Below are 57,671 nucleotides of genomic sequence, written 5' to 3'. Positions count from 1 at the left end.
TGCGTTTTATATTCGGCATAAATCACAATCGGAATACTTAATTCCTGTGACAATCGGCAGATTTTTTGAAGCAAAAGCTGAAATCCGACTCCTCTTTCTGAAAAAGGCGGGCAAATAAATACCAATCTTTTTTCTTCAATAAAAGGCTTTTCAAATCGGCAGATAAATAAACTTTTGTCTACGTTATTAATGATTGAATCTACGTTTTCTCCAAAAATTTTATCCAGGAAACCTGTTTTTCTAGGCCAGCCCACAATTACAATATCCGACATGATTTCTTTTGAAGTTCTCGCAATTCCACTCGCCGGATTATGATCTATTCTGGCAATGGTATTGATTTTTACTTCAGATGCTGAACCCTGAATTACAAATTTATCAACAGCTTTTCTATATCTTAAAATATTTTTTTCGGCCTGGTCATTATTTGGAACAATCGTTAGCAAAGTAACCGGATTGGCAGATTTTTTATCTTTTATTAAAAGTGCAAAATCCAACAAACTTGCTGTTGCAGAAGTTTTTGCCAGCGGAATCAAAATATGCTCTTCCAGAATCTTATCTCTGTTGGTATCTTCATGAGAAACCTCTTCTTCACAAATGGCAATTTTTTTAGCTGCTTTTTCTGTAGCAAAAGAAGCCACAATACACGTTATCAGAATTAAAATAATAGTTCCGTTTAATATATTTTCATCTAAAATTTTCGCTTTAAAACCTACCAAAATTACCGCCAGAGTTGCTGCAGCGTGCGCACTGCTCAATCCGAAAATAAGCTGTCTTTCTGTCTTTGTGTATTTAAAAACGATTTGCGTAAAAAAGGCTGCAAACCATTTTCCAAAAATAGCCACAACACTCAATGTTCCGGCAACAATTAAAGCAGTTGGTCCGCTCAAAATAACACTTATATCAACAAGCATTCCCACAGAAATCAGGAAAAACGGAATAAACAATGAATTCCCAATAAACTCAATTCTGTTCATCAATGCAGATGAATGCGGAATTAACGGATTTAATGCCAAACCGGCAACGAAAGCACCAATAATAGGCTCTACTCCTGCTACTTCGGCCAAAAACGCGGCGAAGAAAACGACTGAAAGTACAAATATATAGTGGGCATGTTTTTCACTTTCTAATTTCTTGAAAAACCATTTTGCAATTCTCGGAATAACCAAAAACATAATGGCTGAGAAAATAGCCAGCGAAACGCCTAATTTTATCCAGAAAGCCTGATTTAGATTTCCCTGAGCGCTTCCCATAATTACGGCAAGAATAATCAAAACAGCAGTATCAGTTAAAATTGTACCTCCAACGGTTATGGCAACTGCCTGATTTTTTGAGATTCCCATTTTACTCACAATTGGATAAGCTACCAAAGTATGCGTGGCAAACATACTTGCTGTTAAAAAACTGGCATTAAAATCATATTGCAGTAAATAATAACAAACAGGAAAACCAATGGATAAAGGAAAAATAAAAGTAAAAAATCCAAATAATAAACTCTTATTTTGATTGGCTTTAAACTCGTTCATATCGAGTTCAAGACCCGCGATAAACATGATATACAAAAGTCCGATGGTGGAGAACAAATCAACTGCCGAGCTTTTGGCAAGAATATTAAGCCCGTGAGGACCTATGACTACACCAGAAATTATAAGACCTATAATTCCGGGAATATTTATTTTTTTCAGTAAAATTGGAGACAGCAGAATAATGAAAAGTATCAACGAAAAAATTAATACTGGATTGTTAAGCGGTAATTCGAATTCTTGTAATAAATGCTTGAAAAATTCTATCATAATGTGATTTTATCTTCTTTGTGGTATTTCAATTTTTTCGTAAAAAAGGCTTCTAAAAATTGAAAAAACATATCAGAAGTTATTATTTATCCGATTGTTTAAAAGTTAAAAAAACCGGATTTTTTAGTGATTGTTTCATTACAAAAATACCTAAAAAAACCTCGAACTCTTTACGAAAACCGCATATTAAGCAATTAAATTTATTTCATTGCCAAATTATTAAAATTTAATATCTTTTTTAACAAAACCGCAACATTAACAATTAAATATTCACGTTCGTTGCATTATTCAATTATCTTTGTCTTAATAAAAATTGAACAATGGAAGAATGTATCTCTGTTTTTGATATGCTTAAAATTGGTGTTGGCCCGTCGAGTTCCCATACATTAGGTCCGTGGCGCGCCGCAGAACGTTTTTTAAAAGAGTTAAAAGACGAATCTATTTTAGAACAAACTACCAGAGTCAGGGTCGACTTATACGGCTCTCTTTCCTTAACCGGAAAAGGCCATGCTACAGATTTAGCAGTTATGCTCGGTTTAAGCGGTCAGGATCCCGAATATATTCCCATTGAAGATATTGCAGGAATCATCAAATCGATCGAAACCAAAAATGAAATCGTTTTGGGCAACCAGATTACGATTCCGTTTTACTTTCTTCAGGACATTGTTTTCAATAAAGATTTTCTCCCTTTTCATGCCAATGGCTTAAAATTTACAGCCTACAAAGCCGATGATTCTGAATATGAGTCTACTTTTTATTCTATCGGAGGTGGTTTTGTGGTGAAAGAAGAACGTACCAATGCCAAAATCAAAGAAGAAATAAAATGTGCCTTTCCGTTCCCGATTCAAAATGCGGTTGAACTTTTAAATTATACGGTTTCAGAAAACAAAATGATTTCTGAAATTGTTTATGAAAACGAAAAATCAATGCGTCCTGAAGCCGAAATTCATTCGGAATTAATGCGTATTTGGAACACTATGCTCGAATGTATGTACATTGGCTGTCATACAGGAGGAATTCTTCCGGGCGGATTAAATGTGCGTAGAAGAGCTTTTGATATGCATCAGGGTTTAATTGGACTATCAAATTATTCTGATCCACAAACGTGGCTGGAAGAAATCAGAAAAACCGAAGTGAAATTTCGCCAGATATTAAAATGGGTAAGCTGTTTTGCACTTGCCGTAAATGAAGTAAATGCTTCTTTAGGCCGTGTGGTTACAGCACCTACAAACGGAAGCGCTGGTGTGATTCCGGCTGTTTTAATGTATTATCTGGTAATTGAAAACCATAACGCAGGCGAAAAAGAAATCAAACAATTTTTGATGGTTGCCGGAGAAATTGGAAGTATCTTTAAAAAAGGAGCTACTATTTCTGCAGCAATGGGCGGTTGTCAGGCCGAAATTGGCGTTTCGTCAGCGATGGCTGCTGCGGCACTTTGCGAATTAATGGGCGGAACTCCTGCTCAGGTTTTAATGGCTGCCGAAATTGCAATGGAACATCATCTTGGTTTAACCTGCGACCCAATTGGTGGTTTGGTACAAATTCCGTGTATTGAAAGAAATACAATGGGTGCCATAAAAGCGATAAATGCTGCCGAATTGGCCTTAGAAACCGATTCTAAAAATGCAAAAGTTCCGTTAGACAAAGTTATCAATACAATGTGGCAAACGGCAAAAGATATGAATTCAAAATACAAAGAAACCTCTGAAGGCGGACTTGCAATTGCGGTTAATATGGCTGATTGCTAAATAAAAGTTTGCCACGAATTTCACGAATTATCACGAATTATTTTTTTAATTTTCGTTGAGTAAATAGATATTCGTGAAAATTCGTGAAATTCGTGGCGACAAAAAATACTACATGAAAAAATACCACTTTATAGCAGCATTATTATTTTGCTCTATTTTACTACAAGCCCAGGAACGTTATTTTCTAAATTCAGATACTAGATTGTATACTTCGGCAAGTGCTTCTGCTGAATTTTTAGGCTATTTTAAATATGGTGCAGAAGTTCAATTATTATCTAAAAATGAAAATGGCTGGTACAAAGTAAAAGCCGATAATTTATCTGAAGGATATGTTCCTGAAAAATTTGTGGGCACAAGATTAAACGCTGCCGACATTAAAACTGTTGATAACGAAAATCCGGTTTTGGCAGGCGGTGATCAATATTATGGCGGAAATCATCTTTTTGTTTTGGTGGCGGGTTTAAAAGCAAGGGCGCTTCCGGATAAAACTTCGAAAATTAAAGAAATTTTGTTTACAGGAGATCCGGTTCCGGTAAATTATCTTCCAAAAAATCAAGACGAATGGGTGAATATTGGTGGGAATTTTGACCCTGAAAATGCAAAATTTACACTGAGAAAATTCATTGGCAAAAGACCTGATTTTAATACCTTAATCAAAGAATTCGACAAACTGAATCCTGATGCAATTGCTGAACGAAAAACTGTTGCCGAACGAATTGTAGAACTTGCCTGGAACAGCGATTACTCTAAGCTAGCTCCGGCGTACCAAAGATATTCTGAGGTTGTTAAACAATTAAACGATCCTAAATTAATTGCTGATACAGAACTGAATGTGGCTATTGCCAAAGGATTAGACAAGCATAAATTACCGGAACAAATTGTTGCTTTTACACAAAAAGCCGAATTTATTTTGAAAGGTATTAAAACAAAATCTTTGTTTCTTACTCAAAAAGAATTGGTTAAAACCTTTGGAAAACCTGCAAAAACAGCCAGTATAGGCGATGAATGTGGTATTTATCTAAGTGATTTGTTTTACTATTATCCGGATTTGGAAGTTTCTGTCGATGAAAAACAAAACAAAGCTGAAATCGTAAAGGTTTTTATCAATGAAAACAATAAAATGATTTTGAATGCCAATTCGGTTTTAGATAATACATTGACTGAAAAAGCATTTATCGAAAAATACGGCACTTATATAACAGCTTCTATCAAAGTACCACATTCCTACTCCCTGCAATTTGAAGACAGCGAATTTAGAATAGAATTCAAAGACGGAAAGCTCTTTTTTATTGAAATATTCTTCTATTGCTGATTTCAATCTATAATTATTCAATACTTTTACATCTTCAAAAAAAACAAAAAACAAAATGTCAGTAGCAAAAAAAGATTATAAAAGAATCACTACAAAGTCGTTGATCGAAATGAAAAGCAACGGAGAGAAAATCTCTATGCTAACGGCTTACGATTATACAATGGCAAAAATTGTTGATACTGCCGGAGTCGATGTGATTTTGGTTGGAGATTCAGCTTCAAATGTTATGGCGGGTCACGAAACGACTTTGCCCATTACTTTAGACCAAATGATTTACCATGCTTCGTCTGTAGTTCGTGCTATCGAAAGAGCTTTGGTTGTAGTTGATTTACCTTTTGGAAGTTACCAGTCTGACCCTAAAGAAGCTTTACGTTCTGCCATCAGAATCATGAAAGAAAGCGGTGGTCACGCAGTAAAATTAGAAGGAGGAAAAGAAATTAAAGAATCTATCAAAAAAATATTAAACGCCGGAATTCCGGTTATGGGACACTTGGGTTTAACACCACAATCTATTTATAAATTCGGAACTTACAGCGTTCGTGCAAAAGAAGATGAAGAAGCAGAAAAACTAATCGAAGATGCTAAATTGCTTGAAAAAATTGGCTGTTTTGGTATTGTTTTGGAAAAAATCCCTGCTGATTTAGCTGAAAAAGTAGCTAAAAGTATTTCGATTCCGGTTATCGGAATTGGTGCCGGAGGTGGCGTTGACGGACAGGTTTTGGTTATTCACGATATGTTGGGAATGAACAATGAATTTAGTCCAAGATTTTTACGTCGTTACCTAAATCTTTACGAAGAAATGACAAAAGCAATTGGTCAATATGCTGCTGATGTGAAATCTAGTGATTTCCCTAATTCTAATGAACAATATTAGTTTTTAAGTTGCTAAGGTTCTGAGATTCTAAGTTGCTAAGATTTTTTAAGGTTACTTTTTTAGGTACAAAGACTCAAAGCAACAATTCCGAAGCTTCGGAACAAAGGTATTGGAAATTGAATAGCCTCCTGCTTTAGCTGGAGGTAAATTTTAATTTCATCAAAATGGCTTTAGCCGAATTCTTTCAATCTAAAATCAGAAATCTAAAATTCCCCGAAAGTCTAAATAATGAAAATAATCTCAGATAAAAATAACCTTCAGGTATTACACGAAGACAATCATATTATTGTGGTTAACAAACGCGTAGGCGATATTGTGCAAGGTGATAAAACGGGGGATAAACCTCTATCTGATGTTGTAAAAGAATACATTAAAGACAAATACAATAAACCTGGCGACGTTTTTCTGGGTGTAATTCACCGTTTGGACCGACCTACAACAGGAATCGTGGTTTTTGCCAGAACCAGTAAAGCTTTAACGCGAATGAATGAATTGTTCAGTAATCGCGAAACGCAAAAAACCTATTGGGCAGTTGTTAAGAACAAACCTTTGGAAACAACTGCCAAATTGGTTCATTATCTAAAAAGAAACGAAAAAAATAATACTTCAAAAGCACATTTAAAAGAAGTTCCGGATAGCAAAATTGCCAGTCTGGATTATACTGTTTTTAAAGAACTTCAAAATTATGTAGCTCTGGAAATAAATCTTCACACAGGTCGCCACCATCAAATTCGTGCACAATTGTCTGCAATTGGTTCTCCTATAAAAGGCGATTTAAAATACGGTTTTGACCGAAGTAATCCTGACGGCGGAATTCATCTTCATGCCAGAAAATTAGTTTTTGTACATCCTGTCTCAAAAGAGAATATTACGATTATTGCACCAACTCCTGATGAAACCATTTGGAATGCATTATGATTTTATGATTATTTTCTTATTTTTTTAATTTTTATCGATTAACTTGCATAGACAAAAAAACAAGCTGATCGTAAAATGGACTATAAAAATGATATCGGATACCGAAAAGAAACGCTCAAAAAATTATTATATAACATTCAGAAAAGCGAAGATTTAATTGTAAAAGCTTTATATGATGATTTTAAAAAGCCCGAATTTGAAGCTGTTTTAACAGAGACTAATTATGTCATTTCGGAACTAAAAGACACGATCAAAAACATTCATAAATGGGCAAAACCAAAACGTGTTTTTCCTTCCCTCCTCAATTTTCCTTCAACAGATTATATTTACAAAGAACCTTACGGAAAAGTGTTGGTAATTGCACCATGGAATTATCCTTTTCAACTGGCATTATGCCCTTTAATTTCCGCTGTTGCAGCGGGAAACAGAGTGATTTTAAAGCCTTCGGAACTTACTCCAAATACTTCTTCCATAATTGCAAAAATCATCCAAAAAACGTTTCATGTAAAACATGTTGATGTCGTTCAGGGAGGAGTTGAAGAAGCAAACAGTTTATTGGCAAAACGCTGGGATTATATTTTCTTTACAGGAAGCGTGGCTGTTGGAAAAATCGTTGCCAAAGCTGCCGCAGAAAACCTGACACCGGTTACGCTTGAATTAGGCGGAAAAAACCCTTGTATAATTGATGAAACTGCCGATTTAAAATTAGCTGCAAAAAGAATTGTCTGGGGAAAATTTATTAATGCAGGTCAAACTTGCATTGCACCAGATTATATTTTGATTCAAAAAAACATGAAAATCAATTTCATCACTTTTATGATGGAAGAAATTACAAAAGCATATGGCAAAAAAATGGAAAAATCGCCGGATTTTGCCCGAATTATAAATACTAAAAATTGGCTTCGACTGGCTAATATGCTGAAATCTGAAAAAATAATTTTTGGAGGAGAAACAGATGCGAATAAGCTTTATATCGCACCAACACTTATTGAGGAACCAGGCTTGGAAAGTCCGGTTATGAAAGAAGAAATTTTTGGCCCGATTTTACCTATTCTCACTTACGAAACAGAAACCGAAATTAAAAATGTTGTGAGCCGTTATGAGAAACCTCTTGCATTTTATATTTTTAGCGAAAATAAATCTTTTACCAAAAAATTAATTGCAACTTATTCTTTTGGAGGCGGTTGTATCAATGATACGGTTATTCACTTTTCTAATAAAAGACTGCCTTTTGGCGGCGTTGGCCATAGCGGAATTGGCGCTTACCACGGTCAATTGAGTTTTGACATTTTTACACATCACAAAGGAGTAGTCAAAAAAGGAAATTGGATCGATTTACCAATGCGTTATGCACCCTACAAAGATAAACTGGCTTCCATTAAACGCTTATTAGACTGGATATAACCGCTAAAACAATCTTCGTACTATTTTGTAGATTTTCGTACGGATTTGATTAAAAATATTATATTTACGTTTCAATAATTAAATACGATAGAATATAAAACAATTCTACTTAAAAAAATGAAATCTACACTTGATCAAATTGAAGACATTAAAAATAATGGCTATTTCTTAGACTTTTCTACTGTTTTTAACCATGCTTTCGAAAACTATAAAAAAATAGCGCTTTATGCGGGATTAATACTTTTGGTATTTTCGATTTTAGCGTTTTTTCTTGGCGGAGGACTTTTAGTTTCATTGTACGGAGTTCAGCATTTTAATGAAGAATTTTTAAAAAACCTTCAAAACGAGCAAACATCAACATCTGTACTGGCTATTTACAGCGTAGTAATTGCTTTTTTTGCAGCACTTTTTAGTCCGTTTACTGCTGGTTTTTTAAAAATGGCATATTGTGCAGACAGAGATGAAGAATTTAAATTTTCTACAGTTTTTAGTTATTATACATCTCGTCATTTCGCACAGCTTTTCATTGCAACATTATTAATTTCACTACTGAGCGGTTTAATTTCTGTTCTCTTTAATATGGCTGGAATCATTCTTGTTGATACTTTAATTGCATTGGCAATCACCATATTTACAGCATTAACAATACCGCTTATTATTTTTGGAGATTTAAATGCAATGGATGCCATAAAATCCAGCATTATTGTAGTAAGTAAACAACCATTTACAATAATCCTTTTGCTTTTTGTTGCCGGCGTTGGCTCAGCCATTGGTTTAATTGGCTGTTGTATTGGCGTAGTCTTTACAATTCCTATCACTTATTCGGTAAATTACGCTTTATATAGTGCTATATTAAATATAGAAGAAGAGAATTCAATTGATTCAATTGGATCTGATTCAGAATAAAACTGAAGATTCTGAGAACAAAAAGAGCCTGACCTCCTCTTTTTCAGAAAATTCTAAATTGCTATTACTAAACCAAACATACCCCAAATACTATGGTAGAAAACTATAGTTTTTTTAACTCATCGATTTTAGGAATCGCCAATTTTGGTGATGCCTTAAAATCGATTGCCACAAATTGGTTTGTTTTTAAATCCGATATTATTTTCTACAATAATCCCAAACTCATCATTTTGGGGCTGTCATTATTCGGTTTTATAGGTTTATTGATTTATCAGTTTTTTAGAATTAAAGCCAAAATTGGCTACTTCATCGAGAAAAAACTGGAAAGCGAAACCGCACATAGAGAATATCAATTGTATGCTTTATTCTTTGGTATTGCAACTATTGTAATCGAAATTATTAATGAAATATTCAAGATTCGGCCACGAAGTTTATTAGTTTTTAATGTAATTATAGGATTTTCAGTTTTATTGCTTTATTTAGTTACAGATAAAATCAAATTTCTACGGGACCGAACCCAGAGAATTTTCATTATTTCCTTCTTCATTTACATTGCCTATGTTGCCCGTAACATTATATATCTGCAAAATGATGTTATCCCGATTATTACTTTTCTACTTTCGTTTTTCTTTTCCTACAGTATTTTAAAACCCATAAAAATTTATTGGACTTTCGTCTCAATCGTATTTTTATACCTGATTACAACCTTAGTTTTCCATGCAATTCCATTAAAATCATCTATTTTACTGATCAATTTTTGCATTATTGTTTTCATTATTAATCACGTAAATTATGCCGTTTTACTAAACAACAGAGATAATTTCAGGTTTACAAACGAAATCGTTCATAAAGGAAATTCATTAACGATTGCTACAAATAAAAAAGGCGAAGTATTATTTAGCAGTGAAACTATAACAACAATTTTAGGATATTCGCCAGACGAAGTAATGGCAATGGAATTTTGGAAGTTAACTGAAGATCCAGAATTTATCAGAGAAAATTATCACAAAACTTATATTGATAATAAACTCTACATTCGAAAACTAAAAAGTAAAAACGGCGAATTCAAATACATTCAATGGAAAGATAAAAAATTCTCTAATGATTTAATTATCAGTATTGGACAAGACGTTACAGAACAAATTATAGTTCAGGATCAATACAAAAACCTGATTCAGACCGCGACCGATATTATTTTTGAGATTAATGTAGACGGTTATTTTACTTTTATCAATGAATTTGGATATTCTATTTTGGGTTATGCCGAAGAAGAAGTGATTTCGCATCATTATTCAAATTTTATTCATGAAGATTATATCAAAAATGCTGTTGATTTCTATGAGAATTTAGAACAAAATGAACTTAATTATCCGACCATTGAAATTCCGGTTATAAAGAAAAACGGCGAAGAATTATGGATTTCACAAAAGGTTATTATTCGCAAAAATGATTTGGGCGAAACAAATGGCTACGCCGGTATCGCAAGGGATATTACGGAGATAAAAAACATCGAAAACGAGAAAAAAAGACGTCTTGAGAAAATCGAAGCCTACAATAATTCGACCAAAAAATTATCGACAACAGATTTTCGCGGTTACAGCGATTTGCAAACCGTAATTGATTTTATTATTCAGGAAGCGGCAACAGTTTCTAAAACAAACAGGGTCAGTTTTTGGAAATATTCAAACGATACTATAACCTGTCGAAATTTATTCAGCCGGGACAATCAAAGTTTAAACGATAAAAATATTCTCGATAAAGAATCTTATCCAATTTATTTTGAAACTTTAAAAAGCAAAGCCATCATCAATGCTTCTGACGTATTTAACAAGCTGGAAACATCTGAATTTCAGCAAATTTACTTCATCAAAAATAAAATAAAATCGATGCTTGATGTTCCGATTTTTTAAACGGACAACTAGCCGGAGTGGCCTGTTTTGAAAGTACCGAGAAAAAAAGAGAATGGGACAATGAAGATATTAATTATGCGAGAACAATTTCGGATGTAATCTCATTGGCAATTTCTTCTCAAATGAGACTTAAGGCCGAGAAAAAACTGGAATTAAAAAGTGAATTATTATCGGCTTTGGCGCTTTGTACAGAGAAGTTTTTATTGAGCAAAAGTCCGCAAAAAATGTTTCAGGAGACTTATGAAATTATTGGGAAGGCATCAAAAGTAGATCACATTTTTTATTACGAAAAAGATTTCGAAACCAATACCATTAGTCAAAAATACAAATGGACCCGCGAAGGAATTGAACGTCAAATAACGAAACTGCAAAATTTTACCGAAGACAATTTAAAGGAAATCATCTGGCACTCTCAAAATAAAAAAGTTTTAAGCACCTTAACCCGAAATCTGGAAGACACCTACTTTAAAAATTTACTCGTTACGAATGATATTAAATCGATATTGATTTTGCCTTTGTTTGCCAATAATAACTTTTCGGGTTTTATTGGTTTTGATGATTGTACGAGGGAAAGAAAATGGTCTGATGATGAAATTTATATCTTCCAGACACTCGCCAATAATATTTCATCGGCGTTAGACCGAAATAGAAATCAGGCAAAAATCAAGGAAAGTGAAGATGCAATAAAAGCAAAAGAACTAGCAGAAGCGGCAAATAAATCTAAATCGGATTTCCTGGCCAATATGTCGCACGAAATACGAACTCCGTTAAACGGAATTATCGGTTTTACGCATTTGCTTATGAAAACGAATCTTGAAGAAATTCAGGAAAAGTACATGACAACCATTAATCAATCGGCACATTCATTACTTGAAATCATCAATGATATTCTTGATTTTTCTAAAATTGAAGCCGGAAAACTCGAACTTTTTATTGATTTGTATGATATTCAAAAAATACTGGGACAAATATTTGATTTAATTATTTTTGAATCAAACCAAAAAAATCTTGATCTGGAATTAAATGTTGACCCCAATGTTCCTAAATATATCTGGACAGATATTGTGCGATTGAAACAAATTTTGATCAATCTTTTATCAAACGCCATAAAATTCACCAACGAAGGATCTATAAAACTAAATGTTTCGGTAATCGAAAAAAAATCAGAAGAAAATTATATTCTTCGATTCTCCGTTGTTGATACCGGAATTGGAATATTAGAGCAAAATCAGAAGAAAATTTTCAAGGCTTTTTCACAAGAAGATAGTTCTACAACGAGAAAATTTGGAGGAACAGGTCTGGGACTTACAATCTCGAATCAATTACTGGCTTTAATGGAAAGCCGTTTGCAGCTTGAAAGCAGAATCAACAAAGGAAGTAATTTTTATTTTGATTTGAATTTGAATATTAGTCATAAAAGTATCAACGAAAAATACAAGGAAATTCTAAAAAACAGAAATCCTGATTATGCATTAAACTATTATTCTAATCAAAAAAAACTGAATATTTTGATTGTTGAAGATAATAAAGTAAACATGCTTCTTTTAAAAACAATTGTAAAAAACCTCAATTTAAATACTATTATTTTTGAATGCGAAAATGGCTATGAAGCTGTTAATCAAATTGAAAACATTAATCCTGATTTGGTTTTTATGGATATTCAGATGCCAATTATGAATGGTTATGAAGCAACAAAAGCCATTAGAAATACTTTAAGCGGAAAAAATATTCCGATAATTGCTGTTACGGCAGGCGCCGAGAAAGATGAGCGAAACAAATGTATTTCGGCCGGAATGAACGATTATATTTCTAAACCAATCATTCGCGGCACTGTGGAAGAAGCTTTATCTAAATGGATAAAATAATAAAGTAAATCATTTTAATAGAACATATTTTACAAAAAAATATATAAATTCGTACAACAAAATTTATAATAACTTTTAATATAACAAATATGAAATGGCTAGGCAGAAGACAAAGTGATAACGTAGAGGACAGAAGAGGACTTTCTGGAGGAAAAGTAGCCGTTGGTGGTGGAGTTATTGGTATAATCATTTTGTTATTAAATGTTTTTGGCGGCGAAACAGGCCAAACTATTGGAAATGTCTTAGAGCAAGTTCAAGGCGGCCAACAACAAACTGAAGCTGCTGCACCATTAAGTAAGGAAGATGAGGAAATGGGTAACTTTGTTAGGGTAATTCTGGCTGATAACGAAGATATCTGGAGTAAAATATTTGAAGAAAACGGAATGACATATAAAAACCCAAAATTGGTGCTTTTTAGAGGTTCTGTTCAAACAGCTTGCGGTGGAGCTTCTTCGGCATCGGGTCCATTTTATTGTCCAGGAGATCAAAAAGTATATATGGATTTAGGTTTCTTTGAAGAGCTTAAAACAAAATTTGGTGCCAAAGGTGGTGATTTTGCTATTGCGTATGTTATAGCGCACGAAATTGGGCATCATGTGCAAACCTTATTAGGAACCTCGGCCAAAATGCATCAGGAACAAGAAGGAAAAAGCGAAGCAGAAGCCAATAAACTTTCGGTTGCATTAGAACTGCAAGCAGATTTCTACGCCGGAGTATGGACACATTATAATCAGAAAAATTTAGATACAGATGATATCGACGAAGCTTTAAGTGCTGCAAATGCTGTTGGTGATGATGCCATTCAAAGCAAAATGAGCGGTCAGGTTGTTCCGGATTCATTTACACATGGGACTTCAGAACAAAGAATGTACTGGTTTAAAAAAGGTTTTAAAACAGGCGATATTAAACAGGGAAATACTTTTGAGGAGATTCGATAATACAAACCAAATATAACAAACCGACTAAAAGCATGATTTAAACGTCATGCTTTTTTTGTTGCACAAAAAAGAAATTCCAATGTTGTGTGTTTTTGAACCATATAAGTTCATTTAATTATGTGGAGTAATCTTTGTCAAAGTTTAAAACTTTGACAAAGATTGGCGATTTTGTTTGTACATCGTAGCGTCCCCGTGGTTGAAACCACGGGCTATAATCGTAATCGATTGGAATTTGGAATTTATTTTTTGGAATTTATTTCTTTATTCTTTTAAACATAGCCAATGGTTTCAACCATTGGAACACAATACATTTCCGTAATACATTTTCACGATTCAATTTCAAGATCCATAACCTGTGTCCCCGTGGTTGAAACCACGGGCTATATTCACAATTGGAGTTTGGAATTTGAAATTTGGAATTTAAAATTTGAATCTGGTTTTGGAATTTGGTCCCGAAGTCTCGGGATAAAATTTAGAATTTAAATTAGGCGCACAAAAAAAGCCTTGAATTTCTTCAAGGCTTTAAATTTCTGGGTGGCTGACCGGGTTCGAACCGGCGACCCGCGGCACCACAAACCGCTACTCTAACCAGCTGAGCTACAACCACCATTTTGCTTAGCGGTTGCAAATATACAACTAATGTTTACTTCCGCAAATAAAAAATTGAAAAAATATTGAACTTTTTACATCAAATCTTCTAAGCTATTGACTGCCAAACATCTTTCGACAGTAAAACCTTCAGCAAAATCTTTGTTAACAAGCCTTCCTAAGTCTTGTGCACGGTAATTTAGGCTTTCCAGAAAGTTTTTGCTTGTTATTGGCGTTGCAGGTTCTTTTGAATTCGGATCGTAAAACTGAGTTTTATAAGCCAAAACTGCCTCTACCTTTTTTTGTTCAAAACCTGTAATATCTACAACAAAATCAGGTTCAAGGTTTTTCCACTGAATATAATGGTAAACCACTTTTGGTCTCCAGGCTTCTTGTTTCTCTCCGTCGATCGAGGTTTCGATTTTCATTAACCCGGATAAAAAGCAAGCGTCAGAAACTAATTTGCTTCCTTTACCATGATCAATATGGCGATCGTCAACCGCATTACACAAAACAATTTCAGGTTTGTATTTACGAATCATTTTAATAACTTCAAGCTGGTGCTTTTCATCATTTACAAAAAAACCGTCACGCATTTCTAAATTTTCACGCACTAAAACGCCTAAAATTTTTGCCGCCGCTTTTGCTTCTTCATCTCTTGTTTCGGCTGTTCCGCGCGTTCCTAATTCGCCTCGTGTTAAATCAACGATTCCAACTTTTTTACCAAGGGAAACTTCTTTTAATATAGTTCCTGCACAGCCTAATTCTACATCGTCCGGATGTGCACCAAAGGCTAATATGTCTAATTTCATCTGCTTTTTGTTTTCTTTGTTTCAGGTTTTAAGTTTCAAGTTCTAAACTTTGGCTGAAAACTAAATAATCTTTTTTATTTTCTTTGTTTTACGTTTCAGGTTCACGTTCCAACAACTTGAAACCTGAAACCTGAAACTTTTATTTTTAACAACTACTGTTCTTTTTTATATTCAAAACTCTTTTCATCGTCATCGATTTATTGACGCTTTCCTCCCACTCTTTCTCCGGAATGCTTTCTTTGGTAATACCGCATCCCATGTACAAAATGGCGCTTTTTTCCTGAATTTGCATACTGCGTAAATTTACGAATAAATCAGAACTTACTGTTTTACGCGCAAAACTGCTGTTTAATTCTCCCAGAAAACCGGTGTAAAAAGTTCTGTCATAGTTTTCATTTTCAATAATAAATGCTTTTGCTTTTTTCTTTGGCAAGCCACAAACCGCTGGCGTTGGATGCAATGTATCGATAACTTCTTCAAGTGTCGAATTATCATTTAAAACTCCCGAAATATCGGTTTTAATATGCCAGATCGATCCGGCTTTTATGCTGTAAGGTTCTGTAACAATAACTGATGAAGCTACCTCACGCAATCTTTTTACGATAAAATCAGTAACATATTGCTGTTCGTCTTTTTCTTTTTGCTGCCAAAGAATTTCTTCTTCCAGATTTGCTTTTTGAGTTCCGGCAAGAGCTGTGGTTTCAAAAACATTTCCATTTGCTTTTAATAATTGTTCTGGTGTTGCTCCCATCCAAAAACCAATTTGGGGATGAAAAAAGCAATAAGAAAAAGTCGTTGGATACAAATGAATCAAACGCTGAAAAGTGATGACAAAATCAAGATCTGTCAATTCCAATTTTTCATTTCGGGATAAAACTACTTTTTTGAATTCTTCGTTTTTAATGGCGTCGATTCCTTTTGTAACTAAATCTTCGTATTGAGTTTTGGCTTCAGGGTCAAAACCTAAATCATCAATTTCATTAAAATCAAATTTAATTTCCTTTTGTTCGGTACTTATAATTTTGGATTGTTTTTCGGGAATTAAAATCAATTGTTTTTCATCAAAAGAAGCAAAAACAAATCCCTGTTCGCTGTAATCTGTAACTGTATATAAAGTATCATCTTGTTGTAAAAAAGCAAAAAGAAGCGACGAATTGGGTTTAGAATAAATTACAAAAGGTAATTTTTGTTCCTGGTGTTTTCGGATTGTAGAAAAAAGTCGTTCATGTTAGTTAGCTTTTTTATCTAAAACCATATTAGTCAATTTACAAAGTGAAATCAAATTCCCTTCTTCATCGGTAATTTTAATTTCCCATAAATGAATACTTCTTCCTTTGTGAATGATTCGTGCTGTGCCAAAAACCCAGCCTTCGCGAATACTTTTTAAGTGATTTGCCGAAATTTCGATGCCGCGTACTTCCTGTAATTTTGCATCAATAAAGAAGAAAGACGCTGCACTGCCAACACTCTCTGCCAAAGCAACCGAAGCGCCTCCGTGTAAAAGTCCCATTGGTTGATGAACGCTTGGATTTACAGGCATTTTGGCTACTAAAAAATCTTCGCCTGCATCAATATATTCGATTTTTAGCGTCTCCATCAAGGTATTTTTGGTAAACTGATTGCAGCGCTCTAATATTTGTTCTTTGGTATAATTCATTAAAATGGACTTTAAAATCGTAAAATTAAAGAAAAGATGAGTTACAAATTCGAAAATCCAATTCTATTATTTAAAATCAGCTTCAAACATGTAAGTTTTTTGTTATTTTTACAGAACAATAAAAATATTTGATACAAATTACACAGATTAAATTTTATTAGCAAAGAATAGAAAATCATTTAAATCTGTGCAATCTGTGGCAAAAAAACAACTTCATTAAAATGCGTCAATACTTTACATTCTTCATTCTTGGTTTGCTTATAACTTTTAGTTCCTGCCGAACTGATTTTGATACCGTTGCCAGTTCCGGAGATTTAAAGTTTTCAAAAGATACCGTTTATTTAGATACTGTTTTTAAAAACATCGGTTCGAGTACATACCAGTTAAAAGTGTACAATAAAAGTAAAGACGATATTTCGATTCCAACAATTCAGCTTAAAAAAGGATTGAATTCTAAATACCGAATGACGGTTGACGGAATGAACGGAAACAATGGCAAAATCTTCAATGATGTAACACTTTTAGCCAAAGACAGTTTATATATTTTTATAGAAACAACGGCGGATATTACAGATGCAAATCCAACCGATTTTTTATATACCGATGAAATTCAGTTTGATGGCGGTTCGAATCTTCAGGAAGTAGCTTTGGTCACTTTAATTCAGGATGCCGTTTTTCTTTATCCGAAACAAAATCCTGACGGAACAAAAGAAAAAATCGAGATTGACGGAAAATCAGTTGATGGTTTTTATTTGGATGAAAATGATGCGGTAAACGGAAATGAGCTGATCTTCAACAATCAGAAACCTTATGTAATTTATGGTTTTGCAGGAGTTCCGGAAAGTAAAACTGTCATTTTTGAGGCCGGAGCGCGAGTTCATTTTCATGCCAATTCAGGACTTTTTGTAGATAATGATGCTTCTCTTCAAATTAATGGAGATGTCTCTACAACTGAAAAACTCGAAAACGAAGTTGTTTTTGAAGGCGATCGTTTAGAACCTGAATATTCTGATGTTCCAGGGCAATGGAGTTCGGTTATTTTTTCTAAAGAAAGCACCAATCATTCGATCAATCATTTAACGTTGAAAAATGCAACAATTGGTTTATCAATCCAAAATCAGGATGAAACAGCTTTTCAAATCAAAAACACTCAAATTTACAATTGCGCCGAATATGGAATTTTAGCTCAAAATGCTCATCTTAATGGTGAAAACATTGTTATCAATTATTCCGGTTTAGCGAGTTTGTCTTGTGTTTATGGTGGAAATTATAGTTTTACGCATTGTACTTTTTACAATAATTGGCAAAGCAGTTCACACTTTGCGGTGGATTTAAGCAATAGTTTGGCCGGCGCAACTCCCGAAACGAATCCGTTAACGCAGGCTACTTTTAATAACTGCATTATTTATGGTTCAAATACCAGCGAATTTAATTTGAACAAAAATACTGCGGCACCTTTTGTATATCAATTAAACAATTGTCTATTAAAATTTAGCAGTTCTTCATCAAATCCAGATTATCAGTTTAAAACAGATACGGAACATTATAACCAAATCATTCTAAACGAAAATCCGAAGTTTTATAATGTTAATCTCAATAAATTTAATATAGACAATACTTCTCCCGCTTTCGCGAAAGGAAATCAGGCGTATATAATTCCGTTGGATATTATTGGAGCGACAAGAACTTCTCCTCCGGATTTGGGTGCTTATCAGAGTGCAGTTTTTCCAAAGTAAAGGATTGCCACGAAGGCGCGAAGTTTTTTTTAAACCATATAAGTTCATATAAGTAATTTAAGTTTTATGTGAATTTTGCTCGCAAAGAAGCAAAGACACACAGTTTTTTTAAGCTTTGTAAATAAAACTTTGCGACTCTGCGCCTTTGCGAGATTAAAAAAACTTTGTGCCTTAGCGCCTTCGTGGCAAAAAAACACAACCGTAAGAAAATATATCTAAAAATAATCATTCCTTAACTCAGCGTATTTATAAAAGTAGTAGATTTGTTTCAATTACAAAATTAAACTTCTCATAATCAATTTATTGAAAAGTTTATTTTGAAGTATTTTCAACCAAACCTAAAAACTATTTTATGAAAAAATTTTACTCTTTTTTATTCCTACTACTTTTTACAGTCAGTTTTGCGCAGATTCCAAGTGGTTATTACAACACCGCAACAGGAACAGGTTACACTTTAAAAACACAATTATACAACATTATTAAAGGTCATACTGACAACGGTTATGCAGGTTTGTACACGACGTATCAAACTTCTGACGTTGATAATTTTTACGAAAATGACGGAACTGTTCTGGACATGTATTCTGAAAATCCATCGGGAACAGATCCTTATAATTATAGTACAGGAAGTACGCAACGCTGCGGAAATTATTCTGTGGAGGGCGATTGCTACAACAGAGAACATATTATTCCGCAATCAGTGTTTAATGAGCAGTCACCAATGGTTGCCGACGCGCATTTTATTACGCCAACCGACGGAAAAGTAAACGGAATGCGTTCCAACTATCCGCATGGAACAGTAAGTTCTGCAACATACACTTCTCAAAACGGAAGCAAATTGGGATCAAGTTCTGTATCCGGATATTCGGGAACTGTTTTTGAACCTGTAAATGCTTTTAAAGGCGATATTGCCCGAATGTATTTTTATTTTGCAACACGTTATGAAAATACGGTTTCAGGTTATTCTTTTCCAATGTTTGACGGTTCTGCCAATAAAGTATTTACAACAGCTTTCTTAAATATTCTTTTGGCGTGGCATGCTCAAGATCCTGTAAGTGCGAGAGAAATTGCGAGAAACAATGCCATTTATGGGCGTCAAAATAACAGAAATCCATACATCGATCATCCAGAATATGTGAATCAAATTTGGGGAGGAACTTCTTCTACAGATTCTCAGGCCCCAACTGCTCCAACGAGTCTGGCTTCGACATCAAAAACTTCAACATCAATTACACTTGCGTGGAATGCATCTACAGATAATGTAGCCGTTACAGGTTATGATGTTTATGCCAACAGTGTTTTAAAAACAACTGTTTCCGGATTATCAGCAACAATAACAGGATTAACGGCTTCAACAAGTTATTCTATCTATGTAAAAGCAAAAGATGCGGCCGGAAATGCTTCTGCATCAAGCGGTACAATTGCCGTAACAACGAACAGCAGCGGAACAGGCGGAACTGCAACAGATTTGCTTTTCTCTGAATACATTGAAGGTTCAGGAAATAACAAAGCGCTGGAAATCGCCAATAATACAGGAAGTTCTGTGAGCTTATCGGCTTACACGATTAAAAAACAAACCAATGGAGCGGGTTCGTGGAGTACTGGTTTGGCTTTAAGCGGAACTTTAACTACAGGAAGTAAATTCGTAATTGTAAACAGTTCTATTTCTTCAACCTGTTATTCTACAAGTGCAGCGAATATTTCAACTTCTGGAACGGAATTAATGTTTAACGGAAATGATGCTGTAGGTTTATTCAAAAATGGTGTTTTAATCGACATCATTGGAACTTTTAGCGGCGGAACGGCCAACTTTGCTATAGATGTTACTTTAAGAAGAAAATCGACTGTAACTTCTCCATCGACAACTTTCAATTTAAGTTCGCAATGGGATTCGTATGCAACTGACACTTGCAATAATCTGGCAAGCAAAATCGCGAAACCAATCGACGAAGAAATTACTGATTCTGATGAAATTATCATTTACCCAAATCCTTCTGATGGAAACTTCTATGTTGGTTTTGATAATCTGGATACAACTTATTCTATTGAAATTATTTCGTTTGCAGGACAAAAAGTTTTCGAAAAACAAAATACTACTGATACTGCAATTTCGGTAAGTCATCTTGCAAAAGGAATTTATGTTGTGCAAATCATTACAGATTCAAAAACAATAATTAAAAAGATTGTAATCAATTAATTTTTTCACCATATAAGTGATAAAAGAAATTAAAGTTTTTTGAATTGCCTCCAGCTTTAGCTGGAGGTTTAGAAATATGATTATAAAAGGCTTTAGCCAAACCGGTACAGTTTGGCTAAAGCCTTTTTATTTGATTTATTTTTTCATCCAGCTAAAGCTGGACGCTATTCACCAAATATTAATCTTTGCACCACTGCGACTTTGCGAGATTAAAAAAAACAAACTGAATAAATTTACCCAGATTTACAATAAAATTACAATCCATTTAAATCTGCTCAATCTGCCAAATCTGCGTGAAACAAAAAAAACTTTGCGCCTTCACGCTTTCGTGGCAAAAACTTTAAAAGAGTTTGTTTTCAAATTTGCGCTTGCTATTTATTTAAACTAAATTTGCACCTTCAATACAACAAACTACACATCACAATGATCCATTTCTTTGAAAACCAAAGCAAAACTGTTTTTGCCGTACAAACGCAAAACGAAATTTCGGCTCAAGACATTTCAAAATTAAACTGGCTTTTTGCCAACTCCAATAAGATCGAGAAATCCGCACTGTCGGATTTTTTTGTTGGTCCACGTGCCACAATGATCACACCCTGGAGCACAAATGCTGTAGAAATTACTCAGAATATGGGTATTCCTGGCATCATCAGAATTGAAGAATTTTTTCCGGCAACGGAAGATTTTACAGATTTTGATCCGATGCTTTTTCAAAAATTCAATCAATTAGATCAGGAGATTTTTACGATCAATGTTCAGCCGGAACCAATATTGGAGATCGATGATATTGCAACTTACAACAAAGTTGAAGGTTTAGCTTTAAGCCAGGAAGAAGTTGATTACTTAGATAATCTTGCTGTAAAATTGGGAAGAAAACTTACTGATTCTGAAATCTTTGCTTTCTCTCAGGCAAATTCAGAGCACTGTCGTCACAAAATTTTCAACGGAACTTTTGTAATTGATGGTGAAGAAAAAGAAACTTCTCTTTTCAAATTAATTAAAAAAACATCACAGGAAAATCCTAATGATATAGTGTCTGCTTACAAAGACAACGTTGCTTTTGTAAAAGGACCAAAAGTGCAGCAGTTTGCACCAAAAACAGCTGACAAACCAGATTATTACGAGATCAAAGAATTTGATTCGGTTTTATCTTTAAAAGCAGAAACACACAATTTTCCAACAACAGTTGAACCTTTTAACGGAGCTGCAACAGGTTCCGGAGGAGAAATTCGTGACCGTTTAGCAGGTGGACAAGGTTCTTTGCCATTGGCCGGAACAGCGGTTTACATGACATCTTATTCTCGTTTAAACGATGACAGAAAATGGGAAAATGCTGTTGAAGAAAGAAAATGGTTGTACCAGACTCCAATGGATATTTTAATCAAAGCTTCAAACGGAGCTTCTGATTTTGGAAATAAATTCGGTCAACCGTTAATTACAGGTTCAGTTTTAACTTTCGAACATGGAGAAAACGACCGTAAAATTGGTTACGATAAAGTAATCATGCAAGCAGGTGGAATTGGTTACGGAAAACTAGATCAGGCAATAAAAAAGAAACCACAAGAAGGCGATAAAATCGTAATTCTGGGTGGAGAAAATTATAGAATTGGAATGGGTGGAGCTGCGGTTTCATCTGCAGATACGGGTGCTTTTGGTTCAGGAATCGAATTAAATGCCATTCAGCGTTCGAATCCTGAAATGCAAAAACGTGCTGCAAACGCGATTCGTGGTTTGGTAGAAAGTGATCATAATCCAATTGTTTCGATTCACGATCACGGAGCTGGAGGACACTTAAACTGTCTTTCGGAATTGGTAGAAGAAACGGGTGGTTTAATCGATTTAGACAAATTACCTGTTGGAGACCCAACACTTTCTGCAAAAGAAATTATTGGTAACGAATCTCAGGAAAGAATGGGATTGGTTATTGGTCAAAAAGATATAGATGCATTGCAAAGAATTGCCGACAGAGAGCGTTCGCCAATGTATCAGGTTGGAGATGTAACGGGAGATCACCGTTTTACTTTCGAATCAAAATCAAATGGCTCAAAACCGATGGATTATGCTTTGGAAGATTTCTTCGGAAGTTCTCCAAAAACGGTTATGACCGATAAAACTATCGATAGAAAATATGCTGATGTTACTTACGACGGCGCCAATTTCGAAAGTTATTTAAAAGATGTTTTACGTCTGGAAGCTGTTGCTTCAAAAGACTGGTTAACGAATAAAGTAGACCGTTGTGTGGGTGGAAAAGTTGCAAAACAGCAAAATGCAGGTCCGTTACAATTGCCTTTGAATAATGTCGGAGTTATGGCTTTGGATTATTTAGGTAAAGAAGGAATCGCGACTTCTATTGGCCACGCTCCTATTGCTGCTTTGATTGATCCGGTTGCGGGAAGCAGAAATGCTATTGCGGAATCGTTATCAAACATTGTTTGGGCGCCAATTAAAGATGGGTTAAAAGGAATTTCATTATCAGCAAACTGGATGTGGGCTTGTAAAAATGAAGGTGAAGACGCTCGTTTATACGCTGCTGTTGAAGGCTGTTCTGAATTTGCAATTGAATTAGGAATCAATATTCCGACAGGAAAAGATTCACTTTCGATGAAACAAAAATATCCAAACGACGAAGTAATCGCACCGGGAACAGTAATTATTTCTGCAGGAGGAAACTGTACAGATATTAGAAAAGTGGTTGAACCGGTTTTACAGAAAAACGGAGATTCAATTTATTATATCAATTTGTCTCAGGATGATTTCAAATTAGGAGGTTCTTCTTTTGCACAAATCAGAAACACAATCGGAAAAGAAACTTCTACTATAAAAGATGCTTCTTTCTTCAAAAATGCGTTTAATACAATTCAGGAATTAATCGGCGAAAGCCAAATTTTAGCCGGACACGATATCGGAAGCGGTGGTTTAATTACTACTTTATTAGAATTATGTTTTGCTGATGTAAATCTTGGAGCTAAAATTGATTTCAGCGCTTTCGCGGAAAAAGATTTATTGAAAATTCTTTTCGCTGAAAACATCGGAATCGTTTTCCAGGCAAAATCTGACGCAACGATTGAAGCTAAATTGAAACAAAATAATATCGAATTCTTCAAAATTGGTTCAGTTCAAAGTACGCCAAGTTTGGAATTTGGTCCCGAAGCCTCGGGATATAAATTGGATATTGCGGAGTATAGAGATGTTTGGTTTGAAACTTCTTATTTATTAGATCAAAAACAATCTAAAAACGGAACTGCAAAAGCACGTTTTGAAAACTATAAAAATCAAGCTTTAAATTATACTTTCCCAGCACACTTTACTGGTCAGGCTCCTGTAATTGATGCTTCTAAACCAAGACCAAAAGCGGCTATTATTCGTGAGAAAGGAAGTAATTCTGAACGTGAAATGGCAAATGCAATGTATTTGGCTGGATTTGATGTAAAAGACGTTCACATGACCGATTTAATTTCTGGTCGTGAAACTCTTGAAGACATTCAGTTTATTGGTGCTGTTGGAGGATTCTCTAATTCTGACGTTTTAGGTTCTGCAAAAGGTTGGGCCGGAGCTTTCTTGTACAACGAAAAAGCAAAAACGGCTTTGGATAAATTCTTTAAAAGAGAAGATACTTTATCTGTTGGAATCTGTAACGGATGTCAATTGTTTATGGAATTAGAAGTTATTAATCCGGAGCATGAAGTGCACGGAAAAATGCTTCATAACGATAGTAACAAACACGAAAGTATCTTTACTTCTGTGAAAATTCAGGAAAACAATTCGGTTATGTTGTCGACATTGGCCGGAACTACTTTGGGAGTTTGGGTTTCTCACGGAGAAGGAAAATTCAATTTACCAATGGGTGAAGAAAACTACAACATTGTTTCGAAATATGCTTACGAAGGATATCCTGCAAACCCAAATGGTTCTCATTACGATGTAGCCATGATGTGTGATAAAACAGGAAGACATTTGGTTACAATGCCTCATATTGAGCGTTCAACTTTTCAATGGAACTGGGCGCATTATCCAAAAGACAGAAATGACGAGTTTACACCTTGGCATGAAGCTTTTATCAACGCCAGAAAATGGATTGAGAAAAACTAAATAAATAAGCGCCCGAATTTCGGGCGTTTTTTTTGCCACGAATTCACGAATTTTACTAATTAATTTTGACTAAAATAAATTCGTGAATTCGTGGCGAAAAAACAAAAAAATGCCCCAGCACTATCCCTATTAGCTGAGGCACTTTTATTTAAAACCTTTTGGTGCCGAAGCAACTCCTGTTACAACATTTGATGCACTTAAAGCAAACAACCCTGAAGTGATCGAATCTTGTCCCCCAAAAAAAGATTCTCCACGATTGTATTGCTAAACAATACATCTCTTGCCCTCTAGACCAATAAGCCTGAGTCAATTGTTGCAACGGTCCACCAAGGTTCTGCATCTGGTGGCGACGTCTTTTTTTAATAAAACGCCTCCACAAATTTGAGTATTAGTTCCACACTTACTCATTTTATATAAAAAGCAGTTTCAGTATTGAAGAATAATGGCTGCCCATTTTTGCTTTTCTGTTTACTAATTTTAGCGAGGTAAAACTACTCTTTACCTCAAAGAATTAATAAGGGAATTTCCCGTTTCTTATAGGGGAAAAATCCCCTTTTTTCATTTCTTGGTAAGAAACAACTCTGAGAAATCATAAACTGCATAATTCAGAAAAATCAGAAGAATATCAGTTACTTATTCAATAAAAACCTTCTGAAAATAAAAAGTTTAAAAAAACACATTCATATTTATTTCCGATTTCTTTTTCTATTGAAATTTGAACTATATTCGCCAAAAAGTTCCTGCCACGAAAACTTTTTTAACCCAAAAACATTAAAACCTACATACAATGAAAATCCTAAGAATACTTCTTATTGCATTATTTTTTATTGCTACAAAATCTCATTCACAAGTTCAGGTAGATGCAATTAATTACAAAAATCATGAGCGTTATATAACAACTACACTTAATTATCCGGTTCCGGGAACTTATTTACCAATAGGTCAAAAAGCACCTAGTACGGTATTAAACCCTGATGGAACGGGCATTATCCAGAATGCAGATTTAAGTAAAAGTAAAATTAACTGGGGAATTGAATGTACCGACGAAGGCACACCTATTTTTAAAGAAGGTTTTAACAGTGCATCCTATACTTTTTGGTACAGAATTACAGACAGTGAAGAGTGGAATTACACACAGCTTTCTATACATTTCCTTAAGAAAAAAATGTTCCTGATGGGAGAAAGAGTAAAAGAATATGAAGATTATAATGTACAATAATTGTGTATTAATTTAAATATTTCTTTGTTTTTTCTAAATTTTGCTACAAAAAAGAAAACGTTTTCGTTGATTTTCAATAGTACCTATAATTTTTCCCATAAAATTTCATAAAAATAAAAATTATACCTTATTTTTATTTAATTTGCAGTAAAATTCAATATATTAAACATGGTTTCAATCACACGCCTTTTTGATTTTCCTTATTATCAACAAGAGACTTATAACCTTCCGGTTGCTTTGGCAACGAAAAAAACGGGGTTTGGGAAAAAACATCCACACAGGAATATATTGCAAAAGCTAATGCTGTTTCGAGAGCATTATTGCGCATGGGTGTTCAAAAAGATGACAAAATTGCTTTAATTACTTCTAATAATCGTACGGAGTGGAATATCATGGATATTGGTATTTTACAAACCGGAGCACAAAATGTTCCTATTTACCCAACAATTGCCGAAGAAGATTACGAATATATATTAAACCACAGCGGCAGTATTTACTGTTTTGTTTCGGATACCGAAGTATTGCAGAAAGTAAATGCCATAAAAGCGAATGTACCTACTTTAAAAGAAGTGTATACATTTGATGAAATTGCGGGTGCCAAACATTGGTCTGAATTATTGACTTTAGGCGCAGACGAAAGCAATCAGGCTGAAGTTGAAGCTATAAAAGACAGTATTAAAACAGATGATTTAGCCACCATAATCTATACATCAGGAACTACAGGAAAACCTAAAGGTGTTATGTTATCGCACAAAAATATTGTGTCGAATGTTTTAGACAGCGCGCCAAGAATTCCGTTTGATGCAGGAAAAAGTACTGCTTTGAGCTTCCTGCCTATTTGCCATATTTTTGAAAGAATGATTTTGTACATCTATCAATATTATGGTGTTTCGGTTTATTTTGGAGAATCAATTGATAAAATTAGTGATAACTTAAAAGAAGTTCAGCCAACTGTAATTACAGCGGTGCCAAGACTTCTGGAGAAAGTTTACGATAAAATTTATGCCAAAGGCGGCGAATTAACCGGAATTAAGAAAAAACTATTTTTCTGGGCTATCGATTTAGGTTTAAAATACGAGCCTTACGGAGCCAATGGTTTTTGGTATGAATTTCAGTTAAAAATTGCACGTAAACTTATTTTCAGTAAATGGAAAGAAGGTTTGGGTGGAAAATTAGATTTAATGGTTTCTGGAAGTGCTGCTTTACAGCCACGTTTAACAAGAGTTTTTGCTGCGGCAGAAATTCCGGTTATGGAAGGTTACGGATTGTCTGAAACATCACCGGTAATTGCCGTAAACGATCAAAGAAATAAAGGTTTCAAGATTGGAACTGTTGGAAAAGTAATTCGCAACGTTGAAGTAAAAATTGCCGAAGACGGTGAAATTCTTTGCAAAGGACCAAACGTAATGTTAGGTTACTATAAAGATCAGGAAAAAACAGATGAAGCATTAAAAGACGGATATTTCCACACGGGAGATATCGGAGAAATTGACAAAGAAGGTTTCCTTAAAATTACCGATCGTAAGAAAGAAATGTTCAAGACTTCGGGCGGAAAATATATTGCACCTCAGCTTATTGAAAACGCCATGAAACAATCTCGTTTTATTGAGCAGATTATGGTAATTGGTGAAGGCGAAAAAATGCCTGCAGCTTTTATTCAGCCAAACTTTGAATTCGTAAAAGAATGGGCAAAATTGCATAAAGTAACTTTAGGAAATTCTAACGAAGAAATCGTGAAAAACGAACAAGTTGTAAAACGTATTGACAACGAAATCGAAGAAATTAACAAAAAATTTGGACACTGGGAACAAATCAAACGTTTTGAACTTACTCCGGATGTTTGGTCTATCGACGGCGGGCAACTGACTCCTACTTTAAAATTAAAGCGTAAAATTATCAAAGAAATCTACAAAGATCTTTACGCTAAAATATACGGTCAAAATTAAATAAATCAAGATAATACAAACCAACGGAAAACGGCTGTCTCACAAGGACAGCCGTTTTTTATTTCACGAAGATTTCCTTCAATTGCCCAATAACGTTACCGCTTCCTGAAATCGTAATTTCGCCAATTTTATCGGCAATTTTTTCTACGTATTCCATCTCTTTCAATTTCCACAACATTTCGTTTTCTTCCATCAGCTTTGCTGTGTTTAGTAAACTTCTTGTTGATGCGGTTTCTTCTCTTCGCATAATGCTGTTGGCCTGCGCTTTTTTCTCGGCAACCAAAACCTGATTCATGATTTCTTTCATATCCCCAGGCAAGATTACGTCACGAATTCCGGCATCAGAAATAACCAAACCTAAATCAGATATTTTAGTAGTTACTTCAGCTAAAATTGCCTCGGCAATTGTATCTTTTTTAGCCAGTAATTCATCCAACGTTAATCCGCCGACAAAAGCTCTTAAAGCCAATTGCATGGCTACATACAATTGTTTATCAAAATCTTTGTTATCGACCAACGCTTTCATGACATCAACAACCTGGTATCTCACAAAGAAATTGATTCTCAATCCTGCCTTATCTTTGGTCAACAATTCCTGACCAGAAATTTCTACTTGCTGCTGTCTGGCATCAACAGTTTTAACTTCGATCGTAATGGTGTTATTCCAAAAATAATGCGTTCCGGCTTTTAGCTCTTTTATAAAAGTTCCGTTTACGAACAACAATGCTTTATCATTGCTGGAAACAATGAATTTTCTAATTAACAACCTCAGCTTCGCATTTTCTAATAGATTTACAGGAATTTTTTCCGTAATGTCAATTTTAGAAATGTCTGCTCTTATGAATTCATTTTTTACAATTCCTCTCCAAAAAGCATATCTTCCGGCAGTTAAAACCTCTTTAAAGTTTCCGTTTACGAATTGCAATACAATTTCATTATCTGCAACTTCTACAACTTCTAAAATTGCTGTAAGCATTTCATTTTGCAATAAGATATTCAACTCAAATGGCGCTTGAAATGATGCATTCATATCGTAAATCATTACATTTTTGTTACCAAAAATCCAATGCAAGCCTTCTTCTAATACATTAATTAATTTTCTATTTTCGAATACCAATCCTACTTGGTAAGCTTCGATTTTAATTCTTTTTATCATGGTTATTTTGTTTTTAGTTTTTTTTTGTTTCAAGTTTCAGGTTTCAGGTTTCAAGTTTCAAAACCGCATAAAACTAAATTCTATTCTCTTACTTCTATTCTCTTTCTTTAATAAAAAAGCTCTTTGCCTTTCTCCTCCGAGAAAAACGGACGAATAGTTTGTGCTTTGTTTACTCCAATTGTTTGCGATTCTATTTTGTAAAAGCGATTCTAAATTCTAAAAAAATCGCTAAGACAATCAAACCGAAAAGAAAAAGAGTATCTCAAAATACATTTCTGTTCGCACTGGTTTTATCGTGAGTGTGAAATTTGGATCCCCAAATCCTAGCTTCACTGACAAAGACAAATCAGTTTTTTTTCTGGTCATCTTTTAAAGAGTGATGGTCTCTGTTCAACAGGTTTTTTAAGACCCGCATGACTACCAATTGTCAACTGAGCGTATCAGTACAGGATTCGAACCTGCAAATTTCTATTGCTCTACCGAACTGAGCTATCGCATTACTGCGAATGGGATTCGAACCCACGACACATAGAGTGTGGGATAGTTTTTTGGCGAACTATCGGAAACCTCCAAATCAAGTTGCATAGAAAAACATAATACGCTTTCGCGGAAAGTTCCCTACAATGGTGCTATACAGAAACACGCAACAGGACTTATTTGATATTGTAAATCAAAGTTGCCTTTGATGTATTTCGATTTTTAAAAGAACGTATTTTATTTCCTGAGCAAATATTCAAATTATACTGCGCAGTTATTTTGCGTAGTTTTTTTGCCACGAAGGCACGAAGACACTAAAGTTTGTTTTTCTTTGCGTCTTTGCTCCCGATAGCTATCGTGATTGCCAGAAAATTGCTCGCTACGTTTTTTTCAATACTATTTTAATCTCGTAAAGTTGCCAAGTTTAACATCCTTACTTAAAAAACTTTGCTACTTAGTGCCTTCGTGGCAAAACTTGCGGCTCATACGGGAGTCGAACCCGTTTCTCCCGAGAGACAGTCGGGAAGGTTAGCCAGTAACCCCAATGAGCCAGTTCTTTCTAGAGAACGAGCGATTTCGAAGGGAGTCGAACCCTCAACCTATTGATTAACAGTCAAGCGCTCTGCCAATTGAGCTACGAAATCATTTATTTTTGGGCATAAAAAAAGCACCCGGTTAAAGGTGCTTCATGAGATTTAATACGATATAACTATCCTATTGCCTGTATTCATGCACCTGTATTGTTAAACATCCAAGATATGAGCTCGGGTTTAGCAGTTTTGCGTTATATATGTTTTTATTAAAAGCCATTTTATATGTTGTATTATATTTTGAAATCATTGTTACTATTGAAATTCTCTTTTGAAATTTTCTTCGGCAAAGATAAAGTCGAAAAAACCAATTATCCAAATCATTTTTAAAATTATTTCATTGACAATCAGATAGTTAATAATTAATTAAAACCATAAAAATCCCTGTCCGCATACTTGTGCAGATCCTTAATTGTATCAAATGACTGTCTCTCATCAGATTACTTTTCAAGATTATATTTCGCTATTTGATTTAATCATTAAACATTTGGTCAATTCTTTTTTTAATTATTTTTAGTTAAGGGTTATTTTCATGTCACACTGAGCGAAGTCGAAGTGTTTTTTTGTCATTCTGAGCGATCCCGAAGCTTCGGAAGAAGTGCATCTAAACAAAAAAAGCGCCCCGATAAGGACGCTTTTATATATTTATGTTGAGTTTGTAACTACAATTTACACTTCAATTCATTAAAATACATACTACATCCTGAGCATTTAGCTGGAGGAAATCCCGCTAAACGATCGCTGTATTGTCTTACTGACAGATTGATATGTATGTTTTTCATTTTCATTTCGGGGGCAAATGTAAGCGTTTTATTAATATAATTTAACAATTCTATATTATTAGTCCTGAAATATTTATCGGATTGTTTAAAAATTTTAACCTAAATTTTCCCTGAAAAGCCCGACAAAACCTTAATAATTTTATATTTTTGAGAATATACGCACTCTCATTCAGCCCATAAACAAATATGAAAAAATACCTCAAATACATCGATGGAAATTCCGATAAGTTTTGGCAAATTGAAGTTACAGGATTAGAATATACGGTGACTTACGGCAAAAACGGAACTTCGGGAACTTCTCAAACCAAATCATTTTCTACAGACGAAGAATGTCTGAAATCAGCAGAAAAAATACTCGCCGAAAAAGTAAAAAAAGGATATTCAGAAACCGGTGATGTTGCTGTGGATTCCAAACCAAAAACAGCTAAAAGCGCTAAATCTGATGAAGTTCTTGAAGAATATGACACTATCATAAAATCTAAAAATATTGATTTGCTTTTGCCTTTTCTAAAAGAAAAATCAAAAGGAAATATTGAGGCTTTAAAAAAGCAGATTAAGAAAAGTAAGCGTTACTTTATGACGTATACTGATCTTACGAAAGATCCGGGTTATGTAAAAAAAGACAAACACGATTATGGCTGGGGAACCCGCGGCGATAAAAAACAAAGTGATATTATTACCCTTAGTGCCATTGCATTATTCGATAAAACCGAAATCAATTCCTGGGATGAAGCTTTGAGCTTATTAAATGAAATAGATGAAAGACCTACAGTTCTGGATGTTTTATTGTGGGCAAAACCCAATTGGCTAGATACTTTTATTCTAGATAAAGTAAAAAGACAAGACTGGGTTGGATTTAATTATCATATTCTACGCAAATTAGAAGAGCAGGATTTATTGCAATATAATGCCGAATTATACGCTCTGACTCTTGCGGCAACAAATGAATGGCGCGCCAAGATGAAGACCAGAAGATTCATTAATAATTCATTAAACGACAAACTAACTTATCAAAGGGATATTCCGGAATTGTTTAACTACGAAACGATTCTGCACAATAGTTTCTTTAGAGATAATGATGCTCAAAAACATGATGAATTTCAGACCTGGACCGTTATTTATCAATCTTTATTAGAAGAAAAAAGATGGATCGCGCGTTTTTTATCGAAAATGCCATCCTGATTCAAACCAAAGAATGGAACAATAACCTGAAATCATTTTTTAGAAAAAGAATCGAAGAATTTAATGTTACAGCCGATGAACTTATCATTCATCAGGAAAATATATTCTCTTATTTACACAATCCGTATCCGCCAATAACAAGTTACGGAATTGAATTGATCAAGAAAATGTACGATCATCCAAAATTCAAAACTAAATCATTCCTGGAATGGCTGGAACCTTTAATGATGCGCAGCGATTGCAAAGCAGCCATTAAAAACGTTTTGCCAATATTAGAAAAAATAACCAAATCAAACCCGAAACTAAGCCCGGCAATCGCATCTATTATTGCTGATGTTTATGTCATTGCCGATTTGGCTTTGCAGGAACGCGTTACCAAAATTATCACCAAAATTGCCAACGTAAAAGATAAGGTTCTTAAAGAGAAATTGTCTTCGTACGTAACAATGATGCAGGGAAATATAAAATCAGGATTAACGCAATTTTTAGATGAAGATAGTCTGGTTGTCGATGATTCTGCTTTAGAAGAATATGTATTTGACCCTCAAAAAGAGTTATTGCTTACAGACGAAGTTCAGTTGCCAAAGGATTGGAATGATGTTGTTTTTCAGTTTGGAAATTTCATAAATTCTGATGAAACTGTAGATGCAGAAATTCTGTTGAATATTTATATCTCGCAACGGGATTTGTTTCCGGCAGATTATACAGCGCAATTGCAGCCTTATGAAAAACAATTGCAAAAACATTATTTTGAAAGTGTTCACAAAAATTTTGTGAAGGCTTTTTTACAATCTAAAATCGCCAACATCGATAACAAATTCAATAGTAAAGTCAATCATTATTCAAAGATTAACACTACTTTATTAATGCAGCCTTTACTCGAAAAAGTACAGCAAAAAATAGATTCAAATTCTACTTTACCCCTGCTTTCTTTACCGAGTCATAAACCGTATTGGGTGGCTCCAAAAGTTTTGTTAGAAAGGGTTATTGCGTATCAAAACACCAATGAAGAAATTGATTCTGTCGATCTTGCTATTGCAATCGCGCGTATGCCGAGAGAAAATGTCGAAGATGCCATTCCGTTATTGGATAAAATCGAAGGCGAATTAAAACAATTATTATCGTTTTGTCTGGGCGTAAACGCTAAAATCGAATTAGACGAGACTTCTATGTTCTCGAAACTATTGGCAACAATGGGAAAAACGACCAAAGAAACCGGAAAATTATCGCTTTGGGCAGTTGCGGCAAGAACTTTTTATCCTAATGATACTTTTGCTGAATTTGAAAATACGTATCTGAAAGACATTCCGTTTGTGGTGTCTCCTTTTCAGCCAAATGTTCAGTTTAAAGAAAAATGGAACGAATGGACAAATTATCAAACCAAAGAAAAAGAGCGAACGCCATCGTGGTACGAGCTAAAATTTGATTTGCCGAATTATTCTAAAATTCCAAATTATTTGCTGTACAGCCTTGATGCTTATCAGCGGTCAAACGATTGGGATTATTTACTAAGTTATGCAGGAAACACCTATTTCTGGCATAGTCTTACACCCCAAAATTCAGATGCACTGGCATTGACTTTATTGCAAAATTGCGTAACCGGCGATGGAGCAAAACCAGAGTTAAAAGGGTTTCTGGAGATTATAAACCGCCCGGAATTTCGATTCTCTGATATTAGTCTGCTATTGTTTGCATGTACTTTCTTTCAGGAGAAAAAAGATTTACGCTTACTGGCATCCGAAGTTTTGATTCAGTTAATCGAAAAACAAGCTATTGATGTTGAACTTTTTGCTCATAAAATAGCATATCTTACAACAGAAAAATATGGTGTGTTTTTAAGATTAGTCGACGGATTAATTGCCTTGAAAGATGTTTCGCCTTTGCATAACAATGCTTTATTGAAATTGTTTAATTCGTTCTTTTCAACTCTTGATTTAAAAGAAAAATTACCAACCAACTTCAAGAAAATTATAGAAAATTATCTGGATATTTTAACGAAAACCAATCAAAAACCATCTGCAGAAACAATTGTTTTCTTCGAAAAATGGAAAGATAATGCATCGCTTAAATCATTGATTAAGCAAATTTTAAAATAAAGAAAATGACAGATCTAGAATATAATTATAAAGGAATTTCGACTTACAGTAAAACCAAAGGCATTAATAATCTGGTTTTGGCACATCAAACCGAAATCGAAGAAGTCAATAACATTCCGTGTTTTTTTGGGGAAGTTTGACTGATCCTTATGTTACCGCAAAATGCTGGACTACGATTGCCAAAGTGGTTCGTTCCAGTTTTGGACCCATTCCGCCAAGTCTTCGTGATCCTATTGTTTCGGCAGGATCTGAGCGATTGCGTTTTGAAGGTTTTTCGTCCTGCAACGGCGTTTATGTACGACTAGATATGAAACCCGAAGCGATAGACGGAGAATTTATAGCTAACGGAACAACGAATGTCGATTTTAATGATCCGATGCTGAATGCTTTGAATGCAATTCAGAAAAACGAAAAAGTAACACTTGCCGTTGGTCAGCAGGATGTTCAGGTTATTACGAGCAAAGCAAAAGTGACCGAGAAAAAAGTAACCTTGCCCATGCGCTGGATAAAAGGTTTAACGAGCGTTCAGTTGTATCTGGCAGATATGGATATTAAGTTTGAATTGAATAAAATTCAGACGATTCAGTTGTTTCAAAGTTTACCAAAAGGAACTGTAAAAGGCGATTTTTTCATAACCAAAAGAGCGGGAAAATTTATGTTTTCGACTTTGGCTACAGCCGATAGTGTTAGAATTGGAGGAGTTCAGCGTTTACGTTTGTTAGAAGGAATTCTCGCCATTGTAGACAAAATTTTCATCTACGAATCGTCAGACAAACAAACGTGTGCCATAGTCGCCGAATTTGGAAAAATGCAGCTTTTAATGGCTTTTTCTCCAGATTCTTACCGCGGCTTTTCGGGCGAAGGAAATGTATTGGAAACCATGACCGAAAACTTACCCATAGAATGGGTTTACGGTTTAAATAGTTTATTAAAATCGAACGAGACTTTTGACCCAACAATGCTTTCTATCGAAAATGATATTGATTTTGGCACAATGGATAATCTGACTTCGAATTTATCTTCAATGGGATTATTGGGTTATGATTTAAGCGAAAAAGCGCATTTCTACCGTCGTCTCCCTTTTAAAACCGAACGCATTTTATCACTAAACCCAAGACTTAAAAATGCCAAAAAACTATTAGCCAACGAAGATATCGAAATCGTCGAGCGAAGAGCCGATTATATCGAAGCCAAAGTAAAAGGTTCCGGCGTTGTACACAAAGTAATTATCGATAATAATTCGCAAAGATGTACTTGCGACTGGTTTACGGCTTATCAGGGTAAACGAGGAATTTGTAAACATATTTTGGGGGTTAAGATGATGGTTTCCTGATATTAGTTTTTATATAAAAAGAAATCGCCCTGATGTTGGGGCGATTTTAGACGCAGATTATACGGATTCGCTTTCGCGAAAACGCTGATTTATACGGATTTTTTTTAGATTTATATTAATGCTTGTTATGATAATAGTGCCAATAATGGTCAGGGAAATGGAAACACTAATCATAATGTTTGCACTTTCACTCCTCTTGATAAAGTTGTTGAGCTTTATGAACGTTTGGTTCTCGCTGAAAAAGAAAAGGTTGAATATTTGGAGAAATTGTTGAAAGGGAAATAATATTCTTCGATAATAGAATTATATAAAAAATGCTCAAAATGATTTGCGTATTTTTTTTGGTTTTATTGAAATTTAGTTTAACTCTAAGAAACCTTTTACGATTTAAAATCTTTTTATTTATTAAAGCTACTAGACATTGTTTTCACTACGAAATTGGAAAATTTGCAGAACGAGTTGTGTATATATAATCAACTTCCAAGGAAGATATCTTTCTTTAGTTTACTAAATGGTCTTTTATGGAGTTTTTCATCTTCAAAATTAGTTTCAAAAACTATTCTAAAGGAATCTTCAAATGACATTTTATAAGTATTTTCCAAATGTTTCATATAACTTTCTCCAAAAGCAATTTTCTTGTAAAGTATATCTCTTATTAAGGAAGTATGACATTTTTCATAAATATCTTTTATACCAAAAAATTCAATAGAATTCTTTAATTTCTCATTTATATCATCTGTCCCAAAATATTCAAAATCAATCGAAATATTATCAGCTGAACCATATAATGATGCAACATCGCTTGGAAAACCAACAAACCTAAACTTATTTAAACTATTAATCGTGTATGGATGAAATAAATGACTAGCTTCTCTATCATTCTTGTAGTGAGTATTGCAAATATTACAACTTGGTATTAAATTGTAAAACGAAAGAGCTATCACCGGATGCTTCGTTTTAGGATAAAAATGGTCAAATTCAGGAAAAACATGTTTTTCTGTTTTTACACTCTTGACATTAACAAAATAGGTTTGATGTGAAGTGGTATAATTTCTATTACAATAAGGACAACATTCAATTCCTAACCGTTGAGAAAGTAAAAATCCATTATAAATCGTTTTTTTATAACCTCTAAATTCTGGATAATTAAAAATTAAATTTAAAACTTTTACTGGATCTTTCCTTTTTTTATTGTCATTGCCTTTATAAAATAAATCTAGTTTTGTAAATTTTTCATATTCATTACTCTTTATTTCTAAATTATTATAATCGCATTTAATTATTTTTTCAATTTCTTCTTTTGTGAGCAATCTTTTTAGCTCTAGTAATATTTTTTTATTATTCTTATTTTCAAGGAGGTCTAAATTTTCTTGGGACAAATAGTCTTTTATTCTTCTCTCAATCCACAAAACAATACCTTTAATTTTAGAATTTTCATTTTTAAAACCGTTACAATAATTTTCACACTCTGTTATGGTATTTTTGAAATTTATACTAAGCATATTATTGTTTTTTTAATTTATTGAGTCTTTCTTCTAATACTAATATTTCTTCATTTTTAAATTCTAAATCCTCTGAAATAAATTCTATAAAAAGACTTTTAAGCTTATGCTTAACTAAAGGTTCATCTATTAATTCAATTACCTGTTTATGATAAGAAACTTCAGCTTCTCTAGAATTAAATTTTGGCAAAATTATTTTATTATCCAAAACAAAAACTACTTTCTGTTTATTGGCCTCATTTTTTAACCATTCTAATGTAATTTGAATTTTATCTTTTGCAAAATCTCCAATTAAGCCATCATTTATAAAAAAGCTATCAGCCAGTAAATCTGTTATATTTGCTCCAAAGGAATTTTTATCATCTAAGTTTTGTGGAATTGCTATTTGCTCCTTTATTATATCCCCGTCATTATTTTTTTCAATTTCTTCTGTCTTAAGATATAAAATATTTTGTTTCGGTATATCAGATAAAATAAATGGGGAATGAGTAATTAAAAGTATATTGATACCTTTAATATTTTCAATATTTTGTTTTTTTATCTCGCTTAACAAATAATTTAAAAATTTCTTTTGCAGCTCTGGATGATAATATAATTCAATTTCGTCATAAATCATATTTACATATTTGTATCTTTTAAGTTTTTTGTCATTATTTCTATGAACTGAAATAATATTTAATAAATGATATAATATTGTATTTGTACCATATATTAATTGCTTTTCACCTGAACTCAATTGGGAAAAGCTACTACCATCCTCAAATATTAAATCATATTCAAAAAAAGATGGGATTAAAAATTGAGAAAAATTATCGTAATTGGGTGCAATAATTTCAATTGTAGATGTCGCGTACTTTTTAATATTAACTTCAAATTCCTCTTTTAAGAAAGTTGAACCTTTTATCTCAGGTATTGTCTTTTTATAATGCTTTAAAAAGTTTACCGCTTGTTTTAATTTTAGTGTAATATGACTATCATCTTCATCACGAATTTTTAATAATAGTTTCTCGAATTTTTCTTTTTCATTGCCTTTGAAAACGCTTAAATATTCTCTTCTGTTGTAAGATTTATAGTAATTAATAATACTATATGCTTTATTTAAAATATATTCATAACAAGCTTTTTGTACTTCATTTGCAACGTAAACTTCTCTAATTTCAAAAATTTTATTTATTACAGGTAAATATTCAGAACATCTATCTAATAAAGCAAAAGCTACAACATCAGCTTTACCTTTTAATATCGATGGAACAAGCTTTTTATGATTTACTTTTAGCGTTATCTTTAAAGGTTTTTTTCCATTAATTTCATTTGGTTCTGTTTTTTTATCTACAATCAATGGGTAAAATAAGTTATACAAAAACCTTGATTTTGTAAGATCTGTTTCAGTATTAATACTGATTACACCTTCTGTTCTCATAGGATTTAAAACAATTGGCATTTGATATGAATCATTTTTATGAAATATATTTTTTAACCAGCGTCCTAAATCAAGTGAATTAAGTGCGTAAAAAGAATAATTTATTGCTAGAGAATAGAAAAAGCCATCTCCTAATAATTTTTCTTTTTTATCTTGTGACAACGGTATTGTATTGACAATTTTTAAATTCTCGTCAAATTCATAGAATTCCACTGATTGTCCTTTTACCCTTAACAAATATAATCTTAATAGTCCTTCGTCAATTAACTCAAAATATATTTCTGCATTAACATCTTTTGCTATTAAATTTATGCTATTTATAAAATCTGTAATTTCATTTCGAAAACTATTTGAAATAGAATTTTCAGGAAGCATACTCCCCATCAATTTGTCCAATTTTTTCAAATCATCATCAGTAAAAATATATTTCTTCCCTTCATGATTTTTTAGCAACTTCAAAAGCTTCTCATATTCTTTCTCAATAGGTGTTATTGATCTTTTACCGCTGTTTTTTATGTTATTATTAAAACTTAATATATTTTCAAATAAATTATTTAAGTCATAATGATTTAGTTTTTGATTATTCTCAATCAAGCCAGTAATTGTGTATTTAATATCACTTTTTATATTTTTTACATTTTCTGTAAAATCAACCTCATCGAGTTGTTTATCTAAAATTCCTTCTATTACGGATAAATTATATAATGAAGCATAAAACAATTCCACTAAACTACTCTTACCACTTCCATTTTTCCCAACTAATGCAGATATATTAATTTTAAGATTATCATCACCAAAAAAATTATCTGGCACGGATTGTTTCAATTTTTCAAGCTTAACAACATCGTTATTTTCATCATCATTTTTAAAATGAAACTTATAATCATTATAAAACTGATAAACTTGATTTGGTTTCAAATTTTTTAAAAATTTTTCATTACAGTTTTCAAGTGGTCTAATCCCTAATAGTTTAAAACTCATATTTTTTTTAATTTAATTGTACCTATAAAAAAACAAATCTACTGTTTATTCATCTTCATTCTTCTTCCCGATTTATCATCATTCTATTAAAAATCAATCGAAGATGCATAAAATTTCACAAAATATTTTACGGTTTTCCATAATAGCCATAATTGTTTAAGAAATTCTTCTCCTTCAAATATATATAAACAAAAAGCCTCTAAACCCAGTACAAATACCTGAATTTAAAAGCCAACAAATAAAATCTCTATAAAAATATCTAACAGGTTTTAAAAACCTTAAATCCCAAAAAAGTCTTTCGCATTCCTCGTAGTTTCCTCCGCAACCACAATCCCCGAAACTCCTTTAAACTGCGCCACAGTTCCTGCCACAAAAGGCAGAAAAGCAGGTTCGCAGCGTCGTTCGTGATATTTCTTTAAAAGGCTGTTTGGAGTATTTTTTGGAAGCATGAATGGCGCATCGGTTTCGATCATCATTCGGTCAAGCGGTACGTACTGAATCACTTCTTTTAAATGATCGAAACGTTTACTGTCTGAAATTGCTCCGGTAAAACCAAGATAGAATCCGTTATCGAGGTAGGTTTGGGCTTCGGGCAAAGTTCCGGTAAAACAATGCACAACAGCTTTTGGCAATTGTGGTAAATAGTCTTTTGTAATGCTCATAAACTTGGTAAAAGCAGCTCTTTCGTGCAAAAACAAAGGTTTCTGAACTTCAATCGCCAATTCTAATTGGGCTTTGTAACACGTTTCCTGAATATTTCTGGGCGAAAAATCACGATCAAAATCGAGTCCGCACTCGCCTACCGAAACTACGTGTTTTTGTTTTAGTAAATTTCGCAGTTTCGAAATACTCTGCGCATCAAAACTCTTCGCATCATGCGGGTGAATTCCAGCTGTGGAATATAATATTCCGGGATATTCTTTTGCTATTCGCGATGATTCTTCGCTGTTTCTTACACTTGTGCCGGTTAGTATCATTTGCGATACGTCGGCATCTAAAGCGTTTTGTACGACATCGTCTATGTCGTTTTGGAATTGTTTATTCGTTAAATTAATTCCTATGTCTATGTATGTCATTTTTTTAAGGTTCTAAGATTCTGAGAGGCTAAGGTTCTAAGATTTTAGCTCTTTGAGTCTTTATGTTTTTTGTTTTAAGAGAGAGAAAAGAGCAAAGATGAAAGAAAAAAGACTCTACAAAACTTAGTTCTAAAGTCTATTTTCTTTACTCTATTCTCTTGTTTCTTTCTTCTTGTTTCTTGCATCTATTCTCTTTACTCTATTCTCTTGCATCTTTCTTCTTGCATCTCTTTTTAGTCTTCTCTACTTCCGTCATCCGCCATTCTCACTAATTTTGGGGTGAACTTTGCTACAACGTCAACCAAATCCTGTTGGGCTTCCATCACCTGATTGATATCTTTGTAGGCCATTGGTGCTTCGTCAAGACCTGCTCCGATAAGTGTAACGCCGTGATGTTGCAGAATCGATTTCATCTCGTTTTTTGTGATATTTTTTATAGCTTGTGTTCGGCTCATTTGTCTTCCTGCTCCGTGCGAAGCCGAATTTATGGCGTTCTCCTCACCTTTTCCTCTCACCAAAAATCCCGGCGCTGTCATACTTCCCGGAATGATTCCCATCACGCCTTTTCCGGCCGGAGTTGCACCTTTTCTATGTACGATCACTTCTTCGCCGTTCCAGATTTCTTTCCAGGCAAAATTATGGTGGTTTTCGACTTTGGCTAAAATTGTGGCACCCAAAGCGCGTTCCATTTTGTTATGGATAATTTCATGACAAGCCGATGCGTAATCTCCCGCCAAATTCATCGCCATCCAATATTCCTGTCCCAATTGTGAGTTCATATCCAAATAGGCTAAATTTTTAGCCACTTCCGGAAGTTTACAAACGTCTTTGGCCATTTTAGTGTAATGTCCGGCAATTGTAGCGCCCATTCCTCGTGAACCGGAATGCGTTAACAAAGCGACATATTTTCCTTTTGGAATATTCAAAACCGTATCGTCTTTGGCAAATTCCATGATTCCGAATTCGACAAAGTGATTTCCACCACCCGAAGAACCCAATTGCGACCAGGCTTTATCTTTTAAGTTCTTCACAAACGGAGTCATATTAAAAGCATCGTTTTCTAAAACCGCATGATCTGATTTGTATTGTCCGTGAAAACCGTGTCCCGCTCCAAAAATAGAATTGGCAATTAATTCTTTTTTGAATTTGGCTTCGTTTTCAAAGTAAAAATCCTCTGCAATATCATAAACCGATAACGCCATTCTACACCCAATATCAACTCCAACACCATACGGAATAATGGCATTTTTGGTCGCTAAAACTCCGCCAATTGGCAATCCATAACCTTGGTGCGCGTCTGGCATTAAAGCTCCGGCAACCGTAACGGGCAATTGCATCGCTACTTCCATTTGCTTTCTCGCGCCGTCTTCAATATGTTCTGCTCCGTAAGAAGCATATGCATTCGGGTTTTGGTTTAAAGCGATGAAATCTTCCGGTTTTTCATTTGCTTTTTCGATTAGGGCAATAGCTAGTTTGCTAAAAATAGCGTCGTCTATATAGTTTTCCGGAGTTTCTAAAACGTTTTTGAAATTGGCTATCATTTCATCACGTTTCAAACCGTGTCTTTTGCTGTTTATTTTTAATGCGATTCCGATTGTTTTTCCTTCTGGGAATCCTAATTCTAATATATCTGTACCGTTTATTTGTGTTTTCATTGTTTTCGTATTTTGATAGTACAAAGGTTGTTTTGTTCTGCGCGGTTATTTTGCGTAGTTTTATTTTTATTAATTTTCGCGCAAAGACGCAGAGGCGCAAAGTTTTTTTGTTCACGCAGATTGAGCAGATTGAGCAGATTTTCTTTCCTTATTTTATGTCAACTCATTTTGTGTCATTTCGACAGAGGAGAAATCGCATCCAGAGAGCGACGTACTGTGTGTCTTCACTTTATGTGATCTCTCCTCTGTCGAGATGACAAACAGTAGGTTTACAGCTTCAATAAAACTTTGCTACTTCGCGACTTTGCGAGATTAAATTTACCACACTTTGCGAAGATGCACTGCAACGCTACTCCACAAAAACCTTTGTCACTTTGTAACTCTGTACCTTTGCCACTAATCTATCAATAATTGCGTAACTGCCGCAGCATTTATCGCCCATTTTGCATCGTAAACCTCATCGGCGTTTTGATCTTCGGTGATTGTTAAACCCTGGGCTTCCGCTTTCAGTTGTAACAAACTACCAATATTCAATTTACTGCTTAATTTTGCCAATAAAGCCTGAACTCCTTTAAAATCCAAACCTCCGACAACTTGTCCACCGAAAGTCATTTCTAACCAAACGATTTCTCTTTTGGCTACATCCAACACTCCGAAAACTAAACCTTTGGAAACATTTTGCGTAACGCGAACCTGATGATCTACACACGACGGATCGTAGGCAACTCCGGTTTTCTCAGAGATTTTTATCGGGTATTTGCTGTTCATCCAACCTACAACCAAATTTGGCGAAATACTTCCGTTGCTGTACGCATTGCAAGTAAAAGTTACAAATTTTGCGTTGGCTTTTGCCAATTCGTCGATGTTGATATTGATGTATTCTGCCGTTCCAATTTTATTCGGAATATGTCTGATATCACCGCTATGTTTACAACCAACAGTTTCCAATCGGCTGAAAGAACAGATATCGGCTTTATCTTCATAAGCGATATGACAGCTTAAATCCATATCCAAATGCTGTGCCTGCAAATCTTTTCCCCATTGCATAAACAATCGCACTTCGTTTCCTTCAATCGGGAAACGTGTTCCCATCAAAGCAACCGGCAAATCCTGAACGGTCTCGCTTCTATCACCAATCGAAACTGGCATATTAAACAATTGCGGATCAATATAAATCGTTTTGTTTGGGTTTACAATTGCCGCAAATCTTTTTTTCATCGCTAAAAGACACAACGCTTCGATTTGATTTTTCATCGCCTCTAATTGTGCTTCGTCGTACAAATTCAATAATGCATTTGGTGCAATACGTTTGTTTGTTCCTCCCAAAGGTTTCACGCTTCTTTGCATGTTTTTATCAAAATAATTTTGAGCATACATGTTTAAAGTAACCACCAATCTGGCCGGAACTTTATCGATGATTTCTTCAAAATGTGCCACAGTTTCGTCTGCACCAAACCAAAGCATATTCGAAAATAAAGAACGTGCAAACAATCCCGGACGCTCTTTTAACAATGTAAATGTTTTATCGGCATCAAACTTTAATCTTGATGTGTTTACTTTACTTTGCCAAACGTCATAAACCTGGTTGTAAAATACATCCATTAAAAAAGCTAATTTTTCAAAGCCTTTTCTTTTGCTGTATTCTGCCAAACGCAACGCTCTGATTAAACGAACCCACATTCCTCTTTTTGGGTGCATGATTTCGCACATCGTTTCAACATCCATATCAAGATTGTTCAACCAGTTTGCGACCATCAAACATTCTTTTCTTGAATATTTAAGTTTCAAATCTTTTGTTGATGCAATTTTCTCTTGCGCACTTTTATCCAAAAACTCATAAAAATGAGTCACGTTTTTAGATTTTCTTTTGATGATTGTTTTTGGCTCGATTATCTGCAATAAACCTGTATTTTTAAACCATAAATATCTTAAGATATCGGTTGGTGATTTAAAGTACTGAGATGCATTTTCGGCTTGACCTTCTTCAATTAAAATATCGATTACCAACATCAAAGTTTCCTTCATGGCAATATCCACTTTTGGCAAAGGCAAATATTTCAAGGCCATTTTTAAACTATCTATTTGTGTAGCGTCTAGAGCGGTTTTTGATTGTAATAACGATTTATAGAAATCTTGCAATTCTTTTTCTGACCATAAATCCAGTACTTTTAATTTACTTCCCTGACCTAAGTTTTCGATTTTACCGAATTCAAACGGAGTTCCGCAAAACGGACAACCGTTGTATCTTTCTAAAGGAAAAGTATTATCCGGAATAATATGTCCGCATTGCAAAGTTGTACCTCTTTTTATATTTAAAACATTCCAGAAATACGTCACAACATGATCCAAAACAGATTCTCCTGTTGGGATATTCCATTCTTTAACCAAAGGCGTCCAGTTTTTATCGGTTCCTAAAACTTCTCTTAGCACTTCTAAAACTTCCACTTTATAATTTGGGTTTACATTGTTTAAAGCGTGTAATAACGATTCAGAAAATGTAAATCCAAGTTTTGAAACATTGGCCAATAAAACCGATGTTGTTCCTGATAAATTTTTGTTGTCATTCGCAATCATCTCTGATGGAATGAAAATAGCGTTTTGACGCAAACTGATTTTTAATAATTCTTTTGTTTTCATTTTTTTTTAATTTTTAAAATTTAGATAATCGTGTTTCTGATTTCTACCTAAAAGATTTGAAGTAAGAAACACTTGACCTGAAATTTGAGTGTAATGGATTAACTGAACAAATTATCGGATTGACTGAAGTAAGTTAATCTTGACCCTCATTTTTATTAATGATGATTTTAAAACTTGCCGGACTCGAACCGGAAATACCAATGTCTAGAAGTAAGTTTTAATTGACCTTTGAAGGATAATTTCAAAACTACCTGCTCTAACCGCTGAGCTACTGCCTCAATTTAAATTGTGTTAACCGGTAATGGTATAAGTTTGTACGTGGAAAGTGTTTTCGAAGTAACTTAAACTTGACCTTGTTAACGCAATTTTTTATTTCAATGAACTTGTTTTTATTTCCTGAGCAAAGATTTCAAAAGTACTGCGCAATTATTTTGCGCAGTGAAAAAGAATTTTATATTTGAGTAAAGATTATTTTATAAAAATAGCATAAGTCCCATAGGGACAGCATATTTATAGTTTTTTAGAAATTTATTGCCAAACCCCATCGGGGTGATATATTTTAAAGATAAAAGGCAAAAACTGAAATATCGCTCCGATGGAGCTTTTGTAGAATACCTAAATAAACTATAAATATTACGCTCCGATGGAGCTCATTAGCATTCGGTATAAATTGGCTATAAATATTAAACTCCGATGGAGCTTTTCATCAGATTTAAATAAAAATAACATGAATTTAAAAGAAATATATTCTGAATTATTGACCAATATTGGTTTCAGAGAAAGTGAAATTGAGCAAAATTGGTTAGATTTAGAAAAGGCATATTCCAATAAATCAAGACATTATCATAATCTGACGCATATAAAAGACATGATTGAATGTTTTGAAACGTATGCTAATCAATTAAAATTTCCCAACGAAGTTTTATTTTCTATTTTTTATCACGATTACGTTTATAAAAGCAGTAAAAAAGATAATGAACTGAAAAGTGCTGAATATGCCGTGAAGATTCTTCCGAAAGAAACCAATCTCAATGCAAAATTGGTTTTTAATATGATTTGCGCTACGCAGCTTCATCAACATAATGAAATTGAAGATATTAACTGGCTAATTGATTTTGATTTGAAAATTCTCGCGCGAAACTGGAACGAATATCAAATTTATTTTGAACAGATTAGAAAAGAATATAGCATTTATCCTGATTTTCTATACAAACCCGGACGCGCAAAAGCCCTGAAACATTTTCTGGAGGATGAATTTATTTTTCAAACTAAAACCTTTAGAGATTTGTTTGAAGAAAAAGCGAGAACGAATATTGAAAAGGAGATTTTGTTATTGACCTGATATCGTAACAGTTGTTAAACCCGACAGGTTTTAAAAATCTGTCGGGTTTGCTATGCGTAAAAATGTCTTTTTCTTTTATCTTTTGCCTTCGTAGTTTGGGCAGCCAAAACATTTTTTAGCTAAGCTAAATTGATACGTTAGGGATAATTCATAAATTCCTCCCGTTTTACCAATTTTGGTAGTGTTTAAATCGTATGATAATCCCAATCGAAGGTTTTCATACTGCAATCCTGTAAATAAGTTTACAGAGGTTAGCAAATCGCCATTCATTCCATTTTTTGCAGGATTTGTTACGGCTGTAGCACCAAAAAATATTTTTTCGAATAATATCGAAGCCCCCAAATCAAATCGGTTATAACGACCTTGCTGCATGTAGTTTGATGTTACAAAAAACTTAGTTTCATACGGCAGGAATACGGCATCTATATAATCTGCAATAAGAAATTCGTAACCACCGCTTAGGGAGAAAAAAGTATTTAAAGGCAGATTTCCCTGTGAGCTAAAGGCAATGTTTGGTTTGTTTAAATGTTTCATCGAAAAACCAATCCAGATTTCATCGGTATTAAAAACCATTCCGGCAGAAACATCAAAAAAGTTGACTTTGCTGTTTAATAAAATGGGATCGTTTGAGTTTGGATTTATAACGCCCGTTCCTATATTAATCTGATCTTCTAACAATAAATTCTGAAATGCAAACGATTTTATTCCGTAACCCACTTCTATAGCGGGCCTAAAGAACCAATAATCATTTAGTCGTACTTTGTACGCATAATTGGCGTTGATTTCAAAAAAATTATAATTGGTTACATTTTCTCTTTGGTTTAAGACACTGACTCCAAAACCACTGTTAATATCTTCGCTCCACGTGTTTACAAATGCATAATCTGTATCTATTCTCAGATCAAGATCCGGCCATTGTTCGCGGTGAATTATACCAGCATAAGTAGTTTCCATAAAACCCGAAAATCCTGGATTAAGCGTTTCGGGAATTAAAAAATATTGTGTAAAAATTGGATCTTGCGCTCTTGCCTGCGAAAAAAAGCAACATGTTATTAGTATAAAAAATAGTTTTAATTTCATTGTAAATCTTGTTGCTTATTTAATTAATGTGAATGGCCCTTTTTCTACTACCGTATGATTGTAAAAGGTTTTTAAGGTGATTTTGTAATAGTAGTTACCGTTTTCGGCATCTAAATCTTTTATCTTTCCATTCCATCCTCTAATATTTATCCCGGATTCTGAATATACAACGGCTCCCCACGTATCAAAAACGTCAAGAGTAATGTCGGACAACCCTAAAAATACGGGCGCAAATGTATCGTTGAAACCATCATTATTGGGTGTAAACGCATTCGGCATAATAAGGCTATACCCTTTTTCAACTACTATTGTGGCGCTGTAGCTGTATTGACATCCAAAAGGATAGTTAACGGTTTGTTTTATAGTATAAGTTCCAACTCGGGTATAAATATGTTCCGGACTTTCTTCTGTTGAAAAAACACCGTCTCCAAAATCCCATGAAGTGCTGACAAAATCGCCTGTGGCCAGATTTGTAAATTTCACCGGATCGTAAATCGAATATAAATCGAACATTTCTTTACCATAAGAACCCGTTGAAAAATTGGCTTCGCCCAAAACAGGCGTATCCACATTTAATGCATAATCTGACTTACAGCCAAAACTATCGGTAACACTAAAGATGATTAAACCGTTATTCTCGGTATTCATAATTTCGTTATTGGCACCTGTAACAACACCATCAGACCAGCTTAAGGTATAAGGCGGAATTCCACCTTTTACGTGTCCAACGAACGTTTGTTTCACATATTTAGTCTCGCAATTAAAATCGGTTAAAACTTCAACTGTTGGTGTAAGCTGATCAAATCGGGTAATTGTCCAGGTATCTGATTGTTTACAGCCATTGGCATCTGTTACGGTTACGGTATATTTTCCCGGTACAAGATTCGCTAAATCTTCCGTTCTTTGTCCGTTTGACCAACTGTATGAATACGGCTGTGTACCACCAGTTACTACCAAATTGATTTGTCCCGTATCTGCTCTCTCACACTCTAACGGATTCGAAACATCTGCTCTTATCTCCAGTAATAAAGGCTCTACAATTTTGAATGTTTCTTTGATTTGACAATTTTTGGCATCGGTAATTGTTACTGAATAATCTCCGGGCCCAATGTTATTTCTTTCAATTCCTGCTGTTGCATCATCATCCCAAACAAGTTTAACAGGCGCTTTTCCTCCAACTAGATTTAAACGGATGTGTGCATCTTTTTGCCCAAAACAAGTAATTTGTTTTACATTTGGATTGATCGTAAATACAGGTGCATTATCTATAATTATGGTAAATACTTTCGGGCAGCCCAATGAATCTGTAATGGTAATAATATACGTTCCGGCAGATAAATTATTCTGCACAAGTCCTGAGCCTAAATTGCTCCATTTTATAATATAAGGATCTCCCGTTGTAAACGGAACTCCTCCTGTAATACTATTTATGGTAATCGAAGCATCGGCATAATTATAACAGGCAATTTCTGTTTTGGTATAGTTTAATTTTATTTCATCGTTTTGAAGTACAACAACCTGTAAATTATCCGTACAACCAGAATTATCGGTAACGGTTAGATTATAAGTTCCTGCATATAAGTTTCTAGGATTTTGAACTGTACTTACATATCCGTTTGGCCCTGTCCATCTGTATCGGTAATTGAAAACACCCGGAGATGTTTCGGTTACCCGACCACCAACTGTTTTTACATTAATTTCTCCCGTAGCATATCCATAACATAAAATATTAGTCTGGCTTACATAGGTTAATTCTAATAATGGCGGTTCGATAATGGTATAACTTCCTGGTAGAATATTACAGCTATTTGCCTCTGTAATGGTTACATCATATTTTCCGGGTGCCAAATTAGAAAGATTACCGGAGTTAATTGGAAACGCAGCTCCGTCTTTTGTCCACACATATTTATAAGGCTGAGTTCCGCCGGTTACATTTACATTAATTCTTCCGTCATTTGCGCCAAAACATGTAATGTCTGTTTTAGGTTGTGACAGAATTTGAAATTGGCCCGGTTCACTAACAAAATAACTTTTTGTAAAAGGACATTTTCCGTTATCGGTAACCCTTAAATTATAATAACCTGATCTTAAATTCGAAATATTCTGATCAGAACTTGTGAATCCGTTAGGTCCAGTCCACGAGAATGTGTACGGGTTTCCGGTAGGAAAAGGAATTCCACCAGCAGCAGTTATTGAAATTGCTCCGTCGCTTAAACCAAAACAGGTTACGGTTTTTATAGTTTCAACCACTTTTATCAAAGGATCAACGGTAACGGTAATGGTAAAATTAGGTCCCGGACAAACCTTAGATATAGGCGATATTGTGTACGTTACCGTAGCAGGGCTGTTTGTATTATTGGTTAAAAACTGACTAATTGTCGAAACAGGACTTGATTGTGCATTTGCTCCACTTACAGCGCCCGGAGGAGAAACTATAGGCGTAGACCAAATATAAGTTGTTCCCGCAGGTACATTGTCTGTTCCGTTTGTAAATGGCGTAACCTGAAACGAAGAACCACTACAAATTTGTACTGTCTTTGGCGTTATTACTGGCGAAAGAACGGTATTAACAGAGAAATTTGCCGTTTTTGTAGTTGTACCACAACTATTTGTTACGCTAAAAATGGCCTGATAATTTCCGCTCGTGGTATAATTTATCGATCCCGGATTTAGCGATGTAGATGACGATGGAGTTCCACCCGGAAAGCTCCACAAATAAGTAATTTCATTAATTGGGGCACAAGTTTCCTCAACCTTTCCTACTGGTTTTATGGTTGCCGAATTACAAAAATCAGAAATAGGCTGTAAGGTAATAACTGGTGGTTTTTTGACTTGTATTTGTTTTGTAATAGATCGGTCTATTCCACAAGAATTTCTGGTTGTTAACCTTACATAATAAGTACCCGGCATTATAAAATTAAAAACAGGTTCTTTAGAATAGTAATTTGTTCCATTGGCAAAATTCCACTGACCTCTTCCGGTTCCCGGAACTGCTTCTTTACCACAAAAACCGTCAACATAATGATAAACTTCCCAATAGTAAGTTTCCGTACCACAACTCAAACTTGTGTCAGTAGTATTTTTAATTTCAAGGTTGGTCGAAGCACAAGCATTGCCATATGTAAAGTTAGGTTCTAATATTGGCTCTACACATATGAATTGTGCAGCTGGCGTTATACCTACTCCGCAAGGTGTGGTTGCATTTAATGTAACTTTATATTGACCTGGTCTGGTATAAACATGATAAGGATTAACTTCTCTGGATGTTGTTCCATCTCCAAAATCCCACGTGTAAACATTGACAGTACTACAGCCATTCGTATAACCTGCATAGGTTGAATTATTGAAATATACACCAGAATTGGCACATGCTATAGATGGTATACTAAAACTTATTACAGGCACATCTAAAATAATAATAGGTCCGGCGGTAAGATATGTACTTCCACATGATGTTGTTATAGTTAACGAAACTGTATTTCCAGATGGGCAATTAGCTCTTGTAAATTTATGAGGCACAGGGAAATTCTGAGAAGCCTGCGGATTTAAACTATTATAATAAGAAGAGCTTTCTAATTGTGACTGACTATAACTTTGAACCGTACCGTCTCCGTAATTTACCTGATAATTTGTATCCGAAGGATTTAAACCCCACGATCCTATCGCAAAATTCATTTCCGGAACCGGTATACATAAATTGGTCGTATTACCCGGAGCGATAAGAGCTCCAATTGGGTTATTGGAGTTTTTAACCACATACGTAATTGAATTACTGCAACCATTACTTCCGTTTGCGGTAATTACCATATTAAAAGAACCCAATTTTTGGAATTCATGCGTTTTTGGAAAAGTAACATTGGCTTCAGAAGTTCCATCGCCCCAATCTACATTGTATGCTGATATACAACCTACTGAAGTAGAATTATTTCCAACATTGATCGTATATTTAGGATTCGAGTTATTATCTCCACATCTTTCAAAAGGTTTGTTAGATCCCGGATTACTCTGGTCTACAAATTTTAAATCGGGTTTTTGTTTTACAGAAACAGTTCTTGTTCTCGAGTTCACTTCGCCATTAGCATCTGTTACGGTAAGTGTTACATTAAAATTCTGGAAACCACAACCTAACGCTGTGTAACTATGACTTGGATTACTTTCTGTTGAATTAGGAGTTCCATCTCCAAAATTCCATACATATTTATATGGGGCAGCACCGCCGCTTACAACAGGATTAAAGCTAACAGGAGCTCCGGAACATGCACCATCATTGGTAAAAGTAAAATCTACATTGGGTGGTGCAACAAAGTTTATATTGTTATTACGAACTGTTAAATTCTTATCGACTGTATGAAAGCCGAAAACCGAAGAAGTAATTAATAAAACAAAAAATAGGTGTAAAAAGTAGAGTTTCCTCATAGAAAAGAATTTGTTTTTGAGGCGTAAAAGTATATGTTTTTCTTAAACAAAAAAATAGTACAAATACCCATTTTAAAAAGAAGTAACCAACCCAATGCGCAAGTATTTTGCGCAGTACAATAAAAAGTGTATTTTTAGCACTTAAGTTGCCAAATCAAGAATTAATGCCTATTCAATAAATTTTAATAAAAATAACGCAATCAACTAATTATAAGATTTTATTTACACCAAAATATAAGAAAGTAAATCAAAATCAATTCATAATTTAAAGTTTAAACATATAAAAATGTCTCAAAATAAAAACGCCTTAATTCGGTATAAAACGATAGACAAATGTCTACAAAATAAATATCGAACATGGACTTTGGAGGATTTGATTGAAGCTTGTTCTGAAGCCTTGTTTGAATATGAAGGCCGCGAAAATCCTATTAGCAAACGTACCATTCAAATGGATATTCAGTTAATGCGAAGTGAAAAACTGGGTTATAACGCACCAATTGTGGTTTACGATAAAAAGTATTACAAATATGAAGACGATGAATTTTCGATAACGGATATTCCGCTAACGGAAACCGATATGAATGTTTTGACAGAAACGGTCTCGATGTTGAAGCAGTTTAAGGATTTCTCGTTATTTAATGATGTATCGGATATTCTACAGCGTTTGGAGGATAAAATCTATGCCGAAAAATCGCATACCAAACCCGTTATTTATCTCGATAAAAACGACAATTTAAAAGGACTTCATTATCTGGACGAAATTTATCAGGCGATTATTAAAAAGGTTACACTTGTTATTACGTATAAATCTTTTAAATCTATTGAGGAAAGTAAGTTTCATTTTCATCCTTTTATTTTGAAGGAATTCAATAATCGCTGGTTTCTTATCGGGAAGAAAAAAGGCTCTGCTCCTGTGAGCAATTTGGCTTTGGACAGAATTATTGCGATTGATTATGATTTTAATCTTCCGTATTTGGAAGAAGATTTTGATGCCGAATCTTTTTATAAAAATATCATTGGCGTAACGGTAAATTCTGGTTTGCAGCCGCGACGTATCGAACTTTGGATAAATCCTGAAAATGCACCTTATGTATTAACGAAACCCTTGCATCAGAGTCAAAAACTAATTCAGGAAAACGAAGATAAAAGTGTTATTGTGCATTTGTTTATTTCGCCTAATTATGAAATGGAACGTCTTTTATTGGGTTTTGGCGACGGAATCGAAATTCTGCGTCCGGAAAGCCTTCGAAATCGCATGAAAAAGATACTTCAAAAGGCATTAAACCGTTATGATGAGTAAAATTTATTCGCATTTAAACTCTTATTATTTTACATAAAGAATAATTAAAAAGCTATTTAAGAGGCATAATCTTTTTTTAGAATCTGAAATTTGTATAAATCTGAAAAAAGAATAGTATATTTCAATTAAAAAACTAACCTAAATTCCTCTATTTCAGAGGGATTTTTTTACTAACCAAAAATTTATTAAAAAATTATATGCATGCATAGTATTTTTTGATTATATTTGAAATCGATATAGTTACAATATGAAAGACAAAACGATAGATTATATTTTAAGAGCCACCTGGCAAGCTGTATCAAGAATGTATAATGAAGAAGCAGCCAAATACGACGCAACAATGGCGACCGGATTTGCTCTTTTAAGTATTGATAAAGAAGAAGGAACCCCGTCGACAGCTTTAGGGCCAAGAATGGGAATGGAAGCTACGAGCCTTACCAGAACATTGAAATCTATGGAAGACAAAGGTTTGATTGTTCGCAAAAAAAATCCAAGTGATGGTCGCGGTGTTTTAATTTACCTGACTGAATTTGGAAAAGAAAAAAGAGATTTATCTAAAAATACGGTTCTGAAATTTAATGAAACAATTAGAAAACATGTTTCTGACGAAAAACTGAAACATTTTATCGAAGTTTCTGAAATTATAAACGAATTAATTCAGGACAAAAACATATTTACCCAAACAGAAAAATAGAAAATGAATAACCCGATTTTTATCAAAACAGGAAACTTCAAATTCAAATAAAAAACAAATATTAACTACTATGAAACGCACGATTAAAAAAGTTGCTGTAATTGGATCCGGAATCATGGGTTCAGGAATAGCTTGCCATTTTGCCAATATTGGTGTTGAAGTTTTACTGCTTGACATCGTACCACGCGAGTTGACAGAAGCTGAAACTAAAAAAGGATTAACGCTTGAAAGCAAAGTTGTTCGCAACCGAGTGGTAAACGAGCACTTAGCGAATTCATTAAAATCGAAACCGTCTCCTATTTACAGTCAAAAATTTGCAAGCCGAATCACGACTGGAAATACGACTGATGATATAGCAAAAATTGCCAATGTTGACTGGATTATTGAAGTTGTAGTAGAGCGTTTGGATATCAAAAAGCTGGTATTTGAACAAATCGAAAAATTCCGTACACCGGGAACTTTGGTTACTTCAAACACTTCTGGTATTCCGATTCATTTTATGAGCGAAGGTAGAAGCGAAGATTTTCAACAACACTTCTGCGGAACCCACTTTTTTAACCCTGCGCGTTACTTAAAATTATTTGAAATTATTCCTGGTCCAAAAACTTCAACTGAAGTATTGGATTTCTTAAACGAATACGGTTCTAAATTTTTAGGAAAAACTTCGGTTATTGCTAAAGATACTCCGGCATTTATTGGAAACAGAATTGGTATTTACGGTATTCAGAGTCTATTCCACTTGGTAAAAGAAATGGGATTAACGATTGAAGAAGTGGATAAATTGACTGGTCCGGTAATTGGTCGTCCAAAATCGGCTACATTCCGTACCGTTGACGTTGTTGGTTTAGATACTTTGGTACATGTTGCCAATGGTATTTATGAAAACTGCCCAACAGACGAACAACACGATTTGTTCAAACTTCCTGATTTCGTCAACAAAATGATGGAAAACAAATGGTTGGGAAGTAAAACGGGACAAGGTTTTTATAAAAAAGTAGATAAAGATATTCTTTCTTTAGACTTAGATACATTAGAATACCGCGCTGCTAAAAAAGCAAATTTCGCGACGCTTGAGCTAACAAAAACTATTGACAAACCAATCAATCGTTTTAAAGTTTTGGTGAAAGGAACAGACAAAGCGGGAGAATTCTATCGTAAGAGTTTCTCTGGAATGTTTGCTTATGTGTCAAACAGAATTCCTGAAATCTCAGACGAATTATACAAAATTGATGATGCCATGAAAGCTGGTTTTGGATGGGAAAATGGTCCATTCGAAATTTGGGATGCAATTGGTGTTGCCAAAGGAATCGAAATCATGAAAACAGAAGGTTTAGAGCCTGCTGCATGGGTTACAGAAATGTTGGCTTCCGGAAGTGAGAGTTTCTACTCTGTTAAAGAAGGAGCAACTTATTTCTATAACATTCCAACAAAATCACAAGTAAAAGTTCCTGGACAAGATGCATTTATTATTCTGAACAACATTCGCGAAAGCAAAAAAGTTTGGAGCAATAGTGGTGCAATCATTCAGGATTTAGGAGACGGAATTTTGAACTTAGAATTCCAATCTAAAATGAATACAATTGGTGGCGATGTACTTCAGGCCATCAATAAAGCAATTGACTTATCTGAAAAAGAATATCAAGGTTTGGTTATTGGTAATCAGGCAGCAAATTTCTCTGTTGGGGCTAATATCGGAATGATTTTCATGATGGCAGTTGAGCAGGAATACGACGAATTGAACATGGCTATCAAATTGTTCCAGGACACTATGATGCGTGTTCGTTATTCTTCTATTCCTGTTGTAGTAGCACCTCACGGAATGACTTTTGGTGGTGGATGCGAAATGAGCTTACACGCTGATAAAGTAGTTGCTGCTGCAGAAACGTACATGGGATTGGTTGAATTTGGTGTTGGAGTACTTCCTGGTGGTGGTGGATCTAAAGAAATGGCTTTAAGAGCTTCAGATTTATTCCGTAAAAACGATGTGGAATTGAACGTTCTTCAGGAATATTTCTTAACAATCGCTATGGCAAAAGTTTCGACTTCTGGTTATGAAGCTTTTGATACCGGACTTCTTCAACATGGAAAAGATGTTATCGTTGTAAACAAAGACCGTCAGATTGCTGAAGCTAAAAAACATGCGTTGTTAATGGCTGAAGCGGGTTATACACAGCCTATCAGAAGAACTGATGTTAAGGTTTTAGGTAAACAAGCATTGGGAATGTTCTTAGTTGGAACTGACCAAATGGAAGCTGGAAAATACATTTCTGAGCACGATAAAAAAATCGCTAACAAACTGGCTTACGTAATGGCCGGAGGTGATTTATCTGAAGCAACTTTAGTATCTGAACAATATTTATTAGATATCGAACGTGAAGCTTTCTTGAGTTTATGTACAGAAAGAAAGACTTTAGAGAGAATTCAATATATGTTAACTAAAGGAAAACCACTTAGAAATTAGAAAATAGAACAAAGAGAATAGAATATAGATTTTGAGACAAAGTAATAGTCTATTTTCTATGATCTATTTTCTATACTCTTAAAAAACAAAAACAAATGAAAACAGCATATATAGTAAAAGCATATAGAACCGCAGTTGGAAAAGCACCAAAAGGGGTTTTTAGATTTAAAAGACCTGATGAATTAGCAGCAGAAACCATTCAGTTTATGATGGATGAACTGCCTGATTTTGACAAAAAACGTATCGATGACGTTATGGTAGGAAATGCCATGCCGGAAGCAGAACAAGGACTTAACGTTGGACGTTTGATCTCTTTAATGGGATTAAAAGTAGAAGATGTTCCTGGTGTTACGGTTAACCGTTATTGCGCATCTGGATTAGAAACTATCGGAATGGCAACTGCTAAAATCCAATCGGGAATGGCAGATTGTATCATCGCTGGTGGAGCAGAAAGTATGAGTTTTATTCCGATGGGAGGTTACAAACCAACTCCGGATTATAAAGTTGCCGCTGCAGGTCACGAAGATTACTATTGGGGAATGGGTTTAACTGCTGAAGCGGTTGCCAACCAATACAAAATCTCAAGAGAAGATCAGGATGAGTTTGCTTACAACTCTCATATGAAAGCGTTGAAAGCTCAGGCTGAAGGTAAATTCGACAAACAAATCGTTCCGATTACTGTTGATCAGACTTTCATCAATGAAAATGGAAAAAAAGAAACGAAATCATACGTTGTAAAACAAGACGAAGGTCCGCGTGCCGGAACATCTGTTGCTGCTTTGGCTGGATTAAGACCTGTTTTTGCTGCCGACGGAAGCGTTACAGCAGGTAACTCATCACAAATGAGTGATGGTGCTGCTTTTGTTTTAATCATGAGTGAGGACATGGTTAAAGAATTGAATCTTGAGCCAATCGCCAGATTAGTAAATTTTGCTTCATCTGGTGTTGAACCAAGAATTATGGGTATCGGTCCTGTAAAAGCAATTCCGAAAGCCTTAAAACAAGCTGGTTTAGAATTGAAAGATATTGACTTAGTTGAATTAAACGAAGCTTTTGCTTCTCAGTCTTTGGCCGTAATTCGCGAGTTAGGTTTAAACCCTGATATCGTAAACGTAAACGGTGGAGCGATCGCTTTAGGTCACCCTCTGGGATGTACAGGCGCTAAACTTTCTGTTCAGTTATTTGATGAGATGAAACGCAGAGGTAATAAATACGGAATCGTGAGTATGTGTGTTGGTACTGGACAAGGTTCTGCAGGGATTTACGAGGTTCTTTAAGAGAGGATAGAATATAGAACAAAGAGAATAGATTTTAGAGAATAGATGTTTATTGAGAAGAGATAAGATCATTTAATTTTAATAAGTAGTAAAAATCCTACTTATTTTTAATTTCTTAACTTAGCTTAAAAAACATGAGACATAATTATAAGAATTTGAAGATTTGGCAACTTGGAATTTTAATTGCTAATGATATTTCAGATTTATTGTTAAACTTTCCGAAACATGAAAGGTATGATTTAAGTTCTCAAATAAGCAGATGTTCTGTTTCAATGCCTAGTAATATTGCTGAAGGTTCATCCAGA

At 34.4% G+C, this 57,671-nt stretch carries 35 protein-coding genes, 3 tRNA genes and 3 pseudogenes (2 of these 41 cut by a window edge); 26 read left to right on the top strand and 15 right to left on the bottom strand.

The window, feature by feature from the left end; all coding sequences use genetic code 11:
* On the bottom strand, positions 1-1,790 hold the 5' portion of the coding sequence (locus ACZZZT_RS10205; RefSeq protein ID WP_302096992.1) for a cation:proton antiporter. The gene continues 358 nt to the left of window position 1, outside the view; only the first 1,790 of its 2,148 coding nucleotides appear in the window; it begins with the start codon at positions 1,788-1,790; the stop codon falls past the left edge of the window.
* Positions 1,791-2,110: 320 nt separating this feature from the next.
* On the opposite strand from ACZZZT_RS10205, the gene ACZZZT_RS10200 reads away from it, so the two are divergent.
* From ACZZZT_RS10200 to ypfJ, 9 genes are all read left to right on the top strand, one after another.
* Positions 2,111-3,538, top strand: coding sequence for an L-serine ammonia-lyase (locus ACZZZT_RS10200; RefSeq protein WP_463460277.1), 1,428 nt, complete (start codon positions 2,111-2,113; stop codon positions 3,536-3,538).
* A 112-nt stretch (positions 3,539-3,650) separates the two neighbouring features.
* Positions 3,651-4,850, top strand: a complete 1,200-nt coding sequence (locus ACZZZT_RS10195; protein WP_463460276.1) for an SH3 domain-containing protein — start codon at positions 3,651-3,653, stop codon at positions 4,848-4,850.
* A 55-nt stretch (positions 4,851-4,905) separates the two neighbouring features.
* The gene (gene panB / locus ACZZZT_RS10190; RefSeq protein ID WP_042563072.1) at positions 4,906-5,724 is read left to right on the top strand and encodes a 3-methyl-2-oxobutanoate hydroxymethyltransferase; all 819 of its coding nucleotides are present in this window, start codon (positions 4,906-4,908) and stop codon (positions 5,722-5,724) included.
* Between the two features lie 228 nt (positions 5,725-5,952).
* The gene (locus ACZZZT_RS10185) at positions 5,953-6,642 is read left to right on the top strand and encodes an RluA family pseudouridine synthase (RefSeq protein ID WP_463460275.1); all 690 of its coding nucleotides are present in this window, start codon (positions 5,953-5,955) and stop codon (positions 6,640-6,642) included.
* A 75-nt stretch (positions 6,643-6,717) separates the two neighbouring features.
* Positions 6,718-8,046 (top strand): aldehyde dehydrogenase, encoded by a 1,329-nt coding sequence (locus ACZZZT_RS10180; RefSeq protein WP_463460274.1) that lies wholly within the window; start codon positions 6,718-6,720, stop codon positions 8,044-8,046.
* A 117-nt stretch (positions 8,047-8,163) separates the two neighbouring features.
* Positions 8,164-8,952 carry a hypothetical protein gene (locus tag ACZZZT_RS10175; protein ID WP_463460273.1) on the top strand — a complete coding sequence of 263 codons (789 nt, stop codon included), beginning with the start codon at positions 8,164-8,166 and terminating at the stop codon, positions 8,950-8,952.
* A 92-nt stretch (positions 8,953-9,044) separates the two neighbouring features.
* On the top strand, positions 9,045-10,862 hold the full coding sequence (locus tag ACZZZT_RS10170; RefSeq protein ID WP_463460272.1) for a PAS domain-containing protein: 1,818 nt from the start codon (positions 9,045-9,047) through the stop codon (positions 10,860-10,862).
* Between the two features lie 17 nt (positions 10,863-10,879).
* A complete protein-coding gene (locus ACZZZT_RS10165; RefSeq protein WP_463460271.1) occupies positions 10,880-12,727 on the top strand; it encodes a GAF domain-containing hybrid sensor histidine kinase/response regulator in 1,848 nt (615 codons plus the stop codon).
* An 89-nt stretch (positions 12,728-12,816) separates the two neighbouring features.
* Positions 12,817-13,665: a KPN_02809 family neutral zinc metallopeptidase gene (ypfJ, locus tag ACZZZT_RS10160; protein WP_463460270.1), complete on the top strand. Its 849-nt coding sequence runs from the start codon at positions 12,817-12,819 to the stop codon at positions 13,663-13,665.
* A 533-nt stretch (positions 13,666-14,198) separates the two neighbouring features.
* Here the strand turns inward: ypfJ and ACZZZT_RS10155 are convergent.
* From ACZZZT_RS10155 to ACZZZT_RS10140, 4 genes are all read right to left on the bottom strand, one after another.
* Positions 14,199-14,272 (bottom strand) — tRNA-His (locus ACZZZT_RS10155).
* A 76-nt stretch (positions 14,273-14,348) separates the two neighbouring features.
* Positions 14,349-15,065, bottom strand: coding sequence for a bacillithiol biosynthesis deacetylase BshB1 (gene bshB1, locus ACZZZT_RS10150; protein WP_073395249.1), 717 nt, complete (start codon positions 15,063-15,065; stop codon positions 14,349-14,351).
* A 145-nt stretch (positions 15,066-15,210) separates the two neighbouring features.
* A complete protein-coding gene (locus ACZZZT_RS10145; protein WP_463460269.1) occupies positions 15,211-16,116 on the bottom strand; it encodes a chorismate-binding protein in 906 nt (301 codons plus the stop codon).
* A 177-nt stretch (positions 16,117-16,293) separates the two neighbouring features.
* The gene (locus ACZZZT_RS10140) at positions 16,294-16,722 is read right to left on the bottom strand and encodes a PaaI family thioesterase (protein WP_463460268.1); all 429 of its coding nucleotides are present in this window, start codon (positions 16,720-16,722) and stop codon (positions 16,294-16,296) included.
* 221 nt (positions 16,723-16,943) lie between these two features.
* Between ACZZZT_RS10140 and ACZZZT_RS10135 the strand changes: the two genes are divergently transcribed.
* The 6 genes and pseudogenes from ACZZZT_RS10135 to ACZZZT_RS10110 all read left to right on the top strand — a co-directional run bounded on the left by ACZZZT_RS10135 (position 16,944) and on the right by ACZZZT_RS10110 (position 27,909).
* Positions 16,944-18,458, top strand: a complete 1,515-nt coding sequence (locus tag ACZZZT_RS10135) for a hypothetical protein (protein WP_463460267.1) — start codon at positions 16,944-16,946, stop codon at positions 18,456-18,458.
* 352 nt (positions 18,459-18,810) lie between these two features.
* Entirely contained in the window at positions 18,811-20,655 is a 1,845-nt protein-coding gene (locus ACZZZT_RS10130; RefSeq protein WP_463460266.1) for an endonuclease, read from the top strand.
* Between the two features lie 76 nt (positions 20,656-20,731).
* Positions 20,732-21,043: a hypothetical protein gene (locus tag ACZZZT_RS10125; protein ID WP_463460265.1), complete on the top strand. Its 312-nt coding sequence runs from the start codon at positions 20,732-20,734 to the stop codon at positions 21,041-21,043.
* A 35-nt stretch (positions 21,044-21,078) separates the two neighbouring features.
* Entirely contained in the window at positions 21,079-24,744 is a 3,666-nt protein-coding gene (gene purL / locus ACZZZT_RS10120; RefSeq protein WP_463460264.1) for a phosphoribosylformylglycinamidine synthase, read from the top strand.
* A gap of 787 nt (positions 24,745-25,531) precedes the next feature.
* Positions 25,532-25,963 carry a hypothetical protein gene (locus ACZZZT_RS10115; RefSeq protein ID WP_463460263.1) on the top strand — a complete coding sequence of 144 codons (432 nt, stop codon included), beginning with the start codon at positions 25,532-25,534 and terminating at the stop codon, positions 25,961-25,963.
* Between the two features lie 168 nt (positions 25,964-26,131).
* A pseudogene (locus tag ACZZZT_RS10110) lies at positions 26,132-27,909 on the top strand (AMP-dependent synthetase/ligase).
* 58 nt (positions 27,910-27,967) lie between these two features.
* Here the strand turns inward: ACZZZT_RS10110 and ACZZZT_RS10105 are convergent.
* From ACZZZT_RS10105 to ACZZZT_RS10095, 3 genes are all read right to left on the bottom strand, one after another.
* Positions 27,968-29,065: a slipin family protein gene (locus ACZZZT_RS10105; protein ID WP_463460262.1), complete on the bottom strand. Its 1,098-nt coding sequence runs from the start codon at positions 29,063-29,065 to the stop codon at positions 27,968-27,970.
* A 955-nt stretch (positions 29,066-30,020) separates the two neighbouring features.
* Positions 30,021-30,093: transfer RNA gene (locus tag ACZZZT_RS10100), tRNA-Asp, on the bottom strand.
* Positions 30,094-30,113: 20 nt separating this feature from the next.
* Positions 30,114-30,186 (bottom strand) — tRNA-Asn (locus tag ACZZZT_RS10095).
* Positions 30,187-31,100: 914 nt separating this feature from the next.
* Between ACZZZT_RS10095 and ACZZZT_RS10090 the strand changes: the two are divergent.
* The 5 genes and pseudogenes from ACZZZT_RS10090 to ACZZZT_RS10070 form a co-directional block, all read left to right on the top strand.
* Positions 31,101-32,284, top strand: a pseudogene (locus ACZZZT_RS10090) (DUF6493 family protein); the annotation flags it as partial.
* Positions 32,264-34,192, top strand: coding sequence for a DUF6493 family protein (locus ACZZZT_RS10085; RefSeq protein ID WP_463462409.1), 1,929 nt, complete (start codon positions 32,264-32,266; stop codon positions 34,190-34,192). The pseudogene ACZZZT_RS10090 and the gene ACZZZT_RS10085, both read left to right, overlap by 21 nt.
* Positions 34,193-34,197: 5 nt before the next feature.
* Positions 34,198-34,332 carry a hypothetical protein gene (locus ACZZZT_RS10080; RefSeq protein ID WP_463460261.1) on the top strand — a complete coding sequence of 45 codons (135 nt, stop codon included), beginning with the start codon at positions 34,198-34,200 and terminating at the stop codon, positions 34,330-34,332.
* Positions 34,311-35,525 carry an SWIM zinc finger family protein gene (locus ACZZZT_RS10075; protein ID WP_463460260.1) on the top strand — a complete coding sequence of 405 codons (1,215 nt, stop codon included), beginning with the start codon at positions 34,311-34,313 and terminating at the stop codon, positions 35,523-35,525. Before ACZZZT_RS10080 ends, ACZZZT_RS10075 begins: the two co-directional genes overlap by 22 nt.
* A gap of 174 nt (positions 35,526-35,699) precedes the next feature.
* A pseudogene (locus tag ACZZZT_RS10070) lies at positions 35,700-35,810 on the top strand (transcriptional regulator); the annotation flags it as partial.
* A gap of 188 nt (positions 35,811-35,998) precedes the next feature.
* On the opposite strand, the gene ACZZZT_RS10065 reads toward ACZZZT_RS10070, so the two are convergent.
* From ACZZZT_RS10065 to ACZZZT_RS10045, 5 genes are all read right to left on the bottom strand, one after another.
* Positions 35,999-37,027, bottom strand: coding sequence for a hypothetical protein (locus tag ACZZZT_RS10065; RefSeq protein WP_463460259.1), 1,029 nt, complete (start codon positions 37,025-37,027; stop codon positions 35,999-36,001).
* A gap of 1 nt (position 37,028) precedes the next feature.
* The gene (locus ACZZZT_RS10060; RefSeq protein WP_463460258.1) at positions 37,029-39,428 is read right to left on the bottom strand and encodes a hypothetical protein; all 2,400 of its coding nucleotides are present in this window, start codon (positions 39,426-39,428) and stop codon (positions 37,029-37,031) included.
* 278 nt (positions 39,429-39,706) lie between these two features.
* Complete coding sequence (locus tag ACZZZT_RS10055; protein ID WP_463460257.1) at positions 39,707-40,504, bottom strand: TatD family hydrolase; 798 nt, start codon at positions 40,502-40,504, stop codon at positions 39,707-39,709.
* A gap of 233 nt (positions 40,505-40,737) precedes the next feature.
* Positions 40,738-42,159 carry an RtcB family protein gene (locus ACZZZT_RS10050; RefSeq protein WP_463460256.1) on the bottom strand — a complete coding sequence of 474 codons (1,422 nt, stop codon included), beginning with the start codon at positions 42,157-42,159 and terminating at the stop codon, positions 40,738-40,740.
* 396 nt (positions 42,160-42,555) lie between these two features.
* The gene (locus ACZZZT_RS10045) at positions 42,556-44,796 is read right to left on the bottom strand and encodes a hypothetical protein (protein WP_463460255.1); all 2,241 of its coding nucleotides are present in this window, start codon (positions 44,794-44,796) and stop codon (positions 42,556-42,558) included.
* Between the two features lie 727 nt (positions 44,797-45,523).
* On the opposite strand from ACZZZT_RS10045, the gene ACZZZT_RS10040 reads away from it, so the two are divergent.
* A complete protein-coding gene (locus ACZZZT_RS10040) occupies positions 45,524-46,138 on the top strand; it encodes an HD domain-containing protein (protein ID WP_463460254.1) in 615 nt (204 codons plus the stop codon).
* A gap of 75 nt (positions 46,139-46,213) precedes the next feature.
* Here ACZZZT_RS10040 and ACZZZT_RS10035 read toward each other — a convergent pair whose 3' ends face one another.
* Positions 46,214-47,218: a PorP/SprF family type IX secretion system membrane protein gene (locus ACZZZT_RS10035; RefSeq protein ID WP_463460253.1), complete on the bottom strand. Its 1,005-nt coding sequence runs from the start codon at positions 47,216-47,218 to the stop codon at positions 46,214-46,216.
* Positions 47,219-47,233: 15 nt separating this feature from the next.
* Positions 47,234-51,634 carry a PKD domain-containing protein gene (locus ACZZZT_RS10030; protein WP_463460252.1) on the bottom strand — a complete coding sequence of 1,467 codons (4,401 nt, stop codon included), beginning with the start codon at positions 51,632-51,634 and terminating at the stop codon, positions 47,234-47,236.
* Positions 51,635-51,920: 286 nt separating this feature from the next.
* On the opposite strand from ACZZZT_RS10030, the gene ACZZZT_RS10025 reads away from it, so the two are divergent.
* The 5 genes from ACZZZT_RS10025 to ACZZZT_RS10005 all read left to right on the top strand — a co-directional run.
* Positions 51,921-52,934 (top strand): helix-turn-helix transcriptional regulator, encoded by a 1,014-nt coding sequence (locus ACZZZT_RS10025; protein ID WP_463460251.1) that lies wholly within the window; start codon positions 51,921-51,923, stop codon positions 52,932-52,934.
* A gap of 247 nt (positions 52,935-53,181) precedes the next feature.
* On the top strand, positions 53,182-53,628 hold the full coding sequence (locus tag ACZZZT_RS10020; RefSeq protein WP_042563102.1) for a MarR family winged helix-turn-helix transcriptional regulator: 447 nt from the start codon (positions 53,182-53,184) through the stop codon (positions 53,626-53,628).
* Positions 53,629-53,698: 70 nt separating this feature from the next.
* Positions 53,699-56,089 (top strand): 3-hydroxyacyl-CoA dehydrogenase/enoyl-CoA hydratase family protein, encoded by a 2,391-nt coding sequence (locus tag ACZZZT_RS10015; RefSeq protein WP_463460250.1) that lies wholly within the window; start codon positions 53,699-53,701, stop codon positions 56,087-56,089.
* Between the two features lie 95 nt (positions 56,090-56,184).
* Complete coding sequence (locus tag ACZZZT_RS10010; RefSeq protein ID WP_073395273.1) at positions 56,185-57,366, top strand: acetyl-CoA C-acyltransferase; 1,182 nt, start codon at positions 56,185-56,187, stop codon at positions 57,364-57,366.
* Positions 57,367-57,500: 134 nt separating this feature from the next.
* Positions 57,501-57,671 carry the start of a four helix bundle protein gene (locus tag ACZZZT_RS10005; protein WP_463460249.1) on the top strand. Its footprint extends 180 nt past the window's final position, so the window shows 171 of its 351 coding nt (coding positions 1-171); its start codon is at positions 57,501-57,503; its stop codon lies off the right edge, out of view.

The sequence above is a fragment of the Flavobacterium sp. AC274 genome, assembly GCF_979258275.1.
This window is presented reverse-complemented; position numbering and strand designations above follow the sequence as displayed.

What these genes read in the sequence shown, in the direction of transcription:
- ACZZZT_RS10175 (WP_463460273.1), top strand. Translation starts at nt 8,164, where the DNA reads ATGAAATCTACACTTGATCAAATTGAAGACATTAAAAATAATGGCTAT.
- ACZZZT_RS10130 (WP_463460266.1), top strand. Translation starts at nt 18,811, where the DNA reads ATGAAAAAATTTTACTCTTTTTTATTCCTACTACTTTTTACAGTCAGT.
- ypfJ (WP_463460270.1), top strand. Translation starts at nt 12,817, where the DNA reads ATGAAATGGCTAGGCAGAAGACAAAGTGATAACGTAGAGGACAGAAGA.
- ACZZZT_RS10105 (WP_463460262.1), bottom strand. Translation starts at nt 29,065, where the DNA reads ATGATAAAAAGAATTAAAATCGAAGCTTACCAAGTAGGATTGGTATTC.
- ACZZZT_RS10115 (WP_463460263.1), top strand. Translation starts at nt 25,532, where the DNA reads ATGAAAATCCTAAGAATACTTCTTATTGCATTATTTTTTATTGCTACA.
- ACZZZT_RS10080 (WP_463460261.1), top strand. Translation starts at nt 34,198, where the DNA reads ATGACAGATCTAGAATATAATTATAAAGGAATTTCGACTTACAGTAAA.
- ACZZZT_RS10015 (WP_463460250.1), top strand. Translation starts at nt 53,699, where the DNA reads ATGAAACGCACGATTAAAAAAGTTGCTGTAATTGGATCCGGAATCATG.
- ACZZZT_RS10035 (WP_463460253.1), bottom strand. Translation starts at nt 47,218, where the DNA reads ATGAAATTAAAACTATTTTTTATACTAATAACATGTTGCTTTTTTTCG.
- purL (WP_463460264.1), top strand. Translation starts at nt 21,079, where the DNA reads ATGATCCATTTCTTTGAAAACCAAAGCAAAACTGTTTTTGCCGTACAA.
- ACZZZT_RS10125 (WP_463460265.1), top strand. Translation starts at nt 20,732, where the DNA reads ATGATTATAAAAGGCTTTAGCCAAACCGGTACAGTTTGGCTAAAGCCT.
- panB (WP_042563072.1), top strand. Translation starts at nt 4,906, where the DNA reads ATGTCAGTAGCAAAAAAAGATTATAAAAGAATCACTACAAAGTCGTTG.
- ACZZZT_RS10025 (WP_463460251.1), top strand. Translation starts at nt 51,921, where the DNA reads ATGTCTCAAAATAAAAACGCCTTAATTCGGTATAAAACGATAGACAAA.
- ACZZZT_RS10085 (WP_463462409.1), top strand. Translation starts at nt 32,264, where the DNA reads ATGTACGATCATCCAAAATTCAAAACTAAATCATTCCTGGAATGGCTG.
- ACZZZT_RS10045 (WP_463460255.1), bottom strand. Translation starts at nt 44,796, where the DNA reads ATGAAAACAAAAGAATTATTAAAAATCAGTTTGCGTCAAAACGCTATT.
- ACZZZT_RS10055 (WP_463460257.1), bottom strand. Translation starts at nt 40,504, where the DNA reads ATGACATACATAGACATAGGAATTAATTTAACGAATAAACAATTCCAA.
- ACZZZT_RS10040 (WP_463460254.1), top strand. Translation starts at nt 45,524, where the DNA reads ATGAATTTAAAAGAAATATATTCTGAATTATTGACCAATATTGGTTTC.
- ACZZZT_RS10050 (WP_463460256.1), bottom strand. Translation starts at nt 42,159, where the DNA reads ATGAAAACACAAATAAACGGTACAGATATATTAGAATTAGGATTCCCA.
- ACZZZT_RS10060 (WP_463460258.1), bottom strand. Translation starts at nt 39,428, where the DNA reads ATGAGTTTTAAACTATTAGGGATTAGACCACTTGAAAACTGTAATGAA.
- ACZZZT_RS10135 (WP_463460267.1), top strand. Translation starts at nt 16,944, where the DNA reads ATGCGTCAATACTTTACATTCTTCATTCTTGGTTTGCTTATAACTTTT.
- bshB1 (WP_073395249.1), bottom strand. Translation starts at nt 15,065, where the DNA reads ATGAAATTAGACATATTAGCCTTTGGTGCACATCCGGACGATGTAGAA.
- ACZZZT_RS10020 (WP_042563102.1), top strand. Translation starts at nt 53,182, where the DNA reads ATGAAAGACAAAACGATAGATTATATTTTAAGAGCCACCTGGCAAGCT.
- ACZZZT_RS10185 (WP_463460275.1), top strand. Translation starts at nt 5,953, where the DNA reads ATGAAAATAATCTCAGATAAAAATAACCTTCAGGTATTACACGAAGAC.
- ACZZZT_RS10195 (WP_463460276.1), top strand. Translation starts at nt 3,651, where the DNA reads ATGAAAAAATACCACTTTATAGCAGCATTATTATTTTGCTCTATTTTA.
- ACZZZT_RS10200 (WP_463460277.1), top strand. Translation starts at nt 2,111, where the DNA reads ATGGAAGAATGTATCTCTGTTTTTGATATGCTTAAAATTGGTGTTGGC.
- ACZZZT_RS10170 (WP_463460272.1), top strand. Translation starts at nt 9,045, where the DNA reads ATGGTAGAAAACTATAGTTTTTTTAACTCATCGATTTTAGGAATCGCC.
- ACZZZT_RS10180 (WP_463460274.1), top strand. Translation starts at nt 6,718, where the DNA reads ATGGACTATAAAAATGATATCGGATACCGAAAAGAAACGCTCAAAAAA.
- ACZZZT_RS10030 (WP_463460252.1), bottom strand. Translation starts at nt 51,634, where the DNA reads ATGAGGAAACTCTACTTTTTACACCTATTTTTTGTTTTATTAATTACT.
- ACZZZT_RS10065 (WP_463460259.1), bottom strand. Translation starts at nt 37,027, where the DNA reads ATGCTTAGTATAAATTTCAAAAATACCATAACAGAGTGTGAAAATTAT.
- ACZZZT_RS10140 (WP_463460268.1), bottom strand. Translation starts at nt 16,722, where the DNA reads ATGAATTATACCAAAGAACAAATATTAGAGCGCTGCAATCAGTTTACC.
- ACZZZT_RS10010 (WP_073395273.1), top strand. Translation starts at nt 56,185, where the DNA reads ATGAAAACAGCATATATAGTAAAAGCATATAGAACCGCAGTTGGAAAA.